This window comes from Pedobacter albus (genome assembly GCF_036324255.1).
Classification (GTDB): domain Bacteria; phylum Bacteroidota; class Bacteroidia; order Sphingobacteriales; family Sphingobacteriaceae; genus Pedobacter; species Pedobacter albus.
In genome coordinates this window covers 564,431-622,101 of sequence record NZ_JAZDQT010000002.1, presented here as the reverse complement: position 1 = coordinate 622,101, position 57,671 = coordinate 564,431, and the positions used below count along the sequence as shown (strand labels likewise).

The window sequence follows — 57,671 nt, the reverse complement described above, 5'->3', positions numbered from 1 at the left end:
TCGGCAGGAACGTTTTTCCTTTTGGTGCGGTTAACCAGCAATACGTAGCGATAGCCCGCTTCGTATTTAAAGCCGTTAATCTGACTATAAAACAGCTCCCAGTTTTTACTGTTTTTGTATTTCACCTGCATACAGGTCATTGGCGCAACGCCAGTGCAGCTGGCCAGGTCTTCCTTAACGGTAAGCCTGATGACATCCGCACGGCTAACCATGGATAGGCCTAAAATCAAGGCGAAGGTTAAAAACAGTTTAGGGGCGATTTTTTTGATTAAGTAATTTTTCATTATGTGTTATTTTTATAAAAGGATGCCCAAACCGCGGGCATTCCATAAGAAATTATCCAAAGCTGTTAACAAGAATCAGGCCATTGCCTGTTTTTGTGATTAAAATAGAGGCTGTAATCAAGATTGAAAACCTCAAAAATCAATGGTTTATTCCAAAAAAAAGTCGGAACAAGTATAAAACTCGCCGCGACTTTTTTAATCGGTATCTGTCCTGAAGTAATTTCTATTTGGCCAGTGTGGCTTCGGTTTTCCAGTTGCCAAATGCCCTGTTGGCAATGGTTTTGGCTGTGGCTACATCAATATCGCCGGCAATGGTAATAAAGGCATCGCTTGCTTTAAAATGGTTGGCATAAAAAGATTTTACCTCGGCTAGGCCAACGTTTTCTAAATCTGCTTTGTTGCCTTTCGGTTGGCTTCTCATTTCATCAAAAGCCTGTTGGCTTAATTCTGGATTTACAAAATTATCGGCCACAAACTGCAAGGCATGCTCGAAATCGGCAATGCTGGTCGAGGTGTTGGCTTCGTCAACCGTTAGGCTTACCTGTGGCGTAACGGCATTGCTTTTGTTTACGTTTTGGTTAAAGGTATTGGCTCTGCCATTGAGGTAGCTTTCAAAGATCTGTGCGGCGTTTCTTTGTGCTTCGGTACCTTTATTTTCGATGGTTAGGCGCGAGTATACTTTGCCCAAACCAACATTTTGCGCTACAATAACGGTAAGGCCGTTTTTGAGCTTGAAACTTACCGGCTCTTTCATGCGCTGTGCTAGGGCTGCATGCGAAGCAAATAAGCTTAGGATGAGGATAGAGATTTTTGTTGTGAATTTCATGATTTATAAATTGTGCTAAGTAATTTTAAATTTTACCGGAACAAAGGTAGCCGATATCCCTATATCTCTGAACAAAAAGTAGTTAAATGGGCAAAAATGTTCGACGAGCAAGGTGGAAATGTCTTTAAACAGCACCCATTCGCAGTTTTTAAAATGAACAGATTGAACAAAATGAAGTGATTAGGCGATGAAACATATTAATTATTTTAGTGTAGGGCTAAAATATAGATAGATGAACTGCTTAATTATAGACGATAACGAAATTGCCCGCCTTACCCTGCGCCAATTAACCATGCTCGACCCTTCGCTCAACGTAGTAGGCGAATGCAGCGATGCGGCCATCGCCTATGCGGCAATTTTGGCCAATCAGATCGACCTTTTGCTGCTCGACATTGAAATGCCCGGCATGAGTGGCATAGACCTGGCCAAGAGTTTTGTGCAGCGGCAGCCCTTGATCATCTTCACCACTTCCAAAAAGGACTATGCCGTAGAAGCCTTCGAACTGAACGTAGTTGATTTCATCACAAAGCCCATCGCGCCAGCAAGATTTTTGCAGGCCATAGAAAAAGCCAAGGAAACGCTAAAAAACAAAAACGGCAAAAGCTTTGAACCGGCTGACGAGTTTATGTTTATCAGGGATTCGAATGTGGTTAGGCGACTAAAAATTAACGATATCCTGTACCTCGAGGCCAAGGGCGATTACGTGAGGATTGCCACCAAAGACAATTTGTATACCATTCACTCTTCGCTAAAGGCCATGCAGGATAAGCTGCCGGCCCATATCTTTTTAAAAGTACACCGGTCTTATATCATCAATGTAGGCAAAATAGATACCCTCGAAGGCGGCACATTGGTCATCGGCCAAAACCTGGTGCCGGTATCCGATGCCTACAAAAACCTGTTGAACAAAAGAATGCAAATTATATAATGGAATTAGAACAACAAACCTATCGGCTGTTAGACCTTAGTTATGTAAGGGAAATCGCAAAAGGCGATGTAGAATACGAACGCAATGTGGCCAGGCTTTTTGTAGACATTATTCCCGAAAACCTGTCCAGCTTGGAACGCGATATGGCCATGGGCAACTATGCCAAGGTTAAAACCACTTTGCACCACATGCAGTCGAGCATATCCATTATGGGTTTTTACCCCAAACTCGAAAAATACATGGAGCCTACGGTATACACCGATTTGCCCATCGCCCTGTTTCGTACCAATGTACACATCATCATTGCCATTTGCCGCGAAGCCCTGGTAGAAGCCCGACACTACCTGCACTCGCTCGATTAAAGTTAATAAATGTTATTTTTCTAGGTGTTGATTGTGCAAACAGCTATTTTTATTGAATGTTAATTGCGATAGAAAACGAGCACATCAAAGCCACGTTTGCAACAAAAGGCGCAGAGCTGCAAAGCGTAAGCGGTGTCCATAGTTCGACAGAATATTTATGGAGTGGCGACCCGAAGTTTTGGGGCAAATTTAGTCCGGTGCTTTTCCCCATTGTAGGTGCGCTCAAAGACAACACTTATTTTTACCAAGGTCAGGCTTATACTTTGCCGAGGCACGGTTTTGCCCGCGATATGGAGTTTGATTATCGGCAGGTAAGCGAGCACGAAATTCTTTTTACGCTGAGGCATAACGAAGAAACGCTCAAAATATATCCTTTCGAGTTTCGGCTAAACCTGCGCTATCGGATTTTTGGCGCCAGCCTTTGTTGCACCTACGAAGTGCACAATCCGGCCACCAAAGAGTTGCTGTTTTCGGTAGGTGCCCATCCGGCTTTTGCCGCGCCTTTAAATCAGCAGGGTTGCTATAGCGATTATTCTCTCCAGTTTAACAAAGACCAGGAGTTGGTGTACCACCATATTGTAGCCAATCTTATTTCAGACCAAACTTCTGTGCTGGCATTGCATGATGGCAAACTTGATTTGAAGCACGAGCTGTTTTATGACGATGCCTTGGTGTTGAAACAGCTCCAGAGCGACGAAATTACCCTCATGAACTCCAAGAACTACAACGGGCTCACCTTTAAGTTCGAAGGCTTTCCCTATTTTGGCATTTGGGCGGCCAAGGATGCCGACTTTGTGTGTTTGGAGCCTTGGTGTGGCATAGCCGATGCCATGGATAGCAACCAGCAGTTGGCCACCAAAGAAGGCATACAGCAATTGGCGCCCCAAGGCAATTGGGAGCGTACCTGGAAAGTTACTTTCTTTTAAAAGACGCTTGTTGTAAAATTAATCTTAATCTTTTCAGATTGAGGTGGGGAGCACGTACATTTGGCTATCTATTCCTAATTTACTTTATCTATCTATGGATTCAAGAAGAGACTTTATCAAAAAGGCAACGTTGTTGTCTGGGGCCTTTGGCCTTGCTAACGTGGTTCCGATGTCTATCCAAAAGGCTATGGCCATTAATGCCGATCCCGGAACTACTTTTTACGATGCCGAACACATTGTTTTTCTGATGCAGGAAAACCGTTCTTTCGACCACATGTTTGGCAAGATGCGCGGCGTTCGCGGATTTAACGATCCACGAGCCAAAACCCTGCCTAACCAAAACAAAGTATGGTTGCAGAATGATGAGAAGGGCAATACCTACGCCCCTTTCCATGTCGACATCAACAAAACCAAAATTACCTGGCAGGGTGGCTTGCCCCACTCGTGGTCAGACCAGGTGGCTGCCCGAAACAAAGGCAAATACGATAAGTGGGTGCCTGTAAAATCGCTCATGGCGCTGGGCTATTACCAAAGGGAAGATATTCCGTTTTACTATGCCATGGCCGATGCCTTTACCGTTTGCGATCATAACTTTTGTTCGTCGCTAACGGGTACTACGCCTAATCGTTTGTTCTTTTGGACGGGTACCATACGTCCAGAGCAAAAGGCCGAAGCCATTCCGGTGGTGAACAACTCGCAGGCCGAATCGCAGAATAATGTGTTTGTAGATTGGGAAACTTTTCCAGAGTTGTTGGAAGAGCATAACGTATCCTGGAAAGTTTACCAAAACGAATTGTGGACGGTGAAATTAGCGGGCGACGATATCGACGATTGGTTGGGCAATTACGGCGATAATCCTTTGGAGTATGTAAAACGCCATCAGGTAAAACTATCGGCTTATTTCCGTAAAAATGGCGACCATACCAGCAAACCGCCGTTGAGCGTTGAGCAGGTGCTTGAGCAGTACAACAAGCTTTCGCCAAAGGAAAAAAACATGATCGATAAGGCTTTTGCCACCAATATTGCCAACCCCGATTACCTCAAGCTTGCGCCGTTGACTTTTACCAACGACCAAGGCCAACAAGAAACCTTAAATGTGCCCAAGGAAGATATTTTTGAGCAGTTTAGAAAAGATGTAGACAATGGCAAGTTGCCAACCGTATCGTGGCTGGTGGCGCCACAGCGTTTTTCTGACCACACCAGTTCGCCTTTGTATGGCGTATGGTATGTTTCGGAGGCCATAGATATCCTGACCAAAAATCCTGAAGTTTGGAAAAAGACCATCTTCATTTTAACCTACGACGAGAATGATGGTTATTTTGATCATTTGGCACCTTTTGTAGCCCCGAAACCAAACGATTCTTCAACGGGCAAGGTAAGCGAAGGAATTGATACCTCGGTTGATTACGAGTTTAAAAAAGACAGCCCGATTGGATTGGGTTACCGTGTACCTATGATTGTAGCTTCGCCGTGGAGCAAGGGTGGCTATGTTAATTCGCAGGTGTTTGACCATACCTCGTCGCTGATGTTTTTGGAGAATTTCCTGGCCCATAAAACCGGAAAGAAAATCAAGAGCAGCACCATCAGTCCGTGGCGCAGGGCCGTTTGTGGAGATCTAAGCTCTGTCTTTAGGCCTTACAACGGAGAAAAACTAAATGTGCCCAACCGCTTGAAAAAGGAAAAGGTAATTGCCGATATCCAAAATGCCCGCTCGAAACCAGCTCAGGTAACGCCTAAAGCACTTTCTAAAACGGAGATAGATCAAATTAACCAGCATTTGCCTTTTGAAAAAGAATCGGCCGAAGCCATGCCTGTACAGGAAAAAGGTACGCGCCTAGCTTGTGCCTTGCCTTACCAACTGTTTGCAGATGGTCAGTTAAATGCCGATAAAAAAGAATTTGTTGTCGATTTTGAAGTGGGCAAAGCGCCAATAGGCAGCCAACTGCAAAACATCGGTGCGCCGTTTAATGTATACGCCAAGAGCACTTATAAAAACGAAGCCGGTAAAACCTGGGCTTATGGTGTAAAAGCCGAAGCCAAATTAAGCGATTCGTGGAAGGTAGAGGGGTTTGAAGGAGGCGTTTATAATTTAGCCCTCAATGGCCCGAATGGATTTTATCGCCAGTTTAAAGGCAATGCGCAAGATCCGGCATTGAGCCTGCAATGTAAGCACGAACAAAGTGGCCTGCTCAACAAAATGACTGGTAATTTGCAGCTTTGGCTAGAAAATAAAGGTACTGAAGCCTTAGAAATCCGCATTGTTGACGATGCCTATAAAGCCAATACCAAAACACTGACCCTTGCCGCCAAGCAAAGCAAGCAGCTGAGTTTGAACCTGCAAAAAAGCAAAGGCTGGTACGATTTTGTGCTATCGGTTAAAGGCTCACCCGCTTTTTTAAGACATTACGCCGGACACGTAGAAACCGGAAAAGAATCAATTAGCGACCCGCTGATGGGTGGCGTACTTTAAAATACTAATTACAAAAGCAAAGGGCTCACGAAAATGTGGGCCCTTTGTGTTTTATTCTTTGTCGCGAAACTGTGCGATTATCCTCCGATTTTGTAGTTTTGGCCATGCAAGCTGTTCTAAGACCCATTCAACCAAGCGACGATGCCCAGTTGGCCAAGCTCATTAAAAGCGTGTTGGCCGAATTTAAAGCCAATAAACCCGGTACCGCTTATTTTGACGAAAGCACCAACCATTTGTCTGTTTTGTTCGAAAATCCAAAGTCGGCTTATTGGGTATGCGAAGCGGAAGGGAAAATCATCGGGGCAGGAGGCATTTACCCTACCGAGGGCTTACCCGAAGGGGTCTGCGAGCTGGTGAAGCTGTATCTTTACCCCGAAGGCAGGGGCAGGGGTTTGGGCAAGCTCTTGATGCAAAAATGTTTTGAGCAGGCCAAGGAGCTGGGTTATCGCCAAATCTACCTCGAAACCATGCCCGAATTAAATCAAGCAGTTAACCTTTACCATGCCTTGGGCTTTAAAACTTTATGTCAAGCCATGGGCAATTCGGGCCATTTTGGCTGCGATATTTGGATGGTGAAAGAGTTGTAGGAAATGCGTTATTTGGATGGCTTCGTCCCTCGCCATGACGATACCAATCTAAAAAACAACTCCTCGTTTAAGCTAAGGAAAACTGAGGTGGCGAAAGGTTGGCCATTGTCAGGCGCAACCATGCACATCATCAGTTAATCCAACAACAAATCGTCTTCTTCGTCGGTTAGGCTCAGCTGGATATTATCGGTGCCCGAAATGCCTTCGATCGAACCGCGGATATGAGCGGCATTGAGCAGCACTTTCTCCAATTGCTTTTCGCGAGCCTTCCATAATTTTTCCATGGCATCGCGTTCGCGCTGTATCGAAAGCTTCATGCTCATAAATCCCTCGCGTATGGCTTTCCATTGTTCAGAAAACTCGTTGCTGGTTAAATAATCGTAGAGCATGTGTATTTTATCGCCTTTGTTTTCCTGCGATTTGGCGGCGCTGAACAGTTTGATGATTCCATCGCGCAAAATATAGGCAACGGCTTTTACCTCATCGAAAGAGCAGATCCACACCCCATCTTTTTCGCCAAAGCAGTCCATGCCTTTCGGATAGGTTTGCGTAACGATAACCGCCACGTCGATGCCCATGCTGCGCATGTCTTTTTTCAGCTTTTCGATCCATTCTATCGAAAAATCCTTGGTGCGTTTGCTCTCGTAAATGATGCGCCCGCAATCTTGGCCAAACTGGTTGCGTACGTTGTGCACGCAATCTGCTCCACGAACGCCTTTGCCCACTTCTTCAATGGTATCGAAAGGAAAGGTGCTGCGCAATAACTCCTCCAAAATCAGCTCCTGTACTTCGCCCTGTAGCTGCATTGAGCCCTGTTCGGCCTTGCGTTTCATCTCTTCCGCCAGTTTTTTCTGGTCGTCGAGCTGTTTTTCGAGTTCCTTTACCCTCAGCTGGTGCTCGGTTTCCTTCAGGCTGTTTTTTTCCAGTTCCTGTTTGCGTACCTGGGCTACCAATTCTTCGCGCTGTTCTTGCAGCTTGCGCTGGATATTCAGTTCTATTTCGGCTTCGCGGGTTTTGATTTCCTGCTCTTTTTTCAGGAATTCTACTTCTTTATGGCGGGCCAGCTTCAGCTTTTCTTCGTTTTCTTTGTTGGTTTCGTCTAACAGTTTGAGTTTGCTTTCGAAATCGGCACTGATAGTTTTGCGCAGGTTTTCGGCTACCGATGCCTGTAGCGCCGCTTTTTCCTGCGCCAGTTTCTGCTCAAAGGCCTGTTCCTGCTGTTTCTTTTGCTGTTCAAAAACTTCGAGCTTTTTTTGGTATTCTTCGTCCTTTTGTTTGGTAAAAGAAATCATCTTCTCTCTCAGATCCTGTTTATATTCTTCGGCCATTACCTCTTCAATAGGAAAAGTATGGTTACAATTCGGACATTTTATTTCTGTTGACATGCTTCGTGTTTTGGACGTACCCGGATTTTGGACGGATTCAAAAATACGGAAATTATACATAGGATTTAACTGGCTATTGTCTAATTTTGGGAACAAGATCCCTCTTTATGTTCCGCCAAATTTTTAATGCCTACAAAACTTCCTTTTCGGGTTTAAGTCGCGAAACCTGGTTGCTGAGCATCGTGATTTTAATCAATCGTTGTGGCTACATGGCTGTTCCGTTTATGGGACTGTACGTTACCCAGTCGCTGCATCGCCCAGGTTCCGATGCAGGTATCATCATCTCTCTTTTTGGGGTGGGTTCTATTTTTGGGGCATCGGCAGGAGGCAAGCTGACCGATGTGTTTGGCTTTAGGCCGGTGCAGATTTTGTCGTCGATTATCGGCGGTTCTTTTTTCCTATTGTTTTCGCAACTCAGGCATTTCGAAACCCTGTGCGTATTGGCTTTTGTCATCAGTTTTTTTTCCGAAGCCTTTCGCCCGGCCAATTTCACGGCCATTGCAGCCTATGCGGCGCCAGGCAAGGAAACCCGTTCGTATTCGCTAAACCGGTTGGCCACCAACATGGGCTGGGCTTTTGGGGTAAGTATGGGCGGCATTATCGCTTCTTTCGATTATCCCTTGCTGTTCATTGTCGATGGGGTGGTAAGCATCCTGGTGGGCATCAGTATTTTGGTTTTTCTGCCGGCGATAAAGGGGTTCAGAAAAGCTGTACAGGAAAAAACGAAGGGCATCGTGGTGCGCAAGCCTTGGCAGGATGTGCTGTTTATCAAGTTTATTTTGCTGACCACCGTTTTCGCCACCTGCTTTTTTCTGATGTTCAGGGTGGTGCCCGTATTTTACAAGGAAGTATGGCATTTGAACGAGGCCCGCATTGGTTTGATTTTGGGCCTCAATGGCGTAATCATTGCTTTGTTCGAAATGGTGATGATCAGTAAAATCGAAAACAAGCGCTCGCCTATTTTTTACATCGTAACCGGCGTGCTGGTGGTGGGCAGTTCGTTTGCGGTGTTGCTACTGCCCAAATTTATGCCGGTAGTGCTGGCCCTGCTCAGTATTGTGTGCTTTACCTTTGGCGAGATGTTTTCTATGCCTTTCATCAATACTTTTGTCATTAAGCGGAGCAACGAATTTAACAGAGGCCTCTATGCGGCCGGATATACCATCAGCTGGTCGGTTGCACAGGTTATAGGGCCTACCAGCGGCTTTTACCTGGCCGAAAAATTTGGCTATAATCCGCTTTGGGTAGGCATTACCATTTTGCTGCTGCTTTGTGCGCTGGGCTATAGCCGATTGAAGATCAAGGCGGTAGAGGCCGACCAGCAGTCGGCTTAAAAAATGTGCCGAAAATCTGCTGACAGGCCCAAACAATCTGCCTGCCGATTTGTTTTTAGCACATGAAGAAACGGATACACATTTTAGAAGATGATAAGGATATAGGTTACATCATCGAATTTTTGCTCAAAGACGAAGGCTACGACCTGCAGCTTTCTTCTACTTTTAAGGAAATGAAGAAAAAACTGAAGGATTCTATTCCCGATCTTTTCATTTTAGATGTGATGCTGCCCGATGGCAATGGCATTGAGATTTGCCACGATTTGAAGAATGATGCCTTTACCAAACATATTCCGGTAATCGTGATGTCGGCCAATGTAAGAAGCAAGCAGATGAGCGAAATGGCTACCCCCGACGATTACATCAGCAAGCCCTTCGATTTAGACGATATCGAAAGCAGGATCAAGCGCTTGATTGCCTAGTTTTCGGTCGGCAGTTTACAGTTGGCAGTTTACGGTTGGCAGTTTTCAATTTCCGAAACAATTTAACAATCCAGCAATAGAACAATCCAACAATAAACCTTAGAAGCTTAAAGACCAAAGATTAAAGTTCAAAGCTTAGATTGATTAGTTTAACAATTGAACAATGGATTCAACAACTTAGCAATCCAACAATTGAACAATGGGCTATTGTCTAACGATGATAGCAATAGAACAATTCAACAATCAAACAATAAAAAACCGAACGAATTCGCCTACGCTACCTCGAGATAATTTGCTATTTTGCATGCCTATTCTTAATTCATGGTAGAAGAAAGCATTTATTACGTGAGCCGGGTATTTGAAAAAGTTCCCTTTCCGGCTACTGGCACCAGAGATACGCAATTTGACGATTGCACTTTCAAAAACTGCGATTTTACCGATACGGATTTTAGAGGCTGCGATTTTAGCCAATGCACTTTCGACGGCTGCAACCTCAGTATGGTCAAATTTGGACATATTGGTTTCGATCAGGTGCGCTTCAGCCATTGCAAAATGGTAGGCGCCGATTTTTCGAATACCAAGGATTTTTTGTTCAGTGCCAATTTCGACAACTGTATTTTGGATTATGCGGCCTTTATGAAAAAGAAGAACCGCAAAAGCCGTTTCGAAAACTGTTCTTTAAAGGGAACCGATTTCTCCGAAAGCGACCTCACTTCGACCAAGTTCCATCATTGCGACTTGAGCGGGGCCGTGTTCATGCACACCGTACTTAACGAAGCCAATTTTGTAACTTCCTATCATTTTACCATCGATCCCGAAAGGAACCAATTGCGCAAGGCCAGGTTTGCCACCGAGGGCTTGGCGGGGCTGTTGGCCAATTACGGCATTATTGTTGAAGAAAGCTGACCAACATCAAATAATAAAACAAGACGTCAAACCGTTTTCCACTTTTAATATAGACTTATATGAATAAAAATTTTTTAAGAAGAGTTCTCTCGCTGTCGTTGGTGGCATCGATTTCTTTCATAGCCAATGCGCAGCAAAAGCCAAATTGGCAAAACCTCGACCTTAAAACCGACAGCGTTTTTGGCATCAGTACCGAAAAAGCCTATAAAGAACTGCTGAAAGGAAAAAAATCAGTTCCGGTTATCGTGGCCGTATTGGATGGAGGCGTTGATTTGAACCACGAAGACCTGAAAAGGGTAATCTGGACCAACAAAAAAGAGATAGCCGGCAATGGTATCGACGATGATAAAAACGGTTATGTAGACGATGTACACGGATGGAATTTCTTGGGTGGACCAAAAGGATCTGTAGAGTTTGAAGTGCTTGAACTGACCCGATTGGTACGTAGGGATGCTGCGCGCTTTGCCAATGTGACTGCTTCTACAGTAGCGCCCAAAGATAAAGATGCCTATGATACTTTTATCAAGAACAGAACCGAACTGGAAAAAGAATTGGGTACTGCAAAAAGTAATTTGGCGGGTATTAGCGGCTTTAAAAATGCTTTGGATGCGGTAGTGAAGAAAATCGGCAAAGAGAACCCTACACTCGACGATTTTAAGAATTTCAAGCCCCAAACACCTTTGGATGGCCGTATCAAGGAAGCCATCCTCGACAATTTGAAAGGCGACGACTTTAAGGATTTTTACGAAAGCCAGATTGCCGAAGGCTACAAATATTATTACAATCAGGTTAACTATAACTATAATTTGGATTACGATCCGAGGTCAATCGTTGGCGATGACCCGAACAACAGCAAGGAACGTTTCTATGGCAACAACGATATCAAGGGGCCTGACGCTTTGCACGGTTCGCACGTATCGGGTATTATTGCAGCCGACCGGACCAACAATATCGGCATTAAAGGCGTGGCCGACAATGTGTTGATCATGGGGGTACGCAATACGCCAAATGGCGACGAGCGCGATAAGGACGTAGCCAATGCCATCCGTTATGCAGCAGATAATGGTGCTAAGGTTATCAACATGAGCTTCGGCAAAGCCTACTCATGGGATAAGGCTGCGGTTGACGAGGCCGTAAAATATGCCGTAAGCAAAGACGTGCTATTGGTACATGCTGCAGGCAACGAAAATCAGGATATCGATGTAGAGAAAAATTTCCCGACCAACAAATATTTAGATGGTGGCGTAGCCAGCTCGTGGATTACTGTTGGTGCTTCGGGTCCATTAGATGGCGACCAACTTAAGGCGCCTTTTTCTAACTATGGCAAAACCAGTGTCGATGTTTTTGCGCCTGGGGTGAGCATTAAGTCTACCGTTCCGGACAACAACCAGTATAAAGAGGAAGACGGAACCAGTATGGCTGCCCCTGTGGTAAGCGGCTTGGCGGCGCTGATCCGTTCTTACTATCCTAAACTAACGGCTGTTCAGGTCAAAGAAATCATCATGAAATCGGTAGTGAAAGTAAACCACAACGTAAGCAACATGAAGGGTGCCGATACGGTGAGCATTCCCTTTGCCGACTTGTGCGTTACGGGAGGTATTGTAAATGCCTACAATGCATTAAAACTGGCTGCTACTTATAAGTAAATAAATCGCTAAAACATTAAAAAGCCCTTCGAGTAAATTGAGGGGCTTTTTTAGTTAAATGCCATCAGTTCACTCATAAGGCCAGAATAATTTAATAAAGCATTATGGAAAAAAGGCCTTAATTCCATCCTTGTCTAAAAATGATGTTAGGAAATGTTAAAACTTTTTGTTCAGATTTTTTATCTGGCTATATTAGTTAAGCACATCACAAACCCAATGAATCTACTATGAAATGCTCAATCCAAAACCGATCGCCGGACAATAGCGCCATTCGCTAGTCAAGTTTAAATCTCCCCCAAATTTTCTACCAAATACATTATCTATGATCAATTGCTACATCATCGGGCAGTTATGCACGAATAAGGTCATCAGGGAATTTGTTGAACATTCCCACCATTTGTTACTCAAGGGGGCTGCAACTGATTTGTCGACTAGTTCGATAACCATTGGGGCAATCAGGCCTGACATTATATTTATAGATGCCACCTTGATTGAAAAAAATAGAGCGGCTCTTGTTTCTATGAGTAGATTTTCGGCGATTATTTTTGTCTCATCAAAGGTAGAAGAAGCCTATGATGCCTTTGAAGCTTTGGCTTTCGATTACCTTTTGCTGCCATTAACGCAAGAAAGATTTGAAAAGAGCATCAATAAATTCGTCAATTTCTCCCAATTCCATAAAAGGGCTGGTGGCATTACCGAATCTTTTTTTATTCGTGCCGATGCCAAGGGGCAAAAAGAGCTTTTGGTAAAATGCAATGAAATATGCTATATCGAAGCCTTTAAAAATTATGTGATTTTGCACATGACTGATGGGCGCGAACTGCCTTGTCATAACACCATGAAGGAAGTAGAAGACAGCCTCTTGTCAAGCCATTTCATTAGGGTGCATAAATCTTTTATGATCAACTACGAAAAAGTAACCGCTATTGAAGGCAATACGGTTTTTCTGAATGGAAACGAAAAGAACAAAATATTGGTAGGCAGCACTTACCGCAAGGCATTCTTTGATTTCAAGAGCCAAAAACTCATCAAAAAACAGAAAAATTATTTTCAATCGCTAGATTATTCTACTTTAGTAAGCCTATTAATATTTTATACCGGATTGCTTAACGGCTTCGATTTCACAGACTTCTGGCCAGTCTTATTTTAAATTTGTAGCTAAATGAAAAAAATGCTTTCGCTTTTGTGTGTAGTCGTACTCTTTGGTACGGCCTGCAAAGAATTTATAGAGCCTTCGCTCAGCAAAAAAAGTATTGCCTTGCTGGCGCCATCAGACCATATCGAAACCACCAGTTATCAGCAAACTTTTTGGTGGCAAACTCATGAGGATGCCTTGCAGTATCGCTTACAGATTGTTTCGCCAAGCTTTGACCACATTGAAAAATTGTTGCTCGATACAGTGGTCAAGACAGATAAGTTTACCCATACCTTAGATCCGGGCGAATATCAATGGCGCGTAAGGGCCGAAAACGGGAGTAGCCAAACCCCCTATGCCACGCAGAGCTTTACCATCTTTCCGGCTTCTTTGAAAGATCAATCGGTGCAACTGGTTGCGCCAGCTAATGCGCTATATGTAGTGAGTGCCGATGTAAAATACGATTGGCTTAAGCTATTTGGTACTACACAATATCGGTTGCAAGTAGACAAAAACAATTTTGCCGACGAAAACAACCTTACCCTTAATGTGCTGACCGAAAACCTAACCTTTACAAGTACTTTGCCGGCAGAGGCTAATTACCAATGGCGTGTGAGGGCAGAAAATGCAACAGAAACCTCTAAGTGGTCGGCCGTAAGAGCCCTAACTTTCGATGCTACGCCACCTGCAAAAGTAGTTTTAACCGCGCCAGCCAATAAGCAATTAGTAAGCAAGCCGGTCAGTTTAGCATGGAATGCCATAGCTGATGCCCAAAAATACGAGTTGATTATTTACAAAAGCGATGGCACGGTATACAATTCTACTTATCCACAAATAGTAAATACCAATGCCCAGACTTTTAATTTGGGCAATACCGGTGAAACGCTTACCTGGAAAGTACGCGCTATAGATAAGGCTGGCAATAAAGGCGACTTTAGCGATACCTTTACTTTTACCCTGCAATAAGCCCATGAAAAGCAAGAAGTTTACTTATGTGCTCATGGCGTGTGTTGCGGCAGTTTGGGGGATTATATTCTACCGCATTTTTGTAGCGGTTTCTGAGGAGGATGCCCCTGTAATGGCTGGCCCAGTAACAAAGACAGCCTATTTTAAAATGGTTAACCATGAAGAAGACCCAGTAAGTCTCAAGTTGGATTATCGCAATCCTTTTTCAGGTTCGACTGCTGGATTCGTGGAAGAAAAAACAGCACCCACTGTGCGGGCAAATGTAGCTGTGCCACAGCCGGCGTTCATGCCTAAGCCTCAAGTAAATTGGAGTGGAGTTTCGTACAGTGGCTACATCAACAACGCATCAACCAAACAAAAGCTGGCTATCTTATCGGTAAACGGTAAAGAAGTGATGCTTGCTGAAGGACAGAGTGCCAACGGAATAAAACTGCTCAAACATACCGGCGATTCGGTAAAGGTACAGTACCAGGGCGAGACAAAATACATTAGAATAAAATAACATGCAACGCTATCTACTCTTATTGCTGTTTTTGGGTTTGGGTACCCAATTAAAAGCGCAACGCTATAAAGATTTATATGACCCGTCGGCTTATCGGCATACCATTAACTACGACGACCATAAAGTAGTTTTTCAGGCACAACCTGACAATAAAGAACTTAGTTTTACTGAAACAGACAAGAAATATTACTGGTTTAGCCATAACCAGATCAAGGCTACCCAAGGTGGTTTTAGTGGCAAACTTTTACATGGGTTGTACAGCGATTTCTACCTGAACAGCAACTTGAAAGAGCAAGGCTATTTTCGGTTAGGCCTAAAAATAGGCGAATGGAAAAGCTGGACTGAAGAAGGCGTGCTGGTAGAGCGAACCAACTACAGCAACGGAGAGCTCAACGGCCGTTTCTATAAATACGATAAACAGGGCAGACTATCAGAAGAGGGAACCTACAAACGAGGTAAGATCAACGGCCGATTTAGGCGATATGTAAGTGCAGATAGCGTAAACATAGCCCATTATAAAAATGGAGTGCTACAGCCCACAACACCAAAATCTGGCTGGTTCAGTAGACTTTTCAAAAAGAAAGAAAATACTCAAAAGAAAGCGGTTGCACCAGTAATGAAGAAGTAAAAAGTCATTAATAGTAAGCTGAAAACAAAAAATCTAAATATGAAAAAAATCAAGCTCTTATTGCCTCTAATGGCAATTTCACTGGGTGGATTTGCCCAAGTTAATGATTATCCAAGTACTGGAAACCCAACAATTTATGGCTATTCCCCTATCATTAACCTCAAAAGAAATACCAATGAAGGTGGTTATTTGCAAGGGATTCAGACACTATTGCAAAATGGTACGCCAAATTGGTTTTTTGGTAACCAACACGATGATGGCCCATGGATAGTTAGCCGAGGTGAGTATACCAATGCCAGATTTGCCATATTACCAAATGGGAATGTAGGTATTGGAACGATTAGCCCAGATAATCTCTTAACACTCAGGGGAAACAATGCAACTATTGATTTGCAATCAGCAACAGATAGTCAAAAACCAGGGCTGTTGATGCGTTATCAAAATAGTGCCTCAGCGGCTACAACATTTTATTATAACACAGCGGATGCGATAACTTATTTCGACAACCTATATCCAAATACCATAAATAGCCCTTATGGAAGCTTTAATTTTAGAAGCAGAGACACGCAAGGAGCACTTGCCAGCAGGCTGTATGTAAATGGCTCAAATGGCAATGTAGGTATTGGAACTACCAGCCCAATGGCAGCGTTGCATGTTCAGGCAGACGCCAACACCTCTGGCGCTCCGGCTAATGCGCAGCTTTTTATTGGCGGCGCAACAAATCCCGCAATGAGGCTTTCATTGGCCTACAATACTTCTTCTAATTACGGAGAAATTCAAGCTCAAGCGTATGCTAATGCTTATGTTCCAATTGCTTTAAATCCAAATGGAGGCAATGTATTAATTGGCAAGGCAGCACAAACCAATACCACCTATAAACTCGATATCAACGGCAAGGCCCGCGCCAACGAAATCGTGGTCAACACCACCGGAGCCGATTTTGTATTCGAAACCAATTACAAATTGCGCCCATTGGCTGAAGTCGAATCGTTTGTGAAGCAAAACAAGCACCTGCCCGAAATCCCGACGGCCAAAACTATGCAGGAACAAGGCGTAGGCGTTAGCGAACTGCAGACCAAATTGTTGCAGAAGGTTGAAGAATTGACTTTATACCTGATTGAAAAAGAGAAGGAATTACAGAACGCTAACAAAAGACTTCAAAATCTTGAGACTAAGCAAAAAGAAATGGAAGCCTTATTGAAAAAGCTAACTGAAAAGAAATAAAACTTAATATGAAAAACAAGATTTTACTCTGCATATTCCTGTTAATAGGGACAAGGGTTATGGCGCAAACTTATACTGTTGACGCAAATTCACCGGGCGTGTCTCTCGCTCCTTACGATGCTTTTAGCTTTGCAAATAAAACAGTGGCTCACTACGGATTGGGGTGGTATAACGAAACCAGTACAACGCTATATGGTTATCTTTCCGGCTACTATGGATTGAGGTTTTTTACTGCTGGTCAGCCTCGCTTTACTGTTGATATTGGTGGCAATGTGGGTATTGGCACAACTAACCCAATGGCAAGGTTGCATGTTCAGGCAGACGCCAATACCTCTGGCGCTCCGTCTAATGCTCAGCTTTTTATTGGCGGAGCAACAAATCCCGCAATGCGGCTTTCATTGGCCTACAATACTTCTTCTAATTACGGAGAAATTCAAGCTCAAGCGTATGCTAATGCTTATGTTCCAATTGCTTTAAATCCAAATGGAGGCAATGTATTAATTGGCAAGGCAGCACAAACCAATACCACCTATAAACTCGATATCAACGGCAAGGCCCGCGCCAACGAAATCGTGGTCAACACCACGGGAGCCGATTTTGTATTCGAAAACAATTACAAATTGCGCCCATTGGCTGAAGTCGAATCGTTTGTGAAGCAAAACAAGCACCTGCCCGAAATCCCGACGGCCAAAACTATGCAGGAACAAGGCGTAGGCGTTAGCGAACTGCAGACCAAATTGTTGCAAAAGGTAGAAGAACTAACTTTGTATATCATCCAGCAACAGAAAGAGATTGACGAGCTGAAGAAGAAGATAAATAAGTAGGCAGTTTACAGCTGTCAGTTTAGCAATACAGCAATTAAACAATCGCGTAACATATTTTTCTGAGATAGGCGATACCAATGAACCGATGACAAGTGAACCCATGAACCAATAAATGCTCAAAGCCGGTGCCCTATATTTTGCTATTGTGATTGCATTTTTTATTGCGATTGTATCGGCTTCGCTCATAATGTTGGCGGCACACTACCGCAACAGTTATCTAAAGGAAATCCGCTATACTCGTTTACTTAATAATTTAAATTCAGGTGTTGAATATGCGCTGGCCAACAAAGATGCCGCGGAAGGTAAGCAAACCCTCGATCTTTTTGGAGATGAATTGGATAGCTTGGAGTTGGATAGAAAAAATTGGGGTATTTTCGATTTGGCCATCTTGAAAAGCTTTGTTAAGCAAGATACCCTGAAGCGTGCATTTTTAATCGGAAATCTTACCGATTCTACAGCCTTATATTTAAGCGATGAAGACCGGCCCCTGTCTATCAGTGGCCATACAAGGATTACCGGCAATGTAGAGCTGCCTAAATCGGGAATCCGCCAATCGTATGCTGAGGGCAAACCCTACGATGGAGGCAAAGAGCTCATTTTTGCTGGCAAAATCGGCAATAGTACGCGTACGTTAAAGGCTTTAAATGAAAAGCTCCTTGAACGGCTGAAACAAGTATTAGCTAATCAGGATCGAAAGTTACCCTTGTTGCAACAAAATGAGCTCAAGGTTTCTTTTTTGGATTCTACCCGAAAATTCCAATTGCCACAAATCGCCAATTTGGCTGATGTTAAACTGGAAGGGAATATTATATTGGTTTCCGATTCGCTGGTTACCATTTCGGCAACGGCGCAATTAAATGGTATTCAGGTTTATGCGCCATTAATTAAAGTGGAAGAGGGCTTTAAGGGAAACTGTCAGCTTTTTGCTATCGATTCGATCTTGGTAGCCAACAACGTAGAATTTAAATATCCATCGGTACTTGGTGTAATGCGTACCAAAAAATCGGTGGTGCAGCCTCAGATTGTGCTGGGCGATCATGTTAATTTTGACGGCATCATTTTTAGTCATGAAAAAGAACGGACCGCCTTGCAAACCCTCATTGGATTGGGCAAAGACACCCGCGTACAGGGAGAAATTTACAGTACAGGTTTGTTGCGGGTGGAAAAGGGGAGCAAGGTAAATGGCAAAGTATCCTGTAATAGGTTTTTAATGAAAACGCCGCTTACCTTGTATGAGAATTTCCTGATTGATGTTGCGTTTAACAGAAAAGCGAGAAGCCGTTACTACTTGAGTGCTAAGTTGTTTAACGCGCAACAACCAAACCAGATTTTAAAATGGCTAAACTGATCAATAAAAAGCTGGAGGCCTCTACGCTTATTGAGGTGCTGATTGCCATGGTCATCATTATGGTGGTTTTTGCCATTGCCATGCAGGTTTTTGGTAATGTGTTGCGTACCGGAGTTTCCTACAAAAAACTGCAGGCGCAAAACCAGATGCAATTGCTTAGTGAGCAGGTCAAGAAAAATGGCTATGTAGAAGAAGCGGAAGTGAAAATAGACAGCATAAGCTATCAGCTAAGTATTGCCCCTGCTGAGGTTGCGGGGATTGCCAAGTTAGAAATCAAGGCAAGTCTAAACGGAGCCAATTTAGGCAACATCAAATGTTTATTTAAGGAGCAGGTCAAACATGAAGATTAAAGCCTACACCCTGCTCGAAGTAACTATAGCCATGTTGCTGTCGGCCATTTGCATCACCATCTGCTATTCGGCCTATAGTATTATTGCGAAATATTATGCCGGCTTTCAGCAGAAAAACCAAACGGCAGATGTGGTGCTTACATTGAAGCATGTTTTAGAAAGAGATTTTCTAAAAAGCAATATTGTACTCAAAAACGAAGAAGGAGTGGAGCTGCAACAAGATAGTTCAAAAATCTATTATATCTTTAGCCCTGATGCTGTGCTCAGAAAATTGGACGAACTGCATACCGATACCTTTAAGTTAAAACCAAGCGAAGTAGGGTTCTTTTTTGAAGGCCGGGAAGTTTTAGAACCAGACACTATCGACGAGTTGCGGTTCAAAATGAATTTAGACCAACGCATTCAAGTGCCCATTCAATTAAATAAAACCTACAGCGCCCAAAATCTTTTTAATTAGTATGCCATCTATCAATATCTCCAATTACCAGCAACAAAAAAAGACGCCCCAAAAAGAGGCGGGCGGTGGACTTTTCGAGTTACTGAACAAAGATATTTCCTTTGGCAATGGCCAGTTGCCCGATAAGAAGAAAGAAGCTTTTTACAATGAGTTGGGCACGCTGATCCAGTCTGGTATCGATATCAAAACCGCTTTGGAACTAACGGCCAGTTCCTATACCAATGCCAAAGACGTGGCTTTGTTTGAGGCTATCCAAAAAGAAGTAGTGGCCGGGAATTCGTTATCAGAAACCCTAAAAAGCAACGAAAAGTTTAGCAGTTATGAATATTACAGTGTACGTATCGGCGAGGAGACTGGCCGTTTGGCAGAAGTACTGACCGAATTAGGCAAGTATTTCAAGAGCAAAATCAGTCAGCGGCGAAAAATCGTGGGCGCTATTACCTACCCCTTGCTGGTTTTGAGCACTTCCTTTGCCGCTATCTTTTTCATGATCAAATTTGTGGTGCCTATGTTTGCCGATGTGTTTAAGCGCTTTGGTGGCAAGCTGCCTTACATTACTTCGCTCATTGTAAGCTTTTCCGATTGGTTCGATCGTTATATTTACCTGATTTTGCTGCTGATTATAGCCCTCATGGCTTTTTATTTCTTCAGCAAAAAAACGGTCTGGTTTAAGAAATGGTCTTCGTTAACGCTGTTGAGAGTTCCGATTGTTGGCGATATCCTCAAAAAAATATACTTAGCCCGTTTTGCCAATACCATGCGCTTGCTTACCGGAACCAATACGCCTTTGCTACAGGCCTTGGGCATGGTGAAACAGATGATTACTTTTTACCCGATAGAACAATCGCTTACTTTGGCCGAAAAGGATATCCTGATGGGCAGCAGTTTATCGACCACTTTGGCCAAGCACGAATTCTACCCGGTTAAGTTTATCCAAATGATCAAGATTGCCGAGGAGGTGAATAAGCTAGAGTACTTTTTCGAACAGCTATCTAACCAATACACCGAAGAAGTAGAATATAAAACCAATGCCATTAGCGGGTTATTGGAGCCCTTAATTATTATCTTTTTGGGATTGGCCGTAGGCGTAATCTTAATCGCGATGTACCTGCCGATGTTTCAGATGAGTAATAGTTTTTAGAGGGGGGGCATTAGCGCTTTTCAGTCTAAAATCAATTTTTGCGCAGAATTACTCCGAAAACCGCTTAAAAATCAGACGTAAAAGTCCTGATTTCAGAATCGTAATATCCTGCCAAAACGCATGTTCATCCAGCAATCCGATGCGTTCGTCCTGCGAAAACTACTGTTGGGGAAAAAGTTTTTTTTATTCATTTTTTGTTTACATCTTGGTGCCAGATAAGTAACACGTCTCTATAAGCCTAAAATTTATAGAAATCCAGAACGCAATCGAATAAATGAAACATCTACTCTTCTTTTTGCTGCTTTGTAGCTTAGGCTCTTATGCCCAAACCTCAACCTCGTCCACTGTTCCAAAGCTTAATGTAATACCTGCTTCGGCAGAGGCGGCCAGCTTTGCCAAATATGGTGAAACGCCAGTTTCGCTCTATACAGGAGTACCCAGTATTGGCATTCCGATTTATACCATCGACCTCAAAGGCATCAAAATGCCTATTTCTTTGAGTTACCACGCTGGAGGCATCAAGGTAGATGAAATAGCCAGTAACGTAGGCCTCGGCTGGTCGTTGAATTTTGGCGGGTCGATAACGGCCAATGTGAACGGAATTCCGGATAAGGAGGCGGGCGGATGGCTCAATGTACCTAACATTTACCGTTTGCCACAAACCGGCAGTTTGCAAACACAGTGGGGCGCCTTAGATCCCTACCTTTCCGATCCAAAATATGATTTCATGACTGAAATTGCAGAAGATCATTACGATACGCAGCCTGATTTATACTACGTAAACATCAATGGCAAGTCTTTCAAGTATTTCTATGGCCAAGATGGAACCATTTATACCATGCCTTATCAAAATGTAAGGATTTGGGAAGGGAGCGAAATTACAGACGAGAATGATAATGTTTTCCAGTTTGTGGGGGCTGATCTTACCACCACGAATTATCAGTATTTTGGCGGACTGTCTGCCAATGGCGCAGCCCCAAGCTACCAAAGCAATGCCATGTATCCGGGTAAAATAAGTACGCCTTTTAATGAGGAAATCAACTATACCTACGAAACCTATTCTTACAACTTTAAAAACCAGGCCTCAGAAACGCGTTATAGCAGGTATCCGGATCAGTATGGCTGTGCTGGAATTATGCCTACCAATACGCTTACCGAAAGCACCAGCTATGTAGCGGCTTCAAGGATAAAAAAAATAACGGCAAGCAACGGTGTGGAGATCAATTTCTACTATGCCCAAAGCAGAACGGATTTGCCTGGCTCGGCTGCACTTACCTCTATTGTGGTAAAAAACGCTAATACCAATACGGTTATTTCTACCTTTACATTTACCTATAGTTACTACGTTTCAACAACAGGATCAACCGACCCTGATGATTACCGTTTGCGATTGGAAAGTGTACAAAAAGCCGGAGAAAATCCCTATTACTTTCAATACAATGAGAGCTTGTTGCCAAAACGCCTCAGCAAATCGCAAGATCATTGGGGATTTTATAATGGCTCTGGCAATTCGACCCTGTTACCGGCCAATGCCTATCTTGGTTTTCCATCCGGAGGTAGCCGAGAGCCATCTGCTTATACGGCCCAGAATGGCATCTTGACAAAAATTACTTACCCAACTGGGGGTAATTCAGAATTTATGTACGAATCCAATACGGTTCCCGCTTATACTTTACCAACGAGTGGCTATGTGCTTACTGGGGCTTTTGCCTATGAATCGATAGACTCTACTATGGTTGTTCCATTTACAGTTGGTCCTTCAGCAAATAATTTTACGGTCAAATATAAAGGGCCTTATGGAGGAGATCCTGAAACAGGGTTGGTTTGCGATAACTGTGATGTACAGATACGGAATGCAAATCACCAGTTGGTATATAGATTCGTTGGACAATCGGCTGGAGGTTTAGGTAATTTTATGGCGCCATTAGAGCCTGGAAACTATTTTCTGGAAATACCCTATGTTGGTTTAAGTAATACAGGGTATATTGAAGTTTATTGGTATGAATATAAACAGATACCACCGACAAGCACAAATAAAATTGTTGGTGGATTAAGGGTTAAGCAGATAACCGATAACCCTGTTGTGGGCACTAGTAAAAAGACCTATTATGACTACGATCTTTCAAGTACGCCAGGCGTTTCTAGCGGTCTAAGTGGCTATGCCCCAAAATATGAGTATATACATAATAAAGAAGGTTTTAACGATGATACACAAACCTATTATGATTGTTTGTTCTATGCTCAATCTACGTCGAGCCTGACACCTATCGGGCGTGCGCAGGGAGGCCCGGCAGCTTATACCGAAGTGAGCGTATATGTTGAAGACCAGCACAAGGGCTATACGCTTAACCGTTTTTCGCATTTCGGAGATATTTCGGGCAGTCCAGAGTACCCATTTGGCGCCATGATCAGCAACGATTGGGTTGACGGCCTGCCATTAGAAACAAAAGAGTTTGCCTGGAATGAGGCACAGGCAAAATACCTGCCGGTTAAAAAAACAGTCAATACCTATAAAACGACTTATGGATTGAGCTCTAGCTACCCGCACGAATACATGGTAAGAGGTGCCAAAGTAGCATTATATAAACCAGCCATACCACAACGTTTTCCCCAACATGGCCCTGCGCCAAGAGGACCCGAATTTGTGGTAAATTATTTCAATCTCTATTCTTCATGGAGTTTTCCAATGGGCAAAACAGAAACCCTATATGATCAGAACGATACAACGAAGACGATTACCACGAGTTACCAATATTTTTATGATAATCCTGCCCATATCCAGCTAACTAGGCAATTGTCGAGCAAAAGCAATGGGGAACAGACTTTGGTTTCGCTGCGTTATCCGAAAGATATCAATCCGCTATCGAGCTATTATTCCAATCCGGTGGTAGAAAAAAGAATCTATACCAAAAACAGTATTTCAACCAAACTCATAGGTGGCGAACTGACTACTTATAAAAACCAACCAGGAACTTTCCCCGAGAATTATTATGGCCTAGAGTTGGCACAGCCTGTAGATTCGGTGTCTTTTCCTGCCTACACAGGAAGTGCCATTGCAAATGCCTATAAAAATAGGCTGAGCTACGGTTATGATGCCAATTATAACTTGGTTTCCCTGGTTAACGACCAGCAAAAGAAGCAAGGCTTTAAATGGGGCTACAACGGCACCTTGGTGCTGGCGGCCGCGACTAATGCACTCGATACGGAGTTTTATTATGAAGGCTTTGAAGAAACGGGAACTGCAGGTAATGCGCATACCGGTAAAAAGTCGAGTGGCGGCGCTTATACCGTAAGCTGGACCAGGCCGAATAGTCGCAATTATGTAATTAGCTATTGGTATTTTGATGGTAGCTGGAAGCAAAAGGTAGAACCTTATACGGGAAATAGCATGACATTGTCTTCAGGCACGGCTTATGACGATGTAAGTATTTATCCTGCCGATGCCCAGCTCACAAGCTATACGCACGATCCGCTGGTAGGCATTACGAGCCAGACGGATGCCAAGGGATTGACCACCTATTTCGAATATGATCCATACGGACGGTTGCGCTACGTAAGGGATCAAGACAAAAACATCATCAAAAGCTACGACTACCACTACAAGAACTAACGCCCCATGAAAAACATAAGACCATTCCTTTTGGCCTCGCTGCTCCTGTCGGGAACGGCCATGGCCCAGCAGCATATCACGCTGTCCGGCTATACCGGACAAACAGAGATCAAGGCCACGGGCAGCGTCACCCTTGCCGACGGCTTCCAGGTTCCCTACGGCAGCAGCGTCCGCATCTTTACGGGTGCCAGCTTCCAGCTCTGCAATCCTTTGGCATCTTCGCCCAGCGCGAACCAGAACTACGTCCTTTCGAGGGTGTTCAGGGTTGCCGGCGTAAGCAGCGCGAACATCAACGCCCCGCGGAGCGTATGCGAGGAGAACCAGACCATCCAGTACATCGACGGGCTGGGCAGGCCCCTGCAGACGGTAACGGTACAGGGAAGCCCATCCTTTGCCGACATGGTTCAGCCCATGGCCTACGACGCCCTAGGCCGCGAAGCGGTAAAATACCAGCCCTATAGCGTTGCAAACAACAATGGGGCCTACAGGCCAGGTGCCGTTGCGGAGCAGCTGGGCTTCTATGCCGGCCAGCCGGTTGGCTCCAGCATCAGACAGACCTCGCAGCCTTTCTCGCAGACGGTTTTCGAGGCCAGCCCGCTGAACAGGGTGCTGGAACAGGGTGCCCCGGGTGCACCGTGGCAGCCCTACAGCGCCTCCATTGCGGGTTCGGGCCATACGGCAAAGCCGGGCTACGCCATCAACGATGCCACGGATGCCGTGAAGCTCTGGACGGTCAGCGCCTCGGGCGCTGCCACCACGGCGAACTACCAGCCGGGCACGCTCTACAAGACCGTTTCCAAAGACGAGAACTGGACAAGCGGCAGGGCGGGAACGACCGAAGAGTTCAAGGACCTGGAGGGCAGGGTGGTACTGAAAAGGGTATGGGAAACGGAGAGCGTTTCACTGTCTACCCAGTACCTGTACGACGACATGGGCAGCCTGTGCTACGTGCTACCTCCGGCTGTAACAGCCAGCAGCTTCACGGAAGCCGATGCCGTATTCGGGAACTACATCTACGGCTACCACTACGACGGCCGGAAAAGGATCATAGAAAAGAAGATCCCTGGAAAGGGTTGGGAGCACCTGGTGTACAACAAGCTCGACCAGGTGGTAATGACACAGGGCGCCAACCAGCGCGTCCAGAACCAATGGCTGTTCACCAAGTACGATGCCCTGGGCAGGACAATTATCACTGGACTGCTGGGCAGCACTTCTACCAGGGCTATGTGGCAGACGGCCATGGACGGCCAAACGGTGCTGTGGGAAACGCGCGACGACGCTAATGCCGGTGGCACCGGCACGGGCTACACGAACGCAACCTTGCCAAATGCGGGCATCTCGAGTTGCCTCACCATCAATTACTACGACGACTACGGCTTCTACGGCAACAGCTTCGATGCTCCTACGGGAGAGCAGGCCACCGGCGGACGCACCCGGGGATTGGCTACCGGAACGAAGACGAACATGCCGAGCACGGGTGCGATGCTGCTGACGGTAAGCTACTACGACGAAGAGGGCAGGGCGGTGCAGACCAGGAGCGGCAACCACCTGGGCGGAACCGACATCGTGGACAACAGCTACAGTTTTGTGGGCGAGCTTGTGGCGAGCACGAGGACGCACACCTCGAGCCCGGGCGGAACGCCTACAACAATCGCTATCCGCTACGAATACGACCACATGGGCAGGAAGCTGGCCACGATGGAGGAGATCAACGGCCAGGGCGAGGTGGTGCTGGCCAGGCTGGACTACAACGAACTGGGCCAGCTTAGGCAGAAGAACCTGCACAGTACGGACGGCGCCTCGTTCCTGCAACACACGAAATTCGCCTACAACGAGCGGGGCTGGCTGAAGAATTCGGTTTCCGACGAGTTCAGCATGGAGCTGAAATACGAGGACGGCACGGCGCCGCAGTTCAACGGCAACATCTCGGGCCAGCTTTGGGGAGCGGGCGGCACGCTGCCGAACGTCTTTGCCTACGGCTACGACAAACTCAACAGGCTGGTCGAAGGAAAGACCACGGCGGGAGTTGCCATGGGCGAAACGCTGGCCTACGATGCGATGGGCAACATCGCTTCGCTAAGCAGGTTTGACGGATCGGTAACCAAAACGGGTACCTACAGCTATGCCGGCAACCAGCTGACTGGCATTACGGGCGGGGCATTGGCTACGGGTGCCTACACCTACGACGGCAACGGCAACGCCACTACGGACGGGCGCAACGGCGTAGCGCTGGCCTACAACTACCTGAACCTGCCGGTAAGCGCTGCAAAAAGCGGGCTGAGCCTGAGCTATGTCTACGATGCAATGGGGACAAAGCTGAAGAAGGTCAACAACCTTGCTGGAACGACAACGGATTACGTAGGCGGCATCCAGTATGTCAACGGCACGATCGATTTCATCCAGACCGAAGAGGGGCTTGCACGCAGCAGCGGGGGGAGCTACAGCTACGAGTACAACCTGACGGACCACCTGGGCAACGTGCGGTACACCTTCAACAGGCATCCGGCTACGGGCCAGCTGCAGCCGCTGCAGGCCGACGACTACTATGCCTTCGGAATGAGAAGGGTTGCAAGTCCGGGCAACAACAAGTATCTTTATAACGGCAAGGAACTGCAGGAGGAGCTGGAAGTTTATGATTATGGGGCTAGGTTCTACGATCCGGTGATTGGAAGGTGGAATGTCGTTGATCCGCTTGCGGAAGGCTATCATTCTTTTTCCCCTTTTAATTATGTAGAGAATAATCCCATTTCAAATATAGATCCAGATGGCAGGTCAACTGAAGGTTTATATACAAGATACCTCGATACAGAAGGTAGGACCATAATCAATACTAATGACGGGCGTGATGATGTCTACGTAGTTCCAGACAACAGGCTGGAAGAATTCAAGGAGAATGTAAGGGCGTCCAGCGGAAGGTTACAACAGGGGAGGACTGATTCCCAGGGATGGAACAATTATTGGCGAGACGAGTTCCAGCAGGTAATGAGTGAAAGCGAGGTTAATAAAGCAGGGATTAACAGTCTGAGTGACGAGAAAGTGAAGGCAGCCGCTTTTGAATACATATTTGGCAACAGGAGTTATGAGTCTTTCGTTTGGGAGGAAGTTAAGGCACAGTGGCGAAACCCAGGGACTGTAGCAATGGGCTTGACCGCTTTTGGACACGGTTTGGTCGGTGCAATTGATGCACTTCAAAATACTAAACCTGTTTATGATCCGAGAGTAAGAGCGAGAGGGGTAGAAGATCCTACAAGTCATAATTTCCCTTATAGTTTTGATGAGGCCATACTAAAAACGAAGCCTATCTTGAAAAATAATGGATATAGGATATATCAGAAACAAGGGACTATGAATGGCAAACCTGGTGTATATGAAATAGGAGTAAATAGCCAAGGTGTGATAGATCATAGGTTTTTCAGACCAACAAAGAACTAGTATCAATGAAATATTTAGTGATAGACGCAGCATTGCACGGTACCGGCATAAGAGATTATTATGAGGGGGGATATATAGATCCAGAGACATTAAGTATAGCTCCAGATGTATTGGATAGATTGAATAAATGGCTATTGGAATATGAGGATGAGCATTATAATGGATTTATTAATAGTGAAGTTGTGAATAAATTAGATTTAGAAGGTAAGGAAATTGCTCAATTGATAAAAAGAAATCTAAAAGAGGTTAAAATGGATTATTATTCGGCTGCTAAGTTAATTAAGGAACCAATAATCTAAGCAATAGCCTGGCGATGTTTGTGTTATCGGGCTTTATTTATTAATGCGAATAAGTCTTTCTTGCCTTTGTGTCATGGAATGGTGACTTTGGTTAGAAAAAAAAGCTTGCCCTTAATGTTGGGTAGTAGGCTACTATAATTATTGCATAATAAATAGAGAATAAAAAATTGGATATGGAGAAAGAGCTGTGGAGTGAATAAAACGCATCAAATTATTGATGAGTTTCAGTATGAAATTATGTGTTAAGTGGCTTTCTAATGTCGTTCAGTACTATAATGCAAATACTTTAAAACACTTAATGGGCAATGGAGTAACATTAAAGGATCAGTGGTTAATGCCACTATGGGAGGAAGGTAATTGATGGAAATCTATAGAATGACAGTTGCAAATCATATTAAAAATGGTTGGCTTATAATATTTGGAACCATTATTTGCTTAAATTTGCATCGGATATTCTTGTTAATAGATAGTAGCCAAAGCTATCATGATTCTGCTATTGCGAGTGCGGTGTGTTTTTTTCTTTTTGTATTGCCTGCAATTGTTTTACATCTAAACTATTTTTTGGTTAACATGGGAGTTGTTTTAAAATACTCTCCTGGTGAAAAGAAAATGGAGATTTGCAAAAGGGGATTTTCTATAGTATTCTTTATCGAAGATATTGAATATGTTGAACAGTCGATTTCTTTCAATGAGGCAGAACATAGGGCTCCAGTATTAACATGGGATAAATACAATCATTCGGTTATTCATCTTAAAAATGGGAAAGTCTTTACGATAACAAGCTTGTTGGTGCCAGATTTTAAGCCCCCAATAGAGAAAGAAAAACTTAAAATAAAAAAGAACATGTTCAGACTAGCTAGTATGAATAAAAATTATTCAAACTAGAATTAAATGTTCTGCTATTATGAAGTTTATTATCCCAACTCTCATCTGGCACAAGTGTTGTTTTGGCTAAGGTAGTAAGCAATTGAAGATTTTGGTTAAATGAACTAGCTATTATTTTATCACTGTATTTTTCCCTACTTTAGCTTAAAATAATATTTTGAAATGAACGCATTGCTCCGTAAAAAAGTTAAGGCCTATACGCTCACCGAAATTTTGGTGGTATTGGTGATTATTGGAATCCTGGTTTTATTGGCTTTACCCAATCTCATGCCCCTAATTACCAAGGCCAAAACAACCGAGGCCAAGTTGCAATTAGAGCATTTGGCCAAATTGGAACAGAGCTATTTTTACGAACACTCGAGGTATACCACCGATTTGGCCGAACTGGGCTTTATCCAAGAGAAGCTCTCTACCGATGGCAAAGATGGCAAGGCCAATTATAAAATCGAAATCGTATCGGCCAATAACAACAGCTTTGTGGCCAAGGCTACCGCTGTCGCCGATTTTGATGGCGATGGTACCTTTAACGTTTGGCAGATCGATCAGGATAAAAATTTAAAGGAAGTTACGCCGGATTAGAATTGAGATCAATTATTCACTCATTCAAAATTCAATCACTAGAAAAACTTAATCATTCGAAATTAGCAAGCTATGTATATCTTGAGGTGCGCTGTTTGGATAGTTTTGTTGGCCATCGCCTATCAGGATTTTAAGTTCAGAGCGGTATATTGGTGGTTGTTTGTATTGTTGATGGCAGGCTTGTCAGCTTTAATGGTTTTAGAAAGTTCGGCGGGTTCAATTGGAACCAATTTGCTATACAACGGGAGTTTTTTGGGTGTGCAGTTGCTGTTTTTAACACTGTATTTTTCGTTCAAGCAAAAGAAGCTGGTTAATATATTTGCAGATTACTTTGGCTTAGGGGATCTGCTGTTTTTGTTGAGCATCACGGTTTACCTATCCTTTCTCAACTACCTGTTCTTTTACCTGTTCAGTTTGCTAGCGGTGATTTTGGTGAGTATAGGAAGCAGGGTTTTGAGCAAAAATTCAAATCCAAAAATCCCTTTGGCCGGCGAACAGGCGATCCTGTTGCTGGTTTTTATGGTAGTCGACCTGTTGAGTAGCAGCATAGATTTGACCAATGATTGGTGGCTGACGGCTTATTTGATGTAAGAAAGTGTTTCAAATTGAGCGCTACGTCAGGTCCAGGCAATGACCGTTGAGTAGCTCAAGCCCGACCTTGTCCAGTGCGGCAACTACCGCTTTGCCTAAGCACTTACGCTGTAGTGCTGGGCGCAGTCGGCGACTTTTCCTCCATTTTGGTCGCTCAAAATGGAGTGCCATTGCCCGGCATGAGGGCAGGAAAGGTTGAGGGATGGCCAATAAATGTTTATGCTGCAAGAAACATCTCCAAAACTATTATTTTAGAAAAATGAAACCATCTGCCGATACCTTACACCTCATTAACAAAGCCATCGCTTTGCAGTACCGCGTAGTGCCCAAGGGGATGGAAAACCAATCCTTGGAGCTGTTTTGCGACGAGGAAGATAATTTGGCTAATCTTTTAGATGAGTTGCAGATCATTCTCGATAAGCCCATCAAGCTCAACCCAATCGCCAAGACAGAAATCAGTCGCTTGTTGTCTACCCATTACCTGAGCGATACCGGCACGCAGGAAAAAGAACTCTCTGCCATTTCGGCCAACGACGATTTCCTGACCACCTTAATTGAAGAAGCCCGAAAACTCAAAAGCAGTGATATCCACATCGAAACTTTCGAGAAAAAATCGCGGGTGCGTGTGCGTATTGATGGCATGATGATCGAACGTTACCAAATCAGTCGCGAAGATTATCCTGCCTTGGTCAACAAAATTAAAATCATGGCCAACCTGGATATCGCCGAAAAACGTTTGCCACAAGATGGACGTATCCATTACAAATCCGCCAAGCAAAGTGCTTTCGATATCAGGGTTTCGGTATTGCCTACGCTTCACGGCGAAAAAATCGTATTGCGTTTGCTCAACAACTCAAGCACTGATATTGACCTGTATACTTTAGGCCTGAGCGATTTCGACATGGAAAATTACCTACAAGGCATTCAAAGGCCAAATGGTATTATCCTCATCAGTGGGCCAACGGGTTCTGGTAAAACCACCACCTTGTATGCTACACTTAAATTGCTGAACAAAACTACCCGCAACGTGCTTACCATCGAAGACCCGATCGAGTATACGCTGGAAGGAATTAATCAGGTACAGTTGAAAGAAAGCATCGGTTTGGGTTTTGCCTCAGCCCTGCGTACCTTTTTAAGGCAAGACCCGGATGTAATCATGGTGGGAGAAATCCGCGATCCCGAAACTGCAAATATGGCCATCCGTGCGGCGTTGACTGGCCACTTGGTATTGTCTACCATCCATACCAATTCGGCCTGGGGCACCGTTTCGCGTTTGATGGATATGGGTATCCCGAGCTTTTTGGTGGCCAATACGCTCAATACCACGGTAGCCCAGCGTTTGGTGCGTTTGCTTTGCCCGCATTGCAAAGAGGCAACCGATTTTGACGCCAAAGCCTATCCTAAACAGTTCAAAGCCCCGTTTAGCTTAGAAAAGCAGTTTGTAGCCAAAGGTTGTAGCGAATGTTATTACACAGGTTACAAGGGTCGTAAGGCCGTTTATGAAGTTATTCCCGTTGATGCAGAATTAGCTTTTGAAATCAAACAAGGGAATATGTATATTGAACCACTTTTAAAAACCAAACAGATCAAAACACTTTCAGAAAATGCATTCGAGTTGTTTGCCGAGGGGCAGACTTCGCTCGAAGAGATTTTCCCTTTATTGCTATCCATCTAAATGAAATACATCTACCATGTCCTCTTTCGCCTCTTCATCCTCCTTACGCTTGTTGGTACAGGCCTAAAAGGTTACGGACAAGACGGCAAGGCCGAACGCTTGGCTCAGATAGAGAATCGCTTAAAATCGCTTGCGGTAATGGTGCCGGGACTTAACCAAAAGGTGCAGCTTTCGATGTCGGGCGCCAATGCACCAGAGTTTTTGCGTGCGCTGGCCCAAGCCAATAACCTCAACATCAATGTGGATCCGCAGGTTAATTTTAAGGTTTATTACAACTTTACCAACGAAACGGCCTTAAACGTACTGCTTTTTGTGGCCAAGGAATACGATCTCGATATCAACCTGATCGGCTCCATCATGTCGATTACGAAAGTAGCCCCGACAAGAACCGTAGTGCCTCCAAAGGAGATAAAGGTTACTTACAATGCCATAACAGATAATTTGGGTTTCGACCTGAACAATGATACCCTAAGTTTGGTAGCCAAAAAAATCGGACAGCTTTCGCAGAAAAACGTAGTGGTGCCGATTAACCTGCTCAATAAAAAAGTGACCGCCTTTATCTCTGCAGCTCCATTTGAAACAGCGCTCGAGAAAATGGCCTATGCCAACGAACTGAAGCTGAACAAGACCAATGATAACGTTTATATCCTGCAACCTTTGGCCGAAGGAGAAGAGCTTTATATCAACGAGGATAAATCCACAGCTGTAAAACGAAACAATAAGCCCACTACACCTGGAGGATCGCAGGGCAATTATAATGTGTCGGGCAGAAGAGATGCCAATGGAAGCAAACTTATCAACATCGACGCGGTCAATACGCCTATTCTCGACCTGATTAAATCGGCTTCTACAGAAGCCGGTGTCAATTATTTTATTTATTCCGATATCAAGGGAAGCATTACTACCCGTTTAAATAATATCAGCTTCGATAATTTTCTAACCGCTCTACTACAGGGAACAGAATATACCTACAAAAAAGAAGATGGCATTTACCTGATTGGCGATAGAAAACTAGAAGGCCTACGAACCAGCCTGCGTGTAAAACTAGAACATCGTTCTTTAGATACTATTCAGATGATGATTCCTACGGAATGGAAGAAGGGTGTTGAAATCAAGGAATTTAGAGAACAAAATACCATATTGCTTTCTGGCTCGGCGCCCCAAGTAAGGGAAATCGAGAATTTTATCAAACAGATAGACCGTACGGTGCCTATGGTATTGATTGAGGTTACCTTGGTTGATGTACGAAAAGGAAAATCGGTAAAAACCGGTATTACGGCGGGTGTATCAGACAGTGTAAAAACCGGAGGGACGATTTTGCCAGGCATAGACTATACTTTTGGTTCCAATTCCATCAACAGTTTCTTGTCTAAGCTGGGCAATAACAATTCCGTCAACCTGGGTCGGGTAACGCCTAATTTTTATGTGAAACTCAGTGCCTTGGAAAGCAATTCGAATGTAGAGGTAAGGTCGGTGCCCAAGCTTTCTACCTTGAACGGCCACGTGGCAAACTTGAGCATTGGTAGCAAAAGGTACTACAGGTTGCAAACGCAAAATGTGGTTCCTTCATTAAATGCGCAGACATTAATTACTGAACAATATAAGGACGTAGATGCAAATCTGGAAATAGGCATCAAGCCCATTGTTTCTGGCGATGACCAGGTAACCCTGAACATTACGGTAAATATTTCCGATTTTATTGGCAATCCGCCACAAAATCAGCCACCGCCACAATCGATCAGTAAGTTTACGTCGATCATCAGGGCCAAAAATGAAGACATGATTGTGTTGGGTGGCTTAGAAAGGACAGAAAATAGTGAAACTGGATCTGGTGTGCCTTTGTTGTCGCGTATCCCGATTTTAAAGTGGTTGTTTAGCAGTCGTGAGAAATCAAATGCCAAAGTGGTTACGTTAGTCTTTATTAAACCTACCATTCTTTATTAAGATGTTGTTTGAGGGTTTAAATACGGTTTTGGGTGTAGAGCTGCATGGCCTTGGCGACAATAGCTACAGTTGCCGGTTCTGCCAACTTGCCAAAAAAGACAACGAACTGCACATCGAAAGTCATAAAATATTAGAAGGCCCGCTTAATAAAATACTGGAAAGCCTGCCTAAAAACTTTCCTGTTGCGTTGACATTGACAGGGCGGGGCATTATCCACAAAAATATCCAGGTGGCTACCGATACTTTGCCAGAACAGGTGATCCAACAGGCTTTTCCGTCAATTGAGGTAAAGGATTTTTATGTACAGTCTTATGTTCATGGCAACAATGCGCTGGGTAGCATCATCAGAAAGCAAGGCGTAGACGAATTGTTGGATAAATTGGGCAGAGCAGGGCTAAAAGTATTGATGTTGAGCCTCGGCGGTATAGTAACGGCACCGATTTGGCCACAACTGAATATTTACAGTACAGAAATGCGCTTTGCCGGACATGGTTTTGTGTTGACGACCGAACGTCATTTCATAAGTTATAATGCCGAACCAGGCTTGAAAAACGACTTTCAGGTCAAGATAGAACAAGAACTTATTCCCGAAGAAAACGTATTGGCCTATGCTTCAGCTTTTCAGTTGATTTTGCACCAGAAATTGAGTCCGATTTTAGCCAATGTAGAAAACGTAAACAATGTTTTCGCCGATTTTCTGAGCAATATGGCCCTGAAAAAGAAAGCGCTTATTTTCCTATTTGGACTTTTTGGATTGTTGTTGATCAGTTTTGGGCTCTTTTCTTACTACAATCAGGAAAACGCCAAGCTTGCCCAGCAGGTAGGGGCGCAAACTGCCAGTGCCGACCAAACCGATTTGCTCCAAAAGAATATTGCTGGAAACGAATACTTGCTTAAACAGCTGCATTGGAACGGAGGTTACAACTATGGTTTTCTGCTCAATGAAATAGGCAAAAGCATGCCTAGGCAGTTGAGTTTGCATGAAGTGGCTGTCAATGATTTTAAAACCGAGGCAGAGAAAACCGAAAAACAGCCGAATATTAAGATTTTAGGTTCAACAGACAACCTTACGGCAGTAAACAACTGGATTTTTGTGCTCAAGGAAATGCAGTGGGTTAAATCGGCCAAACTGCTCAAATACCAGGAAGATCAAGAATCAACCGATTATCAATTTAGTTTAATCATTACTTATTAGCCATGTGGAAGAACTTGGACCATCAGAAAAAAAACTGGGTGCTCATGGTTGGCATGGTGGCATTGCTTTACATTGCCTATGTGTTTTCGCTCAAGCATACCTTCGAGGCGATGCGGTTAAACAGGCAGCTTAAAAAGGAACAATCCGCCGCACAATCGGAAGACAGTACCTTTCCGCAGGTAAGCAGAAAAAATACATTTTACGCTAATGCCCTAAAATCTTATCAAGTAAAAAAAGAAGATCGAGAAAATCGCTTATGGCAAACGGTTTCGGGTATGGCATCGGCACAAAACGTACAGGTTAATTTCAGTACCAACACGCAGAGCGTAACCGACACCATTGCTTTGCAACAGGGAATGGTTGCGCAACAGTTTACCTTTAAGGGAAATTACTTTAACTTGGTTAAATTGTTAGATACTTTGAGCAAAAGTACTGGAATTGGCAAAATTGGTGAAATGAAATTGAGCGATAAGCAAGAACTTGGTACGAAAGAAAAGACTGGGCAATTGACGCTGCAACTGACCTTGAATGCTCTCGAGAAATAGAGCAGTGATGAGAAAGCTTTAATTCTTATTGCCAATAAAGATTCCAAGCTGATGCTTTCGTTTTTGCTTTTTAAATATTCTAGTCGGTTTTACGCAGAATTTTCTCAAAAGTTGCTTAAAATCCAGTCGTAAAACCCAATTTTCTGAATCGTAATATCCTTTCAAAACGCATGTTCATCCAGCAATTCGATGCGTTCGTCCTGCGAAAACAACTGTTGGGGAAAATATTTTTTTAATTAAAATTTAAGCTCTAATTTGGGGAACTATAAACAAAACAATGTATGAAATTTTGGACGCTTCTTATTTTAATTTTCACTTTTTTTATATCTCATGACGCCATAGGGCAGAACGTTTCAGAAGTGCCAAAAGCACCCGAGGTTGCGTCTTTAAATAAATATATTGATTTTCCTGTAAATAAAAGTACAGGAACAACAAATATAGATATACCGCTTTACAATTTAGTAGCAAATGGATTTAGTTTGCCTATATCTTTATCATACCATACGGGGGGTATTAAAGTTTCTGAAGTATCAGGTGTCGCGGGCTTAGGGTGGTCACTTAATGTAGGAGGAACAATATCGAGATCTATTAAGGGACTACCTGATGAAAATTATTATGCTGTTCACGGTTTTGCACCCATTACTGTAAGTGCTACAGCTCCCGCGCAGTTTAATGTTTATGGTAAGGATCTCGAACCAGATGTGTTTTACTTTAATGTAAATGGATATTCTGGAAAATTTGTAATGGATAAGGACCATCGTATACATCTTATTCCTGAACAAGATATAAAAATAGAACTTGATACTACTGTGGCATCTATTGAAACTTTTGCTAAATGGATATTGATAACGCCTGATGGAAATAGGTATAATTTTGAAGGTGTCTATGATCATGGTAAAGTCTTTGATGGGAGTTCATCTCCATATGATCAGGCAAATTACATTAATGCTTGGCATTTGAGTTCTATAATTACTACGGTGGCAGATACAATAAATTTTCAATATAAAATAAATGCTTACCATAATAGAGTTAATTCAGGAGGAGTTACAACTTTGCTAACTACTTCCCCAGCGTGTGCTAATTGTTCAACCACTCCAGTAGATAGTTGGATAAGTAGTAATACTATAAGTAAAATAACCTCTAAAAATATTGAGATTTCATTTAATTATAAAAATGAATTAAGAGAGGACGTTGAGGTATCAAATAACTTTACAAGAGCTTTGGATAATATCGAAATAAAAGACTTATGGTCCTCGGAGATAATAAAAAATATCCAGCTCACTACAAGTTATTTCCAAAGTAATGATAATATTGCCGTTAGCCCAAGTCTTGGCATAAATAGTGCTATTCAATATACCGCAGAAACTTATCAACAAAAGAGATTGAGGCTGGACGAGATTAAAGAGATGTCCGGGACTGGAATTTCACTACCATCCTATAAATTTTCGTACAACAAAAATAATGCAGTTAATAAGTTGCCAAATAGATTATCAAATGCACAAGATCATTGGGGGTACTATAATGGTCAATCGCAGAACCTATGTCTGATTGGAAAATATACATTCAATCTTCATGATTGTACTGCTTATTTGGCCGATCGAAATTCAAATGAAGAGTATAAAAAAGCATTTATATTAGATGAAATTGTGTTCCCCACAGGGGGTATAACAAAGATATTTTATGATAACCTAATACCTGCATCTAATTATCCGGGTGTTCGGGTAAAGAAAATTATGTCAGTGTCTGGTGAAACTGCGATTGTTCAAGAAAAAAATTATATATATTCTGGCTATCATATTACTGGAGGCTTGCCAATTTATGCACAAAGGCCGACTATCCCCGATGCATTAAGTTGGATGGATTATGCCGCTGCATACGGAGGAGACCTCTCCAAACCGTTAGAGCATGCTGGTGAAAATGGTTGGACTGTTTATACAATGAATGACTGTGGGTCTAATAATGTGTTAGATATATATATGGCTATGAGTAATTCCGTAAATTATACTGGAGAATTGGCGGGTAATTATGCTTACTATGATCAAGTTGTTGAATATCAGTCAGGTAATGGCTCGGTAGAGTCGAATTACTCAACTGAAGAAATAGACGATTATATTTCAAATACGGAGCTGTATCCATTAGTGTTCTCTAAGCCAGCATTAAATGCTGGAAAGTTACTTTCAGAAATTTATAAAAGAGAAGATGGTCAGCCGATTAAGAGAATTAATTATACTTATGATTCTTATTATAGAAGGATAATTGATTCAAAAGATGCAGCAAGATATTATGCATTACCATGTTTAGAGACACTTTCATTTTATGATCTATACACAGGCTCTTCCTTTCTTATTAAAAAGGAAGAGATTTCTTATGAAGGTGAATTCCCCACAGTAAAAACAAATACTGTAACTACAACATATGAATATAATGGTATACCCGAAATATTAAAAAACCGAGCATGGGCAAGTCTGCCAAAATTATTTCGTAATGCTCCTTTGCATCACCTGGTAAATACGGAAAAAGTACAGCAAAGTGATGGAAGCCTTGTGACTAATAGTACTAAATATGTATTTGATTATTTTAATCAATTGCAAGACGTTCAAGATTGTGATATTTCTTCATTGGCAATTGAGCAAGCTATAAAGGCAAATATGGTTACATTACCTGTAGAACAGTTAAAAATACTTACAAAAAATAGCATTGAAAAGATTATTGGGGGTTCTTTAAATCAATACCAACTAGCTGAGAACATAAATTATCCAAAACAAATTAATTTAAAACAGGTTAGGGTATTAGAGCTTCCTGAACCTCTAGTCTATAATCAAAGCTTTAATTCATCTATAGTAGCAAATGGGGGTAGTTTGTACTTTAAATTTAATTCAAACTATAAAACCAAATTTTATTTCGATTTCTACGATCAAAAAAATAATGTTCTACAATATCATGAGACTGGTAAGCCAAATTCTTCTGTAATTTGGGGTTATAAGCAAAGCCTGCCTATTGCAAAAGCAATTAATGCAACCCTAAACGAAATTTATTACCAAGGCTTTGAAGAATCAAAGAACACTAATATAATAAGTAATGAAGTGAATGCACATAATGGAGCTAACTATTATTTAGGTAATTCATTGTTAGTTGAATGGAATAAGCCTAATTCTAAAAACTATATAATCACGTATTGGTATTTTAATAATACAGAATGGAAATATGGTGAGCAGGTTTATTCTGGTCCACTTAATTTAAATGTGGGTACAGCATATGATGATATTTGTATTTACCCCGAAGATGCCCAAATGTTAGTATATAACTATAAGCCATCTGCAGGTATAAGTAGTATTACAGATATTAGAAGCCAAACCACTTATTATAGCTATGATGGACTGAGCCGTTTAAGTATGCTAAGAGACTATAATAAGGATATAATGAAGGCTTATATATATCATTATAAGGAGGCAACAAGTCCGTTTTTCAATGTAGCAAAGAGCATTACATTAAATAAGAATAATTGTCCAAGCCAGGCTGTCGGGTCAACTGTAACTTATACTGTTCCGGCTGGTAGGTATACTTCACCATTTAGTCAAAAAGAAGCTGATGACATGGCCTTAAAAGATATTTCTGAGAATGGACAAAGTTATGTTAATAATTTAGGAGAATGTACAGGTGGTACGCAGCTATATTATAATGTAGAAATGTATCAAACTTTTACTGCTATTTGTAACCCAGGGCAAACAGGAGATGAAGTAGGGTATGGAATAGACCCTGGAGAATTTTCATCTGCCATAAGTCAAGCAGATGCTAATGCCAAAGCTTATAATAAGCTACAAACAGAAGGTCAGCGACAAGCAAATCAAACCTGTCATGATACCAGCCCTGTTGAATGGGAAAGTACCGTTTCTGATAATAATTGTAAAGTTACAAGTATTAAATTCTATAATGTAGCAGGAACAATGTTGATGTATGAAATTAATGCTTCGCAGTTGGCTAACATGTACGATATTAATTATGTGCCTGGTGGTAGCTATAAAATTGTTGTTGGGGTTCAAGGAGGCTATTATAATGGACAAACAGGTTATAAGACTTTTAAAATGCAAGTATCTGCTCCTTCAACTTCTACAATACAATCGTGTCAAAATCATCCTCAAGGCGGTAATACTTCTAATTATACATTTAATAACGTATTTCTTGGTAATTTAAGTAGTCTTAAATTCTTATTGTCAGAGTCTAATTGTAATTGATAATACCTTACAGAATCCATAAATGAAATCGCTCCAACTAACTATCATATTGCTGTTAGCTATTAATATTAGTAAAAATTATGCCCAGCAAAATCTAATTTTAAGCTCTTATTCTGGGCAAACTCAATCCTATGCATCAGAATCGATTACGCTTTCTAACGGTTTTCATGTGCCTGTTGGAGATAACTTTAGAGCTTTTATTTCATATGTGCCGACCTTGCCGTGTAAATACGTTGGCCCTATATTAAATAATAATCGGAATTATGTGCTCTCTTATACGTCTAGAATTGCAGGATTAAAGAGTATTTCGAACTTGGAAGCGAAGAATACATGTGAAGTAGCTCCCGAAATACAATTTTTTGATGGATTGGGCAGGCCATTACAAATTTTACAAATTGGAGCTACTCCATTAGGTTATGATATTGTGAAGGCATTTAGGTACGATACTTATGGTAGATCTGCAATAAATTATTTAGCTTATAGTGACGTATTTGGATCTAATGGAAATTATAAGGAGGATGCTTTTGATTTAGGTAAAGGACTTAACAACTTTTATAATCCAATCGGTGACGTGGGCACGGAGTTGGTTACAGGAGCAGTGAAAACAGCCTATCCATTTAAAAAAACGGTATTTGAGCCTAGCCCATTAAATAGAGTGTTGGAACAAGGAGAAGCAGGAGTTAATTGGCAACCGTTAAGTGGACGTACTGTTAAAATGGAAAATGATTTCAACAAAATTGACGAGGTCAGAAATTGGACAATTTCGGGCACAAATTGTAGTGGTGTAGAGTATTTTGGTGCAAATGAATTATTCAAAACTATTTCAAAGGACGAGAATTGGATAAGTGGAAAAGGTGGAACTCATGAAGAATTCAAAGATAAGTTAGGACGAATCATCATGAAAAGAAAATGGCTTGATGAAACAACGGCGATTTCAACTTATTATGTATACGACGAACTTGGAAATCTAAGGTATATAATTACACCAGCGGTAACTCTAACTACGTTTAGTGAAAATGACTCAGTGTTTAATGAATTCATTTATGCATATCATTACGATTTGAAAAAAAGAATAATTGAGAAGAAGATCCCAGGAAAAGGGTGGGAAGAATTAGTGTATAATTCGATTGATCAACTTGTGCTCAGCCGTGATGCTAAGCAGATGTCTGATGGCCAGTGGCTTTTTAAAAAGTATGATGTGTTAGAGAGAAATGTCATTTCAGGAATCATAAATAATTCTGAATCGAGAGTTGTATGGCAAGAGAGATTAAATAATGATACACAGCACTCGCTTTGGGAAAGTAGAGATGATAATAATGAGAGTGGCTCTGGAACCGGCTATACTTCGAATGCGTTTCCTTTGCATGTAGCAAATAACACTTACTTGATTATTAATTATTACGATAATTATAATTTTTACAATAATGTTTTTGGCGCACAGACCTTTGGGCAAACGATTAGAACAAGAGGGCTTGAAACAGGAAAGAGAGTAAATATTTTAGGTACAACAACAATGTTGTTAACTGTTAATTATTATGATGATAAAGCATTATTGATCAGTTCAAAAGAGCAAAATCATTTAGGAGGAACTGATTTCATTGAAAACGACTATACTTTTAATGGCGAGCTTAGGCAAAACATACGTAAAAATATAGTAAATAATATGACAACAAAAATCACTCAAGTTTATAACTATGATCAAATAGGACGAAGGATATCTACTACCCAAGATATAAATGATGGGGGTTGGGTAATTATCAGTAAGAAAGATTATAATGAGATAGGACAGTTGAAAACTAAATCATTACACAGTGTAGATAACGGAAATACTTTTCTTCAACATTCCAATTATACTTATAATGAAAGAGGGTGGATAACTTCGATTAATGATCCTAATTCTGTTACGGCCAATACTATTTTTGGTATGAGCCTAAATTATGCTAATAAACCCGATGCTTACAATGGAAATATTGGCTCAATAAGTTGGCAAACGATGGTGCCACCTGGCTTAGGCTTAAGCCAAAGTGTTCAAAACTATAGCTATGATTATGATAACCTAAATCGTTTAATTAAAGCGAACTATATGGATCCAAACTCAACTAATAAATTTAATGAAGAACTTGCATATGATGTAATGGGAAATATAATTAGCTTGAAAAGAACTAATAGTGCTGCTGGTTATCTTAATTATTTTACTTATGACTATACTCATAATGGACAGTTAAGTAATAAAGTATATGATATAGGCGATACTGGAACTGCGTCGCAAAGCAATAGTTATACGTACGATGTAAACGGCAATCAAAAAACCAATAATAGATTAGGCATTACTAATATTGATTATAATTATTTAAACTTGCCTAAGTCAATAACCAAAGCTAGTACAGGAGAGGTTGTTGAGTATACTTATAATGCTTTGGGAATTAAGCTGAAAAAACAAATTGGAGTACGCGAGACTAACTATTTAAGTGGAATACAATATACAGGAAGTGTTATAGATTTTGTAGTGACGGAAGAAGGGAGGGCCTTACCGAATAGCCCCTATGTTTATGAATATTTTTTGCAAGATCAATTAGGGAATACACGAGTAGTATTTAAAGCAAATGGAGATATTGTACAGATACAGGATTATTATGCATTTGGCCTAGAAATGAATCCTGGTAATATGTTAAGCTCAAGTCCTGAAAATCAATATAAATATAATGGTAAGGAAAAGCAGGCGGAGTTAGGATTAGACCAGTTAGATTATGGTGCAAGATTTTACGATCCTTTAATTGGGAGATGGAATGTAGTCGATCCTAAAGCGGAATTACTTGAAATGTCGTCACCATACGTTTATTCTTTAAATAGTCCTGTTAATTTTATTGATAAGAATGGAGAATTGCCTATTTTTATTAATGGCAGGGTTAATCATGACTATGAAAGACACGATAAGAGGTATTGGGATGCACAGTTATTATCGGCAATTGCTGGTTCTGGGATACCAAACCCCGGAAATACAGCTTTTTATGTGGATGGGGATAGGGGTGCTCAAACGCATTCTAGAAGTCCGAGATATGAAAATGAATCGTCACATTATACAGAAGTGAGTAATTATTCTCTTGAGCCGAGCCAAAGAACTGCGGCGGGCAGGATAGTTGCTAAAAGGGATTTCAAAAATATTTTAGCTCAGTTAGAAAAAGATCCAAAAACTGGTAAAATCACCGAAAAAATACAAATTTATACACATAGTAGAGGCGCGGCTTTTGGAGTTGGTTATACGGAAGCACTACTTGAGTTGATTAAAGAAAATTCGGGACTTTTCGCTGACGCTGCTAATGAAATAGAGTTTGTATTTAATATGGCTCCTCATCAATCAAATTCACTAACTTCGCCGGAAGGGGTAGATGCTTATTCCTCAGATCATACTCTTGATCCTTTTTCTGGGGATGATATGAGCGGACTTGTTGCTGCTTTTAAAAGTAATCAAAATGGAAATGGTGTTCCTTTAATAGGCCCTCATTCATCTGCTTCATTCAGGAAAGATGTGACAGCATTTTTAAAGGCTTGGCAAGAGGTAAAAGGTGACCCTTCTAAAATGGCTAATAGCTTTATAAAGGCGATGAAAGAATACGGTATTAAAGTAACTGTACACTAAATATGAAGAAATCCAATCTGTATATTTTCTTGTTAAATATTATTTCATTTATAATATTGATTGCTGTTTACGGGGTAATAAGTTTTTTATTAGGCTATGGAGCAAATGATAAATATACTAATAATGCCTTGTCGATATATTTGATGATGGTTGTCACTCAAATAATATTTAATGTTCTGATTCTTCAAAAGTTAAAGACATTAAATATGTCTAAGCTATTTTTTGCACTATTCTTAATAGTGGTTTTATATGGAGGTTTATTTTTAATTTATCAAACATAAATAAGGCTATTTTCCTAGCCTTAAAAAGTTTTTATAATATTTACCCAGAATATACTTTCTTCCCGCTATAACAACTGTTGGGGAAAATATTTTTTTATATCTCAAATTTGCTTTAGCTTAACTGCAGATAACGGACTCGAATTTTAACTAAATTAACATTCCATCTATGAAGACAAATCACTGGCGCAGTTTATTCATTTGCGCCCTAAGCTGTGCTTTTTTCAACCTGACTACAAGTGCCCAAAACTTGCTTGACATGCCAAACTGGACGGTAGGAACCGGTGGTTCTGGTGGTTTTTTGGCCAATGGCCAAGTAAGCGAAAATACTCGTTTTTGGGGCATTGGTCCACAAGGACAACGTGCTATTTTATGGGAGGCAAAACCCGAAGGGGCTAATAATGATGATGGTGGCTTTAACCACAGCTATTTTGCAATCGATCACACCAAGATGTACCGTTTTTCCATTTGGATCAAAAAAACAAATTCAACAAATGGTACAAGTTATTTAGGAACGCAAAACGTAAATGACTTAAATGATAGTCCCAGAGATAATCCGTATTTCTGGTATGGCGATTTGCCGGAATTAAACAAATGGTATTTGTTGGTGGCTTACGTTCACGGTAGTGGCGATATGTCGACAACAAGCTATGGGGCTATCTATGACGGCACAACAGGAATTAAGGCTGTAGATATCACCGATTTCAAATTTGCGGTAGGTACCACCACTACCAACATAAGGTCTTATCTTTATTATGATGTCGATGTGAATGACCGCCAATATTTTTACGCACCTCGCGTAGAAGTGGTAGATGGTAACGAACCCACCATTGCCTCCTTGTTGGGGCTTTCAAGCGTAACCCCAAACCAAGGCTATTTTTCTGGAAATGTGGGTATCAAAACACAAACTCCAGGAAATTATGAATTAGCTGTCAACGGCAAGATCCGCGCCAAAGAAATCAAGGTAGAAACAGCCAACTGGCCCGACTATGTTTTTGATGAGGGTTACAAGGTTGGAACGTTGGAAGAATTGGAAAGCTACATCAAGGCGAATAAACACCTGCCCGAGATGCCAAGCGCTAAAGAGGTAGAAGCAAATGGGGTAGGATTAGGTGAGATGAATAAGTTATTGCTTAAAAAGCAGGAAGAACTAACACTACATCTGATTGAGCAAAACAAGCAGTTGCAAGGACTAATGAAATTATTGACAGCGCAACAAAAAGAAATCGAAAAACTAAAATCCGCAAACAAAAAGTAAGATGAAAAAAATAACTACTATTTTATGCTTTATCAGCTTAATTTGCGCTACTAAAATCCAAGCCCAGGATTATACATTTAAATGGAATGGAGCATCACCTTATTTTGAGAATGGAATAGCCAACCAGGTTTCTTATATTGATTTTGGCCAGGCGCTAATCTGGGGAAATGTAGAAATTTCATTGACAGGGAGCTATAATGCTCAAAATACAACAGGTAAGTATACCAAAATCTTTAATATTGGCAGAAACCTAGATGCTCCTTTTTATTCGAATACGTCAGAAGTAATAGCCGCTTTGGGACCTGTGGCTACCCAATGGAAATTAGGTGAATTTGAGGTTGATGCAGCTGGCCACCTAAGATTACCGATTTATCATTTGGTAACTACTGCTAATTTAGTAATTGTGGATATAAGAGGAGTTTCTACGTCACCTGTAAATACTTCTATAATTCAAATTACCGAACCTCAGGTAATTGCCAATACCCAAACCAGGGATTATAGGTTTACCATGGACCCAATGGCTATCGGGACAAATAAGGTAGACCCTGATACCAAGCTCACTGTTGGAGGCAAAATGAGCGCTAGAGAAATCAAAGTCAGCGTTGTTGCAGGTGCCGATTTTGTTTTCGAACCCGATTATAAAAACATGAGCATGGCTGAGTTGGAAGCTTATTTGAAACAATACAAACGCCTTCCTGAAATTCCTGCTGCTGCAGAGATGCAAAAATCTGGATTGGAAATAGGCGCTTTTCAAATCAAGCTGCTCCAAAAAATCGAAGAGCTAACTTTGCAACTGATCGAGATCAACAAAAAAGTTGAGGCACAGGAAAAGGAAATTAAACAGTTAAAGATTAAAACTAATTGAGCTTATAATAACCATACAATGAAAAACACCATTTTATTAGCCTCTTTATTAACTGTTTCGACAGTCCTTAAGGCACAGCAAACCGTAAATCAAACCATTAACGTAATGAGTAATGGCATTAACTCTACCGAGCTCCTTCTTTATAAGCAAGATAATACAAACTATCACAGCTTGTACTCCAACAGTACAGGCATAGGTTTGTTTAACAGCACAAGTAATAAAACCAATTTCTTTATCAATTACGCCGATAATATCGGCATCGGCACCACTACGCCAAATGAAAAACTATCCGTAAACGGCAAGATCCGCGCCAAGGAAATCAAGGTAGAAACCGCCAATTGGCCCGACTATGTTTTTGCCGAGGGTTATCAGGTTGGAACGTTGGAAGCATTGGAAAGCTACATCAAGGCCAATAAACGCCTGCCTGAAATGCCGAGCGCTAAGGAAGTAGAAACGAATGGGCTACAATTGGGTGAAATGCTGAAACTGCAACAAAAGAAGATTGAGGAATTGACATTGTTGCTCATTGAGCAAAATAAGCAATTACAAAACCTGAGAGAAAAGAACAAGGAGCTTCTCGAAGAGAAGAATAAAAACCTACAGCAAGAAGAGAGAATTGCAAAGCTGGAAGCATTGATAAAAAGAAAAAAATAAGATGAAAAAGTATATAATCACTGCGCTGGTTTTCTTATCAGCTAAAACTTTGATGGCGCAAACCAATATATTAGCCGTTCAGGATACGAGAGCTACTGCTACAGTCCCAAGTTCTTATGCTCAATCTGTTGAGTCTCATTTTAAGTCGGGCGCTATATTAGGTTTGCCAAATACCTATTATACGGTTTTGGGTCTAAGAGGCTGGGCTGACGATTCTGGTGGCAAAGCTCATGAATTGACTTTTTCTGATGAGGGAAACATGTACATCCGCTCTGGTTATACGGGTACCGGATGGGGGAGTTGGAGGTCGTTGTTGGTAAGCAATGATAATGGGAATTTTGGTATTGGTATGACCACGCCTAGTGAAAAACTGACAGTAAACGGAAATATTAATATTTTCGACCCAACCGGTGGGGCCTACCTAGGTTTTGGCACCGCAAATAATAACGAGTATAATACAATCGGAAGTATGTATGCTTCTGCCGGGTTAGTCTTGGCTCATGGCTTAAAGCCGCACTCAGCATCGGAACAATTGGTTTATTCTCATGGCAGTATGGCCAGAAGCGCCATTGTACTGGGCAGGGGATTTAGTGAGGGGGGAATTAAATTCTATACAAAAAGTGCGAGCTCGGAAACCATCGGAGCAATATTTTCGGGAGAGCCAACCATGCAGATTACTGATAACGGCAACGTTGGCATAGGCACCACTACACCAAATGAAAAACTATCCGTAAACGGCAAGATCCGCGCCAAGGAAATCAAGGTAGAAACCGCCAACTGGCCAGACTATGTATTTGAAGAAGATTACAAGGTTGGAACGTTGCAAGCGTTGGAAAGCTACATCAAAGCTAACAAGCATCTGCCCGAAATACCGAGTGCCAAGGAAGTTGAGGCCAACGGCGTAGAGTTGGGCGAGATGAATAAGTTGTTGCTTAAAAAAGTAGAAGAACTTACCTTGTTGCTCATCGACCAAAACAAAAAGAACGAAAAACAAGAACAGGCCATTGATGAATTGCGAAAAGAAATCGAGAAAGTAAAAAACAAGAAATAAGCTTTTTCCAATAACTTAGCGCAAATGGGCAATGATCTTAACGATTGTTGCCCATTTTTTGATGTCATACTCTTGCCCTCTTTAATAAATAAGACCTTCATAAGGATTGCTTCTTCTCTACACTTATCGTAACGACGATTTTTTAAGACGCTATCTCCAACCTGCTTTGATCTTTCGGCTTTGGTCTTTTAGCTTTAGTCTTTAACCTTCTACCTTCCCCCATCAGCCCTCCAACCTTTCAAAAATCACCAAAAAGCAATAAAATTACTATGCATGCAGAATAATTTTCGAAATGGGTTGATGCGCAAAGTATAATTTGTTAGATTTGAGAAACAACGAGTTCAAACAAACAATTCGTTGCTGCAGTTCCTGGCCAAATTAAATTGCTATTTCATGTCTACAAGCATCACACGGGTATTCGACCTCCTTCCATACAACCTCGAAAACTTTCCGAAAGAAGAATTTATCAGCGGAAAAATAAAGGGGAAATGGGAAAAATACAGCACAAAGCATTTTTGCGAAGTAACCGACAACCTGAGTCGCGGCCTAACTACTTTGGGCATCAAAAAAGGCTCTAGGGTGGCTGTCATGTCGCATAACCGGCCCGAATGGAACATTTGCGATTATGGCATCATGCAACTTGGTGCCTACCAAATTCCGCTTTACCCCACCTTGGCCGAACACGATGTAAAATTCATCATCGAAGACGCCGAAATCACCATCGTATTTGTGAGCGATGAAACGCTTTATCAAAAAGTAACCGCGGTTTGCCAGGAAATCAAACACGAAGTAAAGGTCTTCACTTTCGATCAGGTACAAGGCGCAAACCATTGGCAGGAAGTGGTTGAGGTTGGAAAATCGACCAATGTCGACCTCGACAGCTACAGAAAAGCCGTAAGTGCCGAAGATATCCTGACCTTGATTTATACCTCCGGCACCACCGGAACCCCCAAAGGCGTCATGCTCACCCATGATAACCTGGTGAAGAACTTTGTAAAATCGGCCATCATCTTTCCAACAGAAATTAAGGTATCGCTCAGCTTTTTGCCCCTGTCGCACATTTTCGAGCGCATGATTTCCTACCTCTATGCCTATTTTGGCGTATCGGTTTATTATGCCGAGAGCATGGACACCATCGTAGCCGATATTCAGGAAGTAAAACCCAATGCCTTTTCTACCGTGCCTCGACTATTGGAAAAGGTGTACGATAAAATATTGGAAAAAGGAAAAGACCTTAAAGGTATCAAACGAGGCATTTTCTTTTGGTCGCTAGCCTTGGCCGAGAAATTTGATGGCAACAATGGCTGGTGGTACAATTTCAAATTGGGCATTGCCCGTAAATTGGTGTTCAAAAAATGGCAAGAGGCACTGGGTGGCCGCATCGTGGTACTCGTTTCGGGCGGCGCGGCGCTTAACCCTCGTTTGTGCCGTATTTTTTGGGCAGCCGGCATGCCGGTTTTCGAAGGCTATGGCCTCACCGAAACCTCACCGGTAATTACCGTTAATCATTTTGGTGCCACTATGTTCGGCACCGTAGGTACGGTTATCGAAGGCGTTGAAATCAAGATTGCCGAAGATGGCGAAATCCTGGTGCGTGGCCACAATGTGATGAAAGGCTACTACAAACGCGACGACCTGACCGCCGAAACCATCGACTCGGAAGGCTGGTTTCATACCGGCGATATCGGCGAGATATTGGAAGGCAAATTCCTCAAAATCACCGATCGTAAAAAGGAAATCTTCAAAACCGCTGGTGGCAAGTACGTAGCGCCTCAAATGCTCGAAAACCGCTATAAAGAATCACCTTTGATCGAACAGATCATGGTCTTGGGCGAGAACAGGAAATTCCCATCGGCCTTAATTGTACCGGCATTCCCGGCGCTGAAAGCCTGGTGCGCCAAAAAAGGCATCGATTACAGCACTAACGAGGAAATGATCAAAAACGAGCAGGTGTTGGAAAAATACAATCAGATTATTGTAGCTTTAGGAGCAGAATTCGGCAAATGGGAGCAGGTTAAACGCTTCGCGCTCTTGCCCAAAGAATTCAGCATTGATGGAGGCGAGCTTACCCCTAAACTGAGCTTTAAGCGGAAGGTAGTCCTCGAAAAATATGCGGCCATCATCGAAAAGATCTATAAAGATGCAGAAAACTATAAAGCGTAAGCTAGGCACAATTACCTTAAGTTTAGTTTCCATGAGCCTGTTCTTCGGCTGCGTAGGCGGTCAGTTGGGCAGGCACAATAGCGATGAATACCGCAACGGCATGGTGGTTTCGGCCAATGGCATTGCCTCACAGGTTGGCGTCGATATTCTCAAAAAAGGCGGCAATGCCGTCGATGCAGCGGTAGCCGTTCAATTTGCTTTAGCCGTGGTTTATCCAAATGCAGGCAACATTGGCGGTGGCGGTTTTATGGTATACCGTTCGGCCAAAGGCGAAGCCAATACGCTCGATTTTAGGGAAAAAGCAGCAGGCAGTGCCACAAGAGATATGTACTTGGATGTGGCTGGCAATCCCATTGTAGAGAAAAGCCTGTATGGACAATTGGCGGCAGGCGTTCCGGGCTCGGTGGCCGGAATGGTAGAGGCCCATCAGAAATACGGTAAATTGAAATGGGAAGACTTGGTAAAACCTGCCGTTAAACTAGCAGGCGAAGGCTTCAAAATCACTGCTCGCCAAGCTAATGAACTCAACGGACTTAAAAAAAGACTAAAAGCGCTCAATCCTTTGGGTACGGTACTACTTAAAGATAACAAATGGGCAGAGGGCGATGTGTTGGTGCAGCAAGAACTGGCCAACACGCTAAAACTGATTGCCGAAAAAGGAAGGAAAGGATTTTATGAAGGCCCGGTAGCCGATTCGATTGTGGCCGAAATGCAACGTGGGGGTGGTATCATGACCAAGCAAGACCTCCAAGACTACCAGGCCGTATGGCGCAAACCCGTTGTGGGCAGCTACAGGGGCTACGAAATTGTAACCATGCCGCCACCTTCTAGCGGTGGTATAGCTTTGGTACAGCTCCTTAAGTCGGTTGAGCCTTATCCCTTGGCCAAATGGGGCTTTAATGCCGATTCTACGGTGCAGTTGATGGTAGAAGCCGAAAGAAGGGTATATGCCGATCGTGCTTCGTATTTGGGCGACCCCGATTTTTATCCCGTGCCCCAAAAGAAATTAATGGAAGATGCCTACATCAGGCAACGCATGAGTACTTTTAATTGGCAGCAGGCCGGTAGCAGTGCCAGCATTGGCGCAGGCGAAATTGCGCCAGCCGAACATGAAGAAACCACCCATTTTTCCATCGTAGATAGAGAAGGCAATGCCGTTTCCATTACCACCACGCTAAATGGCTCTTATGGCGCTGCGGTAGTGGTAAAGGGTGCGGGTTTTTTGCTGAACAACGAAATGGACGATTTTTCGGTAAAGCCAGGCGCGCCGAATATGTACGGATTGGTTGGCGGCGAAGCCAATGCCATTGCGCCGAATAAGCGCATGCTCAGCTCCATGACCCCTGCAATCTTGTCTAAAGATGGTCAATTGTTTATGGTCGTAGGTACGCCAGGTGGTTCAACCATCATTACCTCGGTTTTCCAAACCATTGTAAACGTGGTCGACTTTAACAAATCGATGCAGGCTGCGGTAAGTGCCAAAAAGTTTCATCACCAGTGGTTGCCAGACGATGTTTCAGTAGAAGAAAATGCGCTAGATAGCCTGACGACGGTTAAATTGGAGGCTAAAGGCTATAAGCTTGTACCTCGCGGACCAATAGGGCGGGTCGATGCCATCCTTAGAACCAAATGGGGCTTCTATCAAGGCGGTGCCGACCCACGTGGCGACGACAAGGCCATCGGCTGGTAGATTTTTGGACAACAGCCATATATTCTTTAAAGAAGTTACAAATCAAAGCTTGGGGCTATGGTAACTAATTTTGTTGCATTTATTATATTGCAGACAGATCAAACAACCTTGCCTCATGCGAAAACTAACTTCTCTGTTGCTGTTTTGGGTACTAGCGTTACCGCTGGCCCAGGCCCAAAGCAACGAAGCCAGCGTAATCAGTCCGCTGATTAACCAATACCAGGCCGACGAAACCATGCTCAACCGCAAATATACCCTTAAGCGGTCGGTAGAGTATTTTAAACGCATGGAGCGCTTTTATGCAGCTTGGCGCCAAAAACTAAAATCCTTGCCTTTCAATAAACTTACCGTCAACGAACGGGTAGATTATATCCTGCTCAAACGCGATATCAGAGCCGATTCGGCCAGCTTGCAACAAAATTTTGCCGAGTTTAACAGTACCATCTTCACCTTACCCTTTGCCCAAAGCCTGATCGATTTTGAAGCCAAACGTCGTATCGGACAACAACAAGACGGTAAAACTGTGCAGCAACAATTTACCCAGCTCAAAGACGCTATCCAGCAAACGACAAAAGCGGTAGAGAACAAAGAACTGGCCGTTACGCCCGTACAGGCGGCTTGGGCCAAACAAACCGTTGAGCAATATTTGACCGTGTTTACTGAAGCCTATAAGTTTTACGATGGCTACGACCCGCAGTTTACCAAGGCCACGAAAAGTGTTTATCCTGAAGTAACCGACGCCCTGAAAGCCTACGCCAGCGTATTGGGCAAAATGGCCAAACCTTCGGCGGTAAAAGACGATGGCAGTGGCATTATCGGCAATCCCATTGGCCGTGCCGCATTGATCAGTAATTTAAAAGACGAAATGATTGCCTACACGCCAGAGCAGATCGAGGCTATTGCCATGCGGGAATTTGCCTGGTGCGATGCCGAAATGCTTAAGGCCTCGCAACAAATGGGCTTTGGCAACGATTGGAAAAAAGCATTGGAAAAGGTAAAAACCGATTATCCAGAACTGGGCAAACAACCCGAACTCGTTTACGAACTGGCCAACGAAGCCATCGATTTTGTAGAAAAGAATAAACTGATCGCTATTCCGGCTATGGCTAAAGAAGGCTGGCGCATGCGCATGTTGAGTCCGCAGGAACAGCTGTTTGCGCCATTTTTCTTAGGAGGCGAGTCGGTGCTGATTGCCTATCCAACAGAAGACATGAGCGAAGACGCCAAAATGATGACCCTGCGTGGCAACAACCGACATTTTTCGAGAGCAGTTGTGTTTCATGAACTCATCCCGGGCCATAACCTGCAATATTACATGCAGAGCCGTTACAAGCCTTACCGTAGAGTTTTCAGTACGCCATTTTGGACGGAAGGCTGGTCATTGTATTGGGAGATGTTGCTTTGGGACCAAAACTTCCCCAAATCGCCAGAAGATAAAATCGGGATGCTCTTTTGGCGTATGCACCGCTGTGCCCGCATCATTTTCTCTATGAATTATCACCTGGGCAAATGGACGCCAAAACAATGTATCGACTTTTTGGTAGACCGCGTAGGCTTTGAGCGAGCCAATGCCGAAGCCGAAGTACGACGCTCGTTTACCGGTGGCTACGGACCCTTGTATCAAATTGGCTATATGTTGGGTGGCTTACAGTTCAGGGCATTGCACAAAGAGCTGGTAGCCAGTGGTAAAATGACCAATATTCAATTCCACGAGCATATTTTGCACGAAAACAACATGCCCGTAGAAATGGTAAGGGCCTTGCTAACCAACCAGCAATTGCCAGAAAATTTCAGCACGCAGTGGAAGTTTGCGGGCGACATTAAATAGGAAGGGTCCCAAACTGATAAAATTTGAGGCATAAATTCCGCTAAATCCCAATTTTGTATAGCAAAGTACACAGTTGATTTAACATTATTTAACATTTTTCAAACCTATAGTTTAGTTATTAACTGTCTGTTTAAAAGTATTTTAATTCGTTTTGTTAGTGGTTTTCGATCTTTGGTACAGCTATTGAATAATAGCAGAAAACAAAAGAACGCTTATTAAAATCACAACTATGAATTCGAAATTTTTAAAATGTTTACCAGTTGCATTGGCTGGTTTATTTATCGGAACTGCCGCACAGGCCCAAGAGCCTACCAGTACGCCGCTGAGGAGCTGGTCTATCGGTGTAAATGCCGGTTTGCTTACCCCATTGTCTCCGCTTGGTGGCAAAAATGATTTTAGCAATAATAAATCGAGCTTCGGTTATGGCTTGTACATCAAAAAACAATTTACACCTTATTTCTCGTTGCGTTTAGACGGAGTAAGAGGTAAACTGAAAGGCGATAATACACAGGCTTACGAAAGTGGCATGGTTAACAACAGCCCAGTAAAAGCATTCGATACCCAATTGGAATATTCAGGTAGCTTAAATGCCGTAGTGAATATGTTCAATATCGACATGTTTAAAAAAGAAGATGTACTACAGCTTTATGCTTCGGCAGGTGCTGGTTTGGCAGGTTACAAACCAACCATCACTACTGCTTCGGGTACTTCGGCCTATGCTGGTGGCAACACCATTAAAGAGTTGATTATCCCGGTAGGCTTAGGTGCTAAGTTCAGGCTTTCTGATGGAGTTAACCTCGATTTGGGCTGGACTGTTAACTTTGTTGACGGCGATAACCTTGACGGCTACTACAGAAACGGCAACGACAAGTACAACTATGGCTATGCTGGTTTAGAGTTTGCTTTAGGCAAGGGAAAACAATTGGCTTTCCACAACCCAGTTGCTGCTACTTATGACCAAGCCGTGGCTGCAAAAAACACTGCCAATGCCTTGAAAGCAGATTTGGATGCACAAAAAGCTGAAAATGCCAAATTGCGTTCAGAAATGAATGACCTGTTGAAAGACAGCGATGGCGACGGTGTAGCCGATAAATTGGATAAATGTCCAGGTACGCCTGCAGGTACTGTAGTTGATGGTTCTGGCTGTCCGATCAAAATCCCTGCTCCGCAAGTAACCGAAAAAGTAATCGTTACTGAAGCCGACCGCAAAGTAGTAGCAGAAGCCATCAAAAACCTAGAGTTTGATTTGGGTAAAGCTACGATCCGCGCTAAATCTTACACTACTTTAAACAGAGTAGCTGCCCTATTGGTAGAGAAAAACTTTAGCCTGAAATTAGCCGGCCATACCGATAATACCGGTTCAAGAGAATTGAACATGCGTTTATCAAAAGAAAGAGCCGAATCTGTGAAAGCTTATTTGGTATCGCAAGGTGCAAATGCAAGCAGAATTGAAGCTACTGGCTATGGTCCTGACCAACCAATTGCAACGAATAAAACTGCAGCTGGTCGTCAGCAAAACAGAAGGGTAGAATTTACCTTGTACTAAGAGATTTAATCTTTTAAATAGAAAGGCCTCCGATTTTGTCGGAGGCCTTTTTTTGTTTTGATGCGTTTGATTGCAGACTAAAAATCACTAACCGAAATCCGAATTTCAGGCCAAAGTCATTTCCAAAAATTATTTTAATATTCTACTTGCATCCTAAACTTTAATAGTTTAAATTTGTTATGCAAGCATAGTAATTAATGAAGCAACAGGAAACAGTAGATTATTTTTTAAAGATCGTTTGGCAAAACGTTTCGAACACCTATAACCAAATCGCCTCGGGCTTTGGTATTACCCAGGCCATTGGCTATGTGCTGATCAACATCCACGCCGAAGGCACTACCGTGTCGGCATTGGCGGGCCTGCTTGGCGTAAAAGCCACCAGCTTGTCGCGCATGCTCAACAACATGGAAGAACTCGGCCTAATATACAGAGAAATTGCGGCAGGCGACAAGCGCTCTGTCAAAGTTTTTCTAACGCCCTTTGGTGTAGAAAAAAGAAAGTTGGCCAGAAACGTAGTGGTGTCTTTTAACGAGTACCTGAACGAAAAGCTCAGCGCCAAAGAAAAAGAACAACTGATTGCCACGCTCACCAAAGTTAACCAATTAACCCTGGCTTATTCGCCCGCAAAAGATCATGATGAACAAAAAGATAAATAAGGTAGCCGTATTAGGCTCTGGCATTATGGGATCGCGCATTGCCTGTCACTTCGCCAATATTGGCGTAGAGGTATTGCTATTGGATATTGCTCCGAAAGAACTGAATGCCGAAGAGCAGGCCAAAGGCTTGGCCCTGAGCCATCCGGCAGTAAAGAACCGCATTGTAAACGCGGCTTTGCAAACCGCCGTAAAAACTAACCCTTCGCCAATTTATTCGCAAAGCGTACTCCAAAAAATAACGACGGGCAACTTTGACGACGATATGCCGAAAATTGCCAATTACGATTGGATTATCGAGGTGGTGGTAGAAAATCTGGACATCAAGAAAAAAGTATTCGAGCAGGTAGAGCAATTCCGCAAGCCGGGTACTTTGATTACTTCCAATACTTCGGGCATTCCGATCCATTTAATGGCCGAAGGGAGGAGCGACGATTTTAAGGCCAACTTCTGCGGCACGCACTTTTTCAATCCGCCACGCTATTTGAGGCTCCTCGAAATCATTCCTACGCCTTATACCAAGCCAGAACTGGTTGATTTCTTGTTGCATTACGGCGACAAGTTTCTAGGCAAAACCACCGTGCTTTGTAAAGATACACCGGCATTTATTGCCAACAGGGTTGGGGTTTATTCGATCATGGCCTTGTTGCACTTGGTGGAGAAGATGGGGCTGACGGTTGAGGAAGTGGATAAATTTACCGGTCCGGCTTTGGGCAGACCAAAATCGGCTACTTTCCGTACCACAGACGTAGTGGGACTTGATACCATGATTAAGGTGGCCAAAGGCCTTTACGATAATTGCCCTGACGATAAGGCGCACGATTTGTTCCAGTTGCCAGCTTATGTAAAGAAGATGGAAGAAAACAACTGGCTGGGCGATAAAACCAAGCAGGGCTTCTACAAAAAGACCAAAAATGCCGAGGGCAAAACCGAGATATTGGCGCTCGACCTGAAAACGCTCGAATATCGCCCGCAAGAGAAAGTGAAATCGGCTACTTTAGACCTCACCAAGAGCATCGAAAACGTAAAAGACCGCATGAAGGTTTTTGCGGCCGGCAAAGATAAGGCTGGCGAGTTGTTCAGGGCTTCTTTCTTCGGGTTGTTCGAATATGTATCGGATCGTATTCCTGAAATTTCTGACGAATTGTATCGCATAGACGATGCCATGCGCGCCGGCTTTGGCTGGGATTTGGGTCCATTCGAAGTTTGGGATGCCGTTGGCGTTGCCGAAGCCATAGAAGGCATGAAAAAATACGGCCATCAGCCTGCCACATGGGTGGGCGAGATGCTGGAGGCCGGTCATACTTCGTTTTATAAAGTAGAAAACGGGATTAAGAAATATTACGACATCCCATCAAAAAGCTATCAAGAAATTCCGGGCACGGCCGATTTTATCATTTTGGATAACCTCAGGGCCAACAAGGTGCTTTGGAAAAACGCCGGTGCCTCGATCATCGATTTGGGCGATGGCATTCTCAATGTAGAATTCCATTCGAAGATGAATACCATTGGCGGCGACACGCTGTCAGCCATTAACAAGGCTATCGATATGGCCGAAAAAGATTACCGTGGCGTAGTGATCGGCAACGATGGGGCCAATTTCTCGGCAGGTGCCAACGTGGGTATGATTTTTATGATGGCCGTAGAGCAGGAGTGGGAAGAGTTGAACATGGCCATCAGGATGTTCCAAAATACATCGATGCGCATTCGATATTCGTCAATTCCGGTAGTGGTGGCGCCACATAACCTGACTTTGGGCGGTGGCTGCGAGTTTAGTCTGCATGCCGACTTTGTGCAGCTCAATGCCGAAACCTACATGGGTTTGGTAGAGTTTGGCGTAGGCGTAATTCCGGGTGGTGGTGGTACCAAAGAGTTTGCGCTGAGGGCCTCCGACGAATATCATGCCGATCAGATTGTACAAAACACGCTGAAAGACCGCTTCCTGACCATTGGTATGGCCAAAGTATCGACCTCTGCGGTAGAAGCAGCCGAATTGGGTTACCTGCAAAAAGGCAAATATGCCATCAGCATGAACAGAAGCCGTTTAATTGCCGATGCCAAGGCCAAAGCCATAGAACTAGCCGATGCCGGATATACCAAACCGGTGCAGCGAAAAGACATCAAGGTGTTGGGCAAACAAGGCTTGGGCATTGTGTATGCCGGAGCCAATAGCATGTATGCCGGCCATTATATTTCAGAACACGATAAAAAGATTTCGGAGAAACTGGGTTGGGTTATGTGTGGCGGAGATTTATCGTCGCCAACCGAAGTAAGTGAGCAATATTTGTTGGATTTAGAACGCGAGGCCTTCTTGTCGCTCTGCAGCGAAAGAAAAACTTTGGAAAGAATACAGTCTATCGTAACCAAAGGGAAACCGTTGAGGAATTAATGGGTATTGCGTATAGAGATG

General features: G+C 42.8%; 45 protein-coding genes (1 of these 45 cut by a window edge). 42 read left to right on the top strand and 3 right to left on the bottom strand.

What is annotated here, in order from left to right; translation table 11 throughout:
- Positions 1-284 carry the beginning of a DUF4377 domain-containing protein gene (locus VRU48_RS12470; protein ID WP_330108245.1) on the bottom strand. The gene continues 409 nt to the left of window position 1, outside the view, so 284 of the gene's 693 nt are visible here — the first part of the coding sequence; it begins with the start codon at positions 282-284; its stop codon lies off the left edge, out of view.
- A gap of 223 nt (positions 285-507) precedes the next feature.
- Positions 508-1,110, bottom strand: a complete 603-nt coding sequence (locus VRU48_RS12465) for an insulinase family protein (RefSeq protein WP_330108244.1) — start codon at positions 1,108-1,110, stop codon at positions 508-510.
- 232 nt (positions 1,111-1,342) lie between these two features.
- Between VRU48_RS12465 and VRU48_RS12460 the strand changes: the two genes are divergently transcribed.
- From VRU48_RS12460 to VRU48_RS12440, 5 genes are all read left to right on the top strand, one after another.
- A complete protein-coding gene (locus tag VRU48_RS12460) occupies positions 1,343-2,038 on the top strand; it encodes a LytR/AlgR family response regulator transcription factor (RefSeq protein WP_330108243.1) in 696 nt (231 codons plus the stop codon).
- Positions 2,038-2,400 (top strand): hypothetical protein, encoded by a 363-nt coding sequence (locus VRU48_RS12455; protein ID WP_330108242.1) that lies wholly within the window; start codon positions 2,038-2,040, stop codon positions 2,398-2,400. Before VRU48_RS12460 ends, VRU48_RS12455 begins: the two co-directional genes overlap by 1 nt.
- Positions 2,401-2,456: 56 nt before the next feature.
- Entirely contained in the window at positions 2,457-3,326 is an 870-nt protein-coding gene (locus VRU48_RS12450; protein WP_330108241.1) for an aldose 1-epimerase family protein, read from the top strand.
- Positions 3,327-3,420: 94 nt separating this feature from the next.
- Entirely contained in the window at positions 3,421-5,796 is a 2,376-nt protein-coding gene (locus tag VRU48_RS12445) for a phosphocholine-specific phospholipase C (protein WP_330108240.1), read from the top strand.
- A gap of 104 nt (positions 5,797-5,900) precedes the next feature.
- The gene (locus tag VRU48_RS12440) at positions 5,901-6,383 is read left to right on the top strand and encodes a GNAT family N-acetyltransferase (RefSeq protein ID WP_330108239.1); all 483 of its coding nucleotides are present in this window, start codon (positions 5,901-5,903) and stop codon (positions 6,381-6,383) included.
- 134 nt (positions 6,384-6,517) lie between these two features.
- Here VRU48_RS12440 and VRU48_RS12435 read toward each other — a convergent pair whose 3' ends face one another.
- The gene (locus VRU48_RS12435) at positions 6,518-7,768 is read right to left on the bottom strand and encodes a DUF2130 domain-containing protein (protein ID WP_330108238.1); all 1,251 of its coding nucleotides are present in this window, start codon (positions 7,766-7,768) and stop codon (positions 6,518-6,520) included.
- Positions 7,769-7,875: 107 nt separating this feature from the next.
- Between VRU48_RS12435 and VRU48_RS12430 the strand changes: the two genes are divergently transcribed.
- The 37 genes from VRU48_RS12430 (at position 7,876) to VRU48_RS12250 (ending at position 57,650) form a co-directional block, all read left to right on the top strand.
- On the top strand, positions 7,876-9,102 hold the full coding sequence (locus tag VRU48_RS12430) for an MFS transporter (RefSeq protein WP_330108237.1): 1,227 nt from the start codon (positions 7,876-7,878) through the stop codon (positions 9,100-9,102).
- A gap of 62 nt (positions 9,103-9,164) precedes the next feature.
- Entirely contained in the window at positions 9,165-9,524 is a 360-nt protein-coding gene (locus VRU48_RS12425; protein WP_199140371.1) for a response regulator transcription factor, read from the top strand.
- A 321-nt stretch (positions 9,525-9,845) separates the two neighbouring features.
- Entirely contained in the window at positions 9,846-10,430 is a 585-nt protein-coding gene (locus VRU48_RS12420; protein ID WP_330108236.1) for a pentapeptide repeat-containing protein, read from the top strand.
- Between the two features lie 59 nt (positions 10,431-10,489).
- A complete protein-coding gene (locus tag VRU48_RS12415) occupies positions 10,490-12,076 on the top strand; it encodes a S8 family peptidase (protein WP_330108235.1) in 1,587 nt (528 codons plus the stop codon).
- A gap of 520 nt (positions 12,077-12,596) precedes the next feature.
- Positions 12,597-13,226, top strand: coding sequence for a LytR/AlgR family response regulator transcription factor (locus VRU48_RS12410; protein ID WP_330108234.1), 630 nt, complete (start codon positions 12,597-12,599; stop codon positions 13,224-13,226).
- Between the two features lie 12 nt (positions 13,227-13,238).
- On the top strand, positions 13,239-14,177 hold the full coding sequence (locus tag VRU48_RS12405; protein WP_330108233.1) for a hypothetical protein: 939 nt from the start codon (positions 13,239-13,241) through the stop codon (positions 14,175-14,177).
- A 4-nt stretch (positions 14,178-14,181) separates the two neighbouring features.
- A complete protein-coding gene (locus tag VRU48_RS12400) occupies positions 14,182-14,679 on the top strand; it encodes a hypothetical protein (protein WP_330108232.1) in 498 nt (165 codons plus the stop codon).
- Position 14,680: 1 nt separating this feature from the next.
- Positions 14,681-15,307, top strand: a complete 627-nt coding sequence (locus tag VRU48_RS12395; protein ID WP_330108231.1) for a toxin-antitoxin system YwqK family antitoxin — start codon at positions 14,681-14,683, stop codon at positions 15,305-15,307.
- 39 nt (positions 15,308-15,346) lie between these two features.
- A complete protein-coding gene (locus VRU48_RS12390; RefSeq protein ID WP_330108230.1) occupies positions 15,347-16,531 on the top strand; it encodes a hypothetical protein in 1,185 nt (394 codons plus the stop codon).
- Positions 16,532-16,539: 8 nt separating this feature from the next.
- Positions 16,540-17,355: a hypothetical protein gene (locus tag VRU48_RS12385; protein WP_330108229.1), complete on the top strand. Its 816-nt coding sequence runs from the start codon at positions 16,540-16,542 to the stop codon at positions 17,353-17,355.
- A gap of 112 nt (positions 17,356-17,467) precedes the next feature.
- Positions 17,468-18,703: a polymer-forming cytoskeletal protein gene (locus VRU48_RS12380; protein WP_330108228.1), complete on the top strand. Its 1,236-nt coding sequence runs from the start codon at positions 17,468-17,470 to the stop codon at positions 18,701-18,703.
- Entirely contained in the window at positions 18,691-19,053 is a 363-nt protein-coding gene (locus tag VRU48_RS12375) for a PulJ/GspJ family protein (RefSeq protein ID WP_330108227.1), read from the top strand. Before VRU48_RS12380 ends, VRU48_RS12375 begins: the two co-directional genes overlap by 13 nt.
- Entirely contained in the window at positions 19,043-19,510 is a 468-nt protein-coding gene (locus VRU48_RS12370; protein WP_330108226.1) for a PulJ/GspJ family protein, read from the top strand. The genes VRU48_RS12375 and VRU48_RS12370 overlap by 11 nt, the downstream gene beginning before the upstream one ends.
- A gap of 1 nt (position 19,511) precedes the next feature.
- A complete protein-coding gene (locus VRU48_RS12365; protein WP_330108225.1) occupies positions 19,512-20,651 on the top strand; it encodes a type II secretion system F family protein in 1,140 nt (379 codons plus the stop codon).
- A 274-nt stretch (positions 20,652-20,925) separates the two neighbouring features.
- On the top strand, positions 20,926-24,261 hold the full coding sequence (locus tag VRU48_RS12360; RefSeq protein WP_330108224.1) for an RHS repeat domain-containing protein: 3,336 nt from the start codon (positions 20,926-20,928) through the stop codon (positions 24,259-24,261).
- Between the two features lie 6 nt (positions 24,262-24,267).
- A complete protein-coding gene (locus VRU48_RS12355) occupies positions 24,268-27,693 on the top strand; it encodes a DUF6443 domain-containing protein (RefSeq protein ID WP_330108223.1) in 3,426 nt (1,141 codons plus the stop codon).
- A gap of 5 nt (positions 27,694-27,698) precedes the next feature.
- Positions 27,699-27,992 (top strand): hypothetical protein, encoded by a 294-nt coding sequence (locus VRU48_RS12350; RefSeq protein WP_330108222.1) that lies wholly within the window; start codon positions 27,699-27,701, stop codon positions 27,990-27,992.
- Positions 27,993-28,352: 360 nt separating this feature from the next.
- On the top strand, positions 28,353-28,877 hold the full coding sequence (locus VRU48_RS12345; protein ID WP_330108221.1) for a PH domain-containing protein: 525 nt from the start codon (positions 28,353-28,355) through the stop codon (positions 28,875-28,877).
- Between the two features lie 162 nt (positions 28,878-29,039).
- Entirely contained in the window at positions 29,040-29,456 is a 417-nt protein-coding gene (locus tag VRU48_RS12340) for a type IV pilin protein (RefSeq protein ID WP_330108220.1), read from the top strand.
- Positions 29,457-29,528: 72 nt separating this feature from the next.
- Positions 29,529-30,047, top strand: a complete 519-nt coding sequence (locus VRU48_RS12335; protein WP_330108219.1) for a hypothetical protein — start codon at positions 29,529-29,531, stop codon at positions 30,045-30,047.
- 259 nt (positions 30,048-30,306) lie between these two features.
- On the top strand, positions 30,307-31,722 hold the full coding sequence (locus VRU48_RS12330) for a GspE/PulE family protein (RefSeq protein WP_330108218.1): 1,416 nt from the start codon (positions 30,307-30,309) through the stop codon (positions 31,720-31,722).
- A complete protein-coding gene (locus VRU48_RS12325) occupies positions 31,723-33,666 on the top strand; it encodes a secretin and TonB N-terminal domain-containing protein (protein WP_330108217.1) in 1,944 nt (647 codons plus the stop codon). It abuts the gene before it with no gap.
- A 1-nt stretch (position 33,667) separates the two neighbouring features.
- The gene (locus VRU48_RS12320) at positions 33,668-34,861 is read left to right on the top strand and encodes a hypothetical protein (RefSeq protein ID WP_330108216.1); all 1,194 of its coding nucleotides are present in this window, start codon (positions 33,668-33,670) and stop codon (positions 34,859-34,861) included.
- 2 nt (positions 34,862-34,863) lie between these two features.
- Positions 34,864-35,406, top strand: coding sequence for a hypothetical protein (locus VRU48_RS12315; RefSeq protein ID WP_330108215.1), 543 nt, complete (start codon positions 34,864-34,866; stop codon positions 35,404-35,406).
- A 281-nt stretch (positions 35,407-35,687) separates the two neighbouring features.
- On the top strand, positions 35,688-39,638 hold the full coding sequence (locus VRU48_RS12310) for a DUF5977 domain-containing protein (RefSeq protein WP_330108214.1): 3,951 nt from the start codon (positions 35,688-35,690) through the stop codon (positions 39,636-39,638).
- 22 nt (positions 39,639-39,660) lie between these two features.
- Positions 39,661-43,275 (top strand): DUF6443 domain-containing protein, encoded by a 3,615-nt coding sequence (locus VRU48_RS12305; protein WP_330108213.1) that lies wholly within the window; start codon positions 39,661-39,663, stop codon positions 43,273-43,275.
- Positions 43,276-43,277: 2 nt separating this feature from the next.
- Complete coding sequence (locus VRU48_RS12300) at positions 43,278-43,556, top strand: hypothetical protein (RefSeq protein ID WP_330108212.1); 279 nt, start codon at positions 43,278-43,280, stop codon at positions 43,554-43,556.
- A gap of 166 nt (positions 43,557-43,722) precedes the next feature.
- Positions 43,723-44,811: a hypothetical protein gene (locus VRU48_RS12295; RefSeq protein WP_330108211.1), complete on the top strand. Its 1,089-nt coding sequence runs from the start codon at positions 43,723-43,725 to the stop codon at positions 44,809-44,811.
- Between the two features lies 1 nt (position 44,812).
- Positions 44,813-45,676: a hypothetical protein gene (locus VRU48_RS12290; protein WP_330108210.1), complete on the top strand. Its 864-nt coding sequence runs from the start codon at positions 44,813-44,815 to the stop codon at positions 45,674-45,676.
- Between the two features lie 18 nt (positions 45,677-45,694).
- Positions 45,695-46,330: a hypothetical protein gene (locus VRU48_RS12285; protein WP_330108209.1), complete on the top strand. Its 636-nt coding sequence runs from the start codon at positions 45,695-45,697 to the stop codon at positions 46,328-46,330.
- 1 nt (position 46,331) lies between these two features.
- Complete coding sequence (locus VRU48_RS12280; protein WP_330108208.1) at positions 46,332-47,381, top strand: hypothetical protein; 1,050 nt, start codon at positions 46,332-46,334, stop codon at positions 47,379-47,381.
- Between the two features lie 393 nt (positions 47,382-47,774).
- Positions 47,775-49,544 (top strand): AMP-dependent synthetase/ligase, encoded by a 1,770-nt coding sequence (locus tag VRU48_RS12275; protein ID WP_330108207.1) that lies wholly within the window; start codon positions 47,775-47,777, stop codon positions 49,542-49,544.
- 31 nt (positions 49,545-49,575) lie between these two features.
- Entirely contained in the window at positions 49,576-51,234 is a 1,659-nt protein-coding gene (ggt, locus tag VRU48_RS12270) for a gamma-glutamyltransferase (RefSeq protein WP_330108206.1), read from the top strand.
- Between the two features lie 115 nt (positions 51,235-51,349).
- On the top strand, positions 51,350-53,062 hold the full coding sequence (locus VRU48_RS12265; RefSeq protein WP_330108205.1) for a DUF885 family protein: 1,713 nt from the start codon (positions 51,350-51,352) through the stop codon (positions 53,060-53,062).
- A 229-nt stretch (positions 53,063-53,291) separates the two neighbouring features.
- Positions 53,292-54,608 (top strand): OmpA family protein, encoded by a 1,317-nt coding sequence (locus tag VRU48_RS12260; RefSeq protein ID WP_330108204.1) that lies wholly within the window; start codon positions 53,292-53,294, stop codon positions 54,606-54,608.
- A 197-nt stretch (positions 54,609-54,805) separates the two neighbouring features.
- Positions 54,806-55,264, top strand: coding sequence for a MarR family winged helix-turn-helix transcriptional regulator (locus VRU48_RS12255; RefSeq protein ID WP_330108203.1), 459 nt, complete (start codon positions 54,806-54,808; stop codon positions 55,262-55,264).
- The gene (locus VRU48_RS12250; RefSeq protein ID WP_330108202.1) at positions 55,245-57,650 is read left to right on the top strand and encodes a 3-hydroxyacyl-CoA dehydrogenase/enoyl-CoA hydratase family protein; all 2,406 of its coding nucleotides are present in this window, start codon (positions 55,245-55,247) and stop codon (positions 57,648-57,650) included. Before VRU48_RS12255 ends, VRU48_RS12250 begins: the two co-directional genes overlap by 20 nt.
- Positions 57,651-57,671 lie beyond the last annotated feature (21 nt).

Excerpts from the sequence above, each read along its gene's own strand:
- VRU48_RS12365 (WP_330108225.1), top strand. The coding sequence starts at position 19,512 with ATGCCATCTATCAATATCTCCAATTACCAGCAACAAAAAAAGACGCCC.
- VRU48_RS12440 (WP_330108239.1), top strand. The coding sequence starts at position 5,901 with ATGCAAGCTGTTCTAAGACCCATTCAACCAAGCGACGATGCCCAGTTG.
- VRU48_RS12325 (WP_330108217.1), top strand. The coding sequence starts at position 31,723 with ATGAAATACATCTACCATGTCCTCTTTCGCCTCTTCATCCTCCTTACG.
- VRU48_RS12300 (WP_330108212.1), top strand. The coding sequence starts at position 43,278 with ATGAAGAAATCCAATCTGTATATTTTCTTGTTAAATATTATTTCATTT.
- VRU48_RS12400 (WP_330108232.1), top strand. The coding sequence starts at position 14,182 with ATGAAAAGCAAGAAGTTTACTTATGTGCTCATGGCGTGTGTTGCGGCA.
- VRU48_RS12425 (WP_199140371.1), top strand. The coding sequence starts at position 9,165 with ATGAAGAAACGGATACACATTTTAGAAGATGATAAGGATATAGGTTAC.
- VRU48_RS12450 (WP_330108241.1), top strand. The coding sequence starts at position 2,457 with ATGTTAATTGCGATAGAAAACGAGCACATCAAAGCCACGTTTGCAACA.
- VRU48_RS12310 (WP_330108214.1), top strand. The coding sequence starts at position 35,688 with ATGAAATTTTGGACGCTTCTTATTTTAATTTTCACTTTTTTTATATCT.
- VRU48_RS12285 (WP_330108209.1), top strand. The coding sequence starts at position 45,695 with ATGAAAAACACCATTTTATTAGCCTCTTTATTAACTGTTTCGACAGTC.
- VRU48_RS12355 (WP_330108223.1), top strand. The coding sequence starts at position 24,268 with ATGAAAAACATAAGACCATTCCTTTTGGCCTCGCTGCTCCTGTCGGGA.
- VRU48_RS12315 (WP_330108215.1), top strand. The coding sequence starts at position 34,864 with ATGTGGAAGAACTTGGACCATCAGAAAAAAAACTGGGTGCTCATGGTT.
- VRU48_RS12455 (WP_330108242.1), top strand. The coding sequence starts at position 2,038 with ATGGAATTAGAACAACAAACCTATCGGCTGTTAGACCTTAGTTATGTA.
- VRU48_RS12420 (WP_330108236.1), top strand. The coding sequence starts at position 9,846 with ATGGTAGAAGAAAGCATTTATTACGTGAGCCGGGTATTTGAAAAAGTT.
- VRU48_RS12395 (WP_330108231.1), top strand. The coding sequence starts at position 14,681 with ATGCAACGCTATCTACTCTTATTGCTGTTTTTGGGTTTGGGTACCCAA.
- VRU48_RS12415 (WP_330108235.1), top strand. The coding sequence starts at position 10,490 with ATGAATAAAAATTTTTTAAGAAGAGTTCTCTCGCTGTCGTTGGTGGCA.
- VRU48_RS12435 (WP_330108238.1), bottom strand. The coding sequence starts at position 7,768 with ATGTCAACAGAAATAAAATGTCCGAATTGTAACCATACTTTTCCTATT.
- VRU48_RS12460 (WP_330108243.1), top strand. The coding sequence starts at position 1,343 with ATGAACTGCTTAATTATAGACGATAACGAAATTGCCCGCCTTACCCTG.
- VRU48_RS12255 (WP_330108203.1), top strand. The coding sequence starts at position 54,806 with ATGAAGCAACAGGAAACAGTAGATTATTTTTTAAAGATCGTTTGGCAA.
- VRU48_RS12320 (WP_330108216.1), top strand. The coding sequence starts at position 33,668 with ATGTTGTTTGAGGGTTTAAATACGGTTTTGGGTGTAGAGCTGCATGGC.
- VRU48_RS12350 (WP_330108222.1), top strand. The coding sequence starts at position 27,699 with ATGAAATATTTAGTGATAGACGCAGCATTGCACGGTACCGGCATAAGA.
- VRU48_RS12390 (WP_330108230.1), top strand. The coding sequence starts at position 15,347 with ATGAAAAAAATCAAGCTCTTATTGCCTCTAATGGCAATTTCACTGGGT.
- VRU48_RS12265 (WP_330108205.1), top strand. The coding sequence starts at position 51,350 with ATGCGAAAACTAACTTCTCTGTTGCTGTTTTGGGTACTAGCGTTACCG.
- VRU48_RS12260 (WP_330108204.1), top strand. The coding sequence starts at position 53,292 with ATGAATTCGAAATTTTTAAAATGTTTACCAGTTGCATTGGCTGGTTTA.
- VRU48_RS12360 (WP_330108224.1), top strand. The coding sequence starts at position 20,926 with ATGAAACATCTACTCTTCTTTTTGCTGCTTTGTAGCTTAGGCTCTTAT.
- VRU48_RS12370 (WP_330108226.1), top strand. The coding sequence starts at position 19,043 with ATGAAGATTAAAGCCTACACCCTGCTCGAAGTAACTATAGCCATGTTG.
- VRU48_RS12305 (WP_330108213.1), top strand. The coding sequence starts at position 39,661 with ATGAAATCGCTCCAACTAACTATCATATTGCTGTTAGCTATTAATATT.
- VRU48_RS12465 (WP_330108244.1), bottom strand. The coding sequence starts at position 1,110 with ATGAAATTCACAACAAAAATCTCTATCCTCATCCTAAGCTTATTTGCT.
- VRU48_RS12275 (WP_330108207.1), top strand. The coding sequence starts at position 47,775 with ATGTCTACAAGCATCACACGGGTATTCGACCTCCTTCCATACAACCTC.
- VRU48_RS12445 (WP_330108240.1), top strand. The coding sequence starts at position 3,421 with ATGGATTCAAGAAGAGACTTTATCAAAAAGGCAACGTTGTTGTCTGGG.
- VRU48_RS12410 (WP_330108234.1), top strand. The coding sequence starts at position 12,597 with ATGAGTAGATTTTCGGCGATTATTTTTGTCTCATCAAAGGTAGAAGAA.
- VRU48_RS12295 (WP_330108211.1), top strand. The coding sequence starts at position 43,723 with ATGAAGACAAATCACTGGCGCAGTTTATTCATTTGCGCCCTAAGCTGT.
- VRU48_RS12380 (WP_330108228.1), top strand. The coding sequence starts at position 17,468 with ATGCTCAAAGCCGGTGCCCTATATTTTGCTATTGTGATTGCATTTTTT.
- VRU48_RS12340 (WP_330108220.1), top strand. The coding sequence starts at position 29,040 with ATGAACGCATTGCTCCGTAAAAAAGTTAAGGCCTATACGCTCACCGAA.
- VRU48_RS12375 (WP_330108227.1), top strand. The coding sequence starts at position 18,691 with ATGGCTAAACTGATCAATAAAAAGCTGGAGGCCTCTACGCTTATTGAG.
- VRU48_RS12330 (WP_330108218.1), top strand. The coding sequence starts at position 30,307 with ATGAAACCATCTGCCGATACCTTACACCTCATTAACAAAGCCATCGCT.
- ggt (WP_330108206.1), top strand. The coding sequence starts at position 49,576 with ATGAGCCTGTTCTTCGGCTGCGTAGGCGGTCAGTTGGGCAGGCACAAT.
- VRU48_RS12345 (WP_330108221.1), top strand. The coding sequence starts at position 28,353 with ATGGAAATCTATAGAATGACAGTTGCAAATCATATTAAAAATGGTTGG.
- VRU48_RS12385 (WP_330108229.1), top strand. The coding sequence starts at position 16,540 with ATGAAAAACAAGATTTTACTCTGCATATTCCTGTTAATAGGGACAAGG.
- VRU48_RS12290 (WP_330108210.1), top strand. The coding sequence starts at position 44,813 with ATGAAAAAAATAACTACTATTTTATGCTTTATCAGCTTAATTTGCGCT.
- VRU48_RS12430 (WP_330108237.1), top strand. The coding sequence starts at position 7,876 with ATGTTCCGCCAAATTTTTAATGCCTACAAAACTTCCTTTTCGGGTTTA.
- VRU48_RS12335 (WP_330108219.1), top strand. The coding sequence starts at position 29,529 with ATGTATATCTTGAGGTGCGCTGTTTGGATAGTTTTGTTGGCCATCGCC.
- VRU48_RS12405 (WP_330108233.1), top strand. The coding sequence starts at position 13,239 with ATGAAAAAAATGCTTTCGCTTTTGTGTGTAGTCGTACTCTTTGGTACG.
- VRU48_RS12280 (WP_330108208.1), top strand. The coding sequence starts at position 46,332 with ATGAAAAAGTATATAATCACTGCGCTGGTTTTCTTATCAGCTAAAACT.
- VRU48_RS12250 (WP_330108202.1), top strand. The coding sequence starts at position 55,245 with ATGAACAAAAAGATAAATAAGGTAGCCGTATTAGGCTCTGGCATTATG.